Genomic DNA, 54326 nt, shown 5'->3' with positions numbered 1-54326 from the left:
CCCCACGCGCCGCCCGCCGCCGCAGCGTCGCTGTACTCGGAGCTGGCGAGCCTCTACCTCGACCGGCTGGGCCAGGGCGCGCCCGCCGAGGCCGCGCTGCGCCAGGCGCTGCGGCTGGCCCCGGCGGACGCGGCGGTGCGCCGCCGGCTGGTGTCGCTGGTGGCGGGCCGCGGCGAGCTGCTGGAGGCCGCGGGCCTGCTGGAGGCCGCGGCGGCGGACGCCGAGGCCGCCGAGGCCGCGGCGCTGTTGCGCGAGGGCGTCACCTACGCGCGGCAGGCCCAGGAGCTGGACCGGGCGCTGGCCCTGGCGCGTCGCGCGCATGAGCGGGTGCCCGCGAAGGGCGAGGACCTGGCCACGCTGGCGGACCTGCTCTACCTGCGCGGCGCGGTGCGCGAGGCCCTGCCGCTGCAGGAGGCCCTGGTCCAGGCGGCGGACTTCCGCGCGGCCCCGGAGGCGGCGGAGGCCACGAGCCTGCGCCTGGGCGACCTGGCGGAGCAGGCCGGCGACGCGAAGCGCGCGGTGGCCGCGTACCGGTACCTCCTCGCGCAGCGTCCGCTGTGCGAGCGCGCCGTGGAGCGGCTCGCCGCGCTGCTGGAGCGCGACGACCCGCGCGGCGCCTTCGAGGTGCGCGTCGCCCACGCGCGGGTGCTGGCGCCGTCCGAGGACACCGTCGCGAGGCTGGTGTCGCTGGCGGAGCTGGCGCGCGAGGCGCTGGCGGACGCGGGCATCGCGGCGTCCCTGCTGTCGCACGCGGCGAAGATGGCGCGGGAGCCCCTGCCGCTGCGCCGTCGGCTCGTCGCGCTCTTCCGCGAGACGGGCCGCACGTCGGAGCTGCTGGCGGAGCTCCAGCCCGTGGCCGCGCTCAGCCTCCAGGCGGGGGACGTGGACGCCGCGCTCGCGGCCTACGACGAGGAGGCCCGGCTCGCCGAGTCGATGGGGCGCGTGGACGAAGCGCTGCGCGCGCTCGCCAGCGCCCGCGACCTGCTCGCCGAGGGGGGCCGCGACGCGGAGGCCGCCGCGTGCGAGCGGCGCCGCGCGGAGCTCCTGCGCGACGTGAAGCTGGACCTGAACGCGGCCGAGGCCTCGCTGGAGCGCGCCTTCGGGCTCGCCGCGGAGCTGGACACCGCGCGCATGGGCGCGGCCCTGGCCGAGCGCCGCGACGACGCCGCCGCCGAGGCGCGCTGGTGGGAGCGCGCGCTGCCCCGGATGACGGGCACGCGCGAGGGCGCGGCGGTGCTGCTGCGCCTGGCGCGCCTGCACCTGGGGGAGCTGGCGGACGCGCCGAAGGCGGAGGGCTTCCTGCGCCAGGCGCTGCGGCAGGACCGGTGGCTCACGGAGGCCGAGCGCCTGCTCGCGGAGCTGCTGGAGCGCGACGGCCGGCTCGCGGAGCTGGCCGCCTGGTACGAGGAGTGCGCGGAGTCGGAGCTGGACGCCGACCGTCACGCCGCGCTGCTCCTGCAGGCCGCGATCCTCTACCGCGACCGCGCGAACAAGCCGGAGGCCGCCGCCGCGGCGCTCATCGCCGCGCGCGCCGCGAAGCCGGACGACCTGGACCTGACCGCGCAGGCGGCGGAGCTGCTGCACCAGGTGCGCCGCCCCGCGGACGCCGCGGAGTTCGACGCCATCCTCCTGGAGGCGGATCCGTTCCGGGAGCCCGTCTTCTCACGCCACCGCGCCTTCCTGGAGGAGAGCGGCGAGCGCCAGGCCCTGGCCGAGCTGATGCTCCGCCGCGCCGAGCGCCAGCCGCCCGCCGAGGCCGCCGCGAGCTACCTCGCCGCCGCGCGCGCCTTCCGCGAAGAGGGGGCCCGCGAGCGCGCCATCCTCTGCGAGGACCGGGCCTTCGAGCTGGACCCCGCCAACGCGGAGGCCTTCCAGCACGTGCGCGAGCGCGCCGCCGGAGACGTGCGCCGGCTGGCGGACCTGCTGGGCCAGCGCGCGGAGGCCGTGTCTCCCTCGGAGGCGCTGCCCCTGCTGCGCGAGCGGGCCCAGCGCCTGCTGGACGCGGGCGAAGCGCTCAAGGCCGCGGAGGCCTTCGACGACTACCTGGGCCGCGCGGGCGGTGACGTGGACGCCCTCTGCGCGCGCGCCGACCTGGCCGCCCAGGGCGGGGGGCCCGCCGCCGCGCAGCCGTATGACCGCCGGGTGCTGGCGCTGGGCGGCGACGCGCTGCCGGTGCCGGTGCGCGTGCGCACGTGGCTGCGCCTGGGGCACGCGTCGCTCGCGTCGGGCGCGTTCCACGACGCGGCGGACGCCTTCGAGGCGGTGGTGTCGCTGGAGCCGGAGGGCGCGCGCGGCGGGGAGGCGCTGTCGCTGCTCGCGGAGGTGCACTCGCGCACGGGCAACGGCCCCGGCCTGTACCGGGCGTCGTTGCAGCTGGCGCGCAGGGCGCAGGACGCGGCGACGGAGGAGGTGCTGCTGCGCCGCGCGGCCGACCTGTTCGACGACCCGCGCGAGGCCATCGACGCGCTGGTCCCCCTGGCCCGGCTGCGCCCGGCGGACGCGGGCGTCATCGACCGCGCGGTGGAGGGCCTGCGCGCCCTGGGCCGCCACGGCGACCTGCTGGGCATCTACGAGGCGGGCGCGGAGGCCGCGGGAGGCTCGCGCGCCGCGGAGCTGCTGCTCGCCGCCGCGTCCGTGGCGAACGAGTCGCTGTCGGACGCGGACACGGCCTGGGCCCTCACGCGCCGCGCGGCGGAGGCGGACCCGGAGAACCCGGCCGCCCTGCGCGCGCTGGTGGAGGGCCTGCGCGCGCGCAAGGCGTCCGCGGAGCTGCTCGCCGCGCTGGAGCGGCTGATCCCCCTCACGGACGACGCGGACGAGGCCGCGGTGCTCCGGCTGGAGCTCGCGGGGCTGGCGAAGGACGCCGGCCGCGAGGACGCCGCGCGCGACGCGCTGGAGGTCGTGGTGGCGCGGGGCCCCTCCGGCGCCGGCTACGCGGACGCGCTGGAGGCCCTGGAGCCGCTGCTCGGGGAGGCGCACGCGCGCCGCGCCGAGGTCCGCGTGGCTCGCGCGGAGCTGGCGTCGGGCGAGCAGCGGGTGTCGCTGCTGGTGGCCGCCGCGCGCGCCTTCGAGAAGGCGGGCCTGCTGGAAGACGCGCTGAAGGCCGCGAAGGCCGCCGTCGCCACGGAGCCGGACCTGCGCGCCGCGCTGCTCGTCGCGCACCTGCACCGCGCCTCCGGAGACGCGCCCCGCGCGGCCCGCGCGCTGCTCCAGGCCGCGAGGCTCGCCACCCCGGAGGAGCGTCCGCCGCTGCTGCTGGAGGCCGCCGGCCTCTGGGAGAAGGCGGGCGAGATGGGCGAGGCGCTGGAGGTCGTCGAGCGCATCGCCACCGACGCGCCGGACATGCTGTCCGCGTCGGAGCTGGCCGAGCGCTTCGCCCGCCTGGGCGCCTTCGCGCGCGCCCTGGACGTGGGCTTCGCGCCCGCCATGGCCGCGGGCGAGTACACCGACGCGCTGGCCATGGCCGCGCAGGCGGGCGACGTGCCCCGCACGCGCGTGGCCCTCTGGGCCCTGGTCGCGCTGCCGGACGCGGACCCCGCCCACGCCGCCGCGCTGGCGGACGGGCTGCGCGAGGACGTGGAGTGGGAGGGCCTGCTGGAGCTGGCGGCGGTCTCCTACGACCGGGACCCCGCCTTCGCCGTGGCGCTGCGCGACGAGGTGCTGCGCGCCCGCTCGGCCCCGACCTTCGCGCGCCTGCGCGCCCTGGAGGAGCTGGGCGGTGAGCCTGGCCTCGCCGCGCGCCTGATGCTCCTGTTGCCGGAGCTGGGCCTGGAGCCGGAGGCCCTGGCGGAGGCGGTGCTCACGCGCGTGCGCGCGCTGCCGGAGAAGGCGCGGCTGGAGTCGCTGGCCTTCGCCGCGGACGGCTGGCCCGCGCGCCGCGAGGGGCTGCTGCGCGAGCGCTACGCCCTGGAGCGCGCGCTGGGCCACCTGGAGCCCGCGGAGCGCACGCTGGCGCTCATCGCCCGGGACACGAGCGACGCGAAGGCGCGCGCGCTGCTGCACCTGGAGCGCGGTGAGCTGCTCCAGGGCCCGCTGGCCCAGCCCGCCGAGGCGCGCGAGGCCTTCGAGGCGGCCCTCTCCGACGACGCGGACAACCTCGCCGCCGTGCAGGCGCTGCTCGCGCTGGTGGACGAGGCGCGCGAGGCCCCGGTGTTCCTCACGCTGGCGGACACCCTCGCGAGGCTCGCGGGCCCCGACGCGTGGGCGCCGCACCGCGAGCGCCTGGCGGACGCCTTCGAGGCACGGCAGCGCTGGGCCGAGGCGGCCACGCAGCTGGAGCAGCTCGCGGACACGGACGAGCGGCTGGCCCGCCGCGTGAAGTTCGCCGAGGCGCGCGGCCTGGTGGGCGAGGCGCTGCGGCTGCGCGAGCGCCTCACGCGGGACCCCGCGGAGCTGGAGGTCATCCTGCGCGGCTACCTGGACGCGCAGCTCGTGGGCCCTGCGGTGCGGCTGGCGGAGCGGCTCGCGGACGCGAAGCAGCTCACGCCCGCGCTGACGCGGTGGGTGACCGAGCGCCTCTCTCCGTCCCCGGACGGCGCGGTGCTCGCGGTGCGCTTCTGGCCCGCGCTGCTGCGGGAGAAGTGGCCGGACGTGGACGGCTGGACGCTGTACGCGGAGGCGCTGCACGCCGTGGGGCGCCCGGAGGCGGAGCGCACGGACGGCATCGGCGCCGCGCTCGTCGGCAGCGACGCCCCCGCGCCGCGCGCCCCCGTGTCCCGCCTGGAGCGCCCCGCGCGGGACTTCCAGCACCCGGAGCCGGCCGGCCTGGTGCCGGTGACGGAGGCGAGCCTCGCGCGGCTGCACGTCGCGCTGAAGCCGGTGCTGGAGTCGCTGGGCGCGGAGGGCGTGCGCGTGTCCGTGGATCCTCGCGGTGGCGTGGAGGCGTACCTCACGGCGCCGGACGCGCTGGTGCTGGGCGCGGGCGCGCTCGGCTGCTTCGGCGCGGTGGAGCTGGGCTGGCTGTGCGCGCTGGCGCTGGCGCTGGGGGCCGAGGGCGTGGAGCTGACCCGCCCCGGCGCGGTGCTGGCGTGGGAGGCCGCGGCGGTGGCGGCCTGGCGCGCGATGCCCGCGTCGCTGGCGGCGGGGCGCGTGCTGGCGCGGCTGGACCCGGACGTGCGCGGCGGTGACCCGGCGGGCGTGGAGGTGGGGGCGGTGCTCTCCCGCAGCGAGGCCTTCCGCCAAGTGGCCCTGGCGTCGCTGGACGCCTAACCTGGAGCGCGTCATGCACCTGAAGCGACTGGCAGTGGCGCTCTTCCCCGCGGTGGTGGTGGCCGTGGCGGTGGGCTGTTTCTCCGACCCTGTCTACCCGGGCAACCAAGTGGTGGGGACGTTCCGCTTCCAGGCGAAGCTGGACGCGGCGCGCACCACGTGCGACGCGGGCTCGCGCGACTTCGCGCAGCTGGACGACGCGGGCACCTTCTCCTTCGAGGGCACCTTCTCCCGCGACACCGACGCGGGCACGGGCTTCTTCACCGTGCAGGGCTTCTCGCGCGACGCGGGCTACACCGGCCAGAGCGTGTCCTCCACCCACCGCGCCATCGCGCGCCGCGACTCGTGCGGCTCGGGCTGCGAGGACCCTGAAATCGAGGAAGCGCTGAACGTGCTGCTCCTGAGCGACAGCCAGGCGCGCAACGTGGCGCGCGACTGCACCCTCCTGGATGGCGGCGTGCCCGAGGGCGACATCCCCGCGCCCACGGAGAACGGCTACGACGTGTCGCTCGCGTGCGGCACGCTCCAGGACGTCTTCCTGCCGGGCAAGGGCGCGGCGTGCAATTGCAACCCGTCCACCTGCACCACCGTGTACACGGTGAGCGGCGACCGCATCGACTGAAACACCCGGGGCCTGTCTCCGTCGTGTAACGTGCGCCGCCCCGAAGTGGAGGATGGAATGGCGAAGCGTGCGGTGGTGCTCCTGTCCGGAGGCCTGGACTCAACGACGTGCCTGGCGATGGCGAAGGCGGACGGCTTCGAGCCGGTGTGCCTGTCCATCGCCTACGGACAGCGCCACGCGGTGGAGCTGGAGCGGGCCCGGAAGGTCGCGGCCGCCATGGGCGTGCGCGACGTGCGCGTGGTGACGGTGGACCTGCGGCAGGTGGGCGGCTCCGCCCTCACGGACGACATCCCGGTGCCCAAGGACCGCTCGGAGGACGCCATGTCCCACGACGTCCCCGTGACCTACGTGCCCGCGCGCAACGCGCTGTTCCTCTCCATGGCGCTGGGGCTGGCGGAGGTGGTGGGCGCCACGGACCTCTACATCGGCGTCAACGCGGTGGACTACAGCGGCTACCCGGACTGCCGCCCGGAGTTCATCCGCTCCTTCGAGTCCATGGCCCAGCTGGCCACCAAGGCGGGCGTGGAGGGCGCGACCTTCAAGGTGCACGCGCCGCTGTCCGGCCTCACCAAGGCGCAGATCATCCAGGCCGGCGTGAAGCTGGGCGTGGACTACGGGATGACGCACTCCTGCTACGACCCGGACGCCCAGGGGCGCGCGTGTGGCCGCTGCGACAGCTGCCTCCTGCGCGCCAGGGGCTTCCAGGAGGCGGGCGTGCCGGACCCCACCGTCTACGCGGACGGGGTGCGCTGATGCGCGCCGCGGCGGGCCTCACGCTGACCCTGGCGCTGCTCGGAGGCGCACCGGCCCTCGCGGAGGACGCGAAGCCGGCCGCGAAGCCCGCGTCGACGCCGAAGCCCGCCGCGCCGAAGGTGGAGCTGGTGGACGCGGCCACCGTCATCCCGGACCTGGTGCTGGACCTGCGCTACGCGACGAAGGACAACTTCCTCAAGCGGCAGGTGTACCCGGACGGCGCGCGGTGTCTGCTGTTGCCGGACTCGGTGAAGCGCCTGACGCAGGCCGCGGAGGCGCTGCGGGCCCAGGGCTACCGGCTGAAGGTGTACGACTGCTACCGGCCGCGCGCGGTGCAGTATGAGATGTGGAAGCTCATGCCCAAGCCCGGCTACGTGGCGGACCCGCGCAAGGGCTCCAACCACAACCGGGGCGGGGCGGTGGACCTGACCCTGGTGACGAAGGACGGCGAGGCGGTGGAGATGCCCACCCCCTTCGACGACTTCACCCCCGCGGCGCACCACGGCTACACCGGCGGCACCCCCGCCTCGCGCGAACACCGCGAGGTGCTGCGCAAGGCCATGGAGGGCGCCGGCTTCCAGCGCAACCGGATGGAGTGGTGGCACTACGACCTGCCCGGCGCTACGAAATTGCCGGTGCTGGACGTGCCCTTCACCCCGGCCGGGTGACGCCTGCTCGCCTGGCTGCCCAGTGGTTTCGCGCGGTTGCGTCATGGACTGCGCGTTGGTGGGCGCGCGCGAGGAGTGCCTGCTATTCCTGGCGTCCCATGAGTCAATCGCTCGCGGCCGGCCTGGAAAACACGCTCATCTCTCCGAACCCGGGGGCCTCGGCGCTGGCGCCCACCCTGGCGTCCGGTGCGTCCACGACCCAGCGGCGCAACACGGTGCTGCCGCGCGTGGAGTGGAAGGGGCAGCAGCCCAGCGTGATTCCGCTCCAGCGCGAGCGCTTCGAGGAGGTGCGCCCGCTGGGGCAGGGCGGCATGGGCGAGGTGGTGCTCATCCGCGACCACGACATCGAGCGGGAGGTCGCGCTCAAGCGGCTGCCGCCGGGCGCGGACCTGGACCGGGTGCTGCGCTTCGTGGAGGAGATCCGCACGGTGGGCATGCTGGACCACCCGAACATCGCGCCCGTGCACGACGTGGGCGTGGACGAGCAGGGCCGGTACTACTTCCTGATGAAGCACCTGAAGGGCGAGACGCTGGAGTCCATCATCGCCCGGCTGCGTCGCTCGGAGCTGGACGCGCTGGTGCGCTATCCATTCCAGGTGCGGGTGCAGATCTTCCTGGGCGTGCTGCACGCGGTGGCCTACGCGCACGGCAAGGGCTTCATCCACCGCGACCTGAAGCCCGCGAACATCATGGTGGGCCCCTTCGGCGAGGTGACGGTGCTGGACTGGGGCCTCGCGCGGCGCGTGGGCGCGCCCGCCACCCCCAGCCTCCCGGACGGCGCGCCCAGGGACCCGCACCCGGCGCGGCCGCTCCAGACGGAGCTGGGCTCGGTGGTGGGCACGCCGCTCTACATGTCCCCGGAGCAGGCGCGCGGCGAGCACGACACGATGGACGCGCGCAGCGACGTCTACAGCCTGTCCGTCCTCTTCCACGAGCTCCTGTCGCTGACGCACTACCTGGAGGGCCTCCAGTCGGTGCCGGACATCATGGCGGCGGTGCAGACGCGCACGCTGGACATGGGGGCCATGCACCGGAACACGGCGCAGGGGCCGGTGCCCGCGGAGCTGATGTGGTTCGTGAAGAAGGGGATGAGCAAGGCCCCCCAGGACCGCTTCGAGTCCGTGGACGACATGGTGGCGCAGCTGCAAGCCGCGCTGGAGGGCCGCATCCACGTGCACTGCCAGCGCACGATGCTGAAGAAGACCCTGCACCAGGGCCTGCGCATCGCGGACCGCAACCCCATGGCCCTCACGCTGGCGGGCTTGGTGGGCGCGGGCCTGGTCATCGCGTCGGCGGTGAACCTGGGCATGTCGCTCTTCGGCGGGATGCTCCACTGAGCTTCGGGAGGGCCTCGTAACTTCCGGGCGCGTCCGGGGTTCAATGCGGCACCATGCGCGCCCTCCCTGTCTGGCCCCTGGTGGCCGTGTGCCTGTCGTGTGCGTCCCGGTCGCAGGTCACGGCACCTGAAGCGGCAGCCGCGCCCTTCGATGAAGCGCGCGCGGTGCACGTGTTGCAGCGGCTGGCGTATGGCCCCTCGGGCAGGGACCTGGCGGAGATGAAGCGGCTGGGCGTGGACGGCTGGGTGGACGCCCAGCTCCAGCCCGCGCCCCGGGATGCGCCGCCGTCCGCGCTGGAGGCGAGGCTCCAGGCGTTCCCCACGCTGGGGATGTCCATGGGGCAGCTCATGGAGGACTACCCCCGGCCGCCGCCGGAGCTGCCCCCCGAGGAGAAGCGCGAGCGGGGCCCCGCGCGCGTCGTCTTCGAGCGCTCCTCCGCGAGGGTGCTGCGCGCGGTGGAGAGCCCGCGCCAGCTGGAGGAGGTGCTGGTGGACTTCTGGTTCAACCACTTCAACGTCTCCGAGGACAAGGGCGTGGTGCGGTGGCTGGCCACGTCCTACGAGCGCGACGCCATCCGGCCGAACGTCTTCGGCACCTTCCGGGAGCTGCTGGGCGCGACGGCGCACCACCCGGCGATGCTCTTCTACCTGGACAACTGGCGCAGCACGCGGGAGGGGCTGAGCCAGGAGGCGCTGCGCCACCCGCGCCGCTTCCGCCGCCAGGCCGCGATGGTGGAGGGCGCGGAGGACGAAGAGGACGCGAAGCCGAAGCTGGGCCTCAACGAGAACTACGCGCGCGAGCTGCTGGAGCTGCACACGCTGGGCGTGGACGGCGGCTACACGCAGGACGACGTGCGAGAGGTCGCGCGGTGCTTCACGGGCTGGAGCATCCGCCAGCCGGGGAAGGACCCCGCGTTCGTCTTCCGGAAGGTGGCGCACGACACCGACGCCAAGCGGGTGCTGGGGCAGGTGCTCCCGGCGGGCGGAGGGGCGCAGGACGGAGAGCGGGTGCTGGACCTGCTCGCGAGCCACCCCGCGACGGCGCGTCACGTGGCGCTGAAGCTCGCGCGGCGCTTCGTCGCGGATGCGCCGCCACCGGCGCTGGTGGACCGCGTGGCGAAGGTGTTCCTCGACACGAAGGGAGACCTGCGCGCGGTGTATCGGGCGCTGTTCCAATCGCCGGAGTTCCAGGCGCCGCGGGCGCGCGCCGCGAAGGTGAAGACGCCGTTCGAGTACGTGGTGTCCGCGCTGCGAGCGACGAACGCGCAGGTGGAGGTGACGCCCCGGCTGCTGCGCCACCTGGCCCTGATGGGCGAGCCGCTCTACCGGGCCCCTGCACCCACCGGCTACCCGGAGGTGGCGGAGCCGTGGGTGAACAGCGGAGCGCTGGTGGCGAGGCTCAACTTCGGCCTGGACCTGGTGGGAGGCCGGCTGCCCGGCGCGCGCGTGGCGTTGGCTGCGTTCGCGCCGAAGCCGGCGCCCACGGCGGTGGAGTGGGTGGACGGCCTGGGGCAGGCGCTGCTGGGCGCGAAGCCTTCCGAGGAGACACGGGCCACCATCCTCGCGGCGCTGGCGGAGAAGCGCGAGGCCGCGAGCGCCGTGGACGAAGCGCCGCCCGTGGACGTGCCACTCATCGCGGGGCTGCTGCTCGGCTCGCCGGAGTTCCAGAAACAATGACGACACGCCCCTCCCGCAGGCAGCTCCTCCAGGCCCTGGGCGCGACCGGCGCGGGCCTCGTGCTGGCGCCGTCCTTCCTCTCCCGCGCCTGGGCCGCGAGCCCCCGCGATACGCCCGCCCGTCGTGCGCTGGTGACGGTCTTCCTGCGCGGCGGCGCGGATGGCCTGTCCCTGGTGCCGCCCGTGGAGGATGACGCCTATCAGCGCGCGCGCCCCACGCTGGCGCTCACGTTCCAGGGCGAGCACGCCGCGCTGAAGCTCACGGGGCCCTTCGGCCTGCACCCGTCCCTCGGGGCGTTGATGCCGCTGTGGTCGGAGGGGCGGCTCGCGGTGCTCCCCGGGGTGGGCCTGCCCGTCGCGCCGCGCTCGCACTTCGACGCGCAGGACTTCCTGGAGTCCGGCACGCCGGGCCGCAAGTCCACCGCGGACGGCTGGCTCAACCGCGCGCTGGTGGACGCGAAGGACGCCGCCCCCCTGCGCGCCGTGGCGCTGCAACCCACGCTGCCGCGCGCGCTCTATGGCGACGCGGGAGCGCTCGCGATGGGCCGGCTGGAGGACTTCCGGCTGCGCACCGGCCGCCAGCATGGCGGCGCGCGCCAGGGCTTCTCCGCGCTCTATGCCGGCGCGGTGGATCAGGCCCTGAAGGGCGCGGGCGCGGACGCCTTCGAGGCCATGTCGAAGCTGGACGGCGCCCGCCTCGCGAAGCGGCCCGCGTCGCCCGGCGTGACGTACCCGGGGACGCCGCTGGCCCGCCGCCTCCAGGACATCGCGCGCCTCATCCAGGGCGACGTGGGCCTGGAGGTCGCCGCGACGGAGATGGGCGGCTGGGACACGCACGTCGCCCAGGGCGTCGCGCAGGGCGCGTTCGCGAAGCGCTGCGAGGAGCTGGGCAACGCGCTGGCCGCGTTCGCGGCGGACCTGGGCCCGAGGCTCGACGCCGTGACGGTGCTGGTGATGACGGAGTTCGGCCGCACCGTGAAGGAGAACGGCAACCAGGGCACGGACCACGGCGTGGGCGGCGTGATGTTCGCGCTGGGCGGCGGCGTGAAGGGCGGGGTGCACGGCCGCTTCGAGGCGCTCACGGCGGACCGGCTCCAGGACGGCCGGGACGTGCCCTCCTGGACCGACGTCCGCGCCCCCCTGGCCGAGGCCCTGCGCGCCTGCCGCCCCGGCGTGGCCCTGGCGAAGGTGTTCCCCGGCTATCAGGAGCGCGGGTCCCTCGGGATGTTCACCTGAGCTCCTCCCCGACGGCATGGGCGCCGGCGAGGTCGTGGCGGCCTCGCGCGGCGCTCGGCGGTCGCCGCGGGAGCGGGCGGTGTGATGGACTGGCGGCGTGCAACGCGTCCGCCGCCCCCTCATGGCCCTCCTCCTCATCGTCGGCATGCTGTACCTCGGGCTGTGCGCGGTGCTCTTCGCCGCGCAGCGCTCGCTCATCTACCCCGCGCCCCGCACGGAGCCCGCGAACCTGCGCGGCCAGCCCGGCTTCGGCGTGGTGCCGCTGGCCAACGGCCTCGACGTGGATCGCTTCTACCTGCCCGCGCCGCCGGGCGCCCCCACGGTGGTGCACTTCCACGGCAACGGCGAGCAGCTCCTGGGGCAGCGCGAGCTGGGCCAGGCGCTGGGAGACGCGGGGCTGGGCTTCCTCGCGGTGGAGTACCCGGGCTACGGCGCGTCGCCGGGGAGCCCGTCGGAGGCGGGCCTGTACGCGTCCGCGGAGGCCGCGCTCCAGCTCCTGCGCGACCAGGGCGTGAAGCCGGAGGACATCGTGCTCAGCGGGCGCAGCCTGGGCTCCGGCGTCGCCGTGGAGATGGCCCGGCGCGGGTACGGTGCACGCATGGTGCTGGTGTCCCCGTACACGTCCATGGTCGCCATGGGCCAGCGCACCCTGCCCTTCCTGCCCGCGGCGCTGCTGATGCGCGACCGCTTCCAGTCGCTCGACAAGGCCCGGGACATCCCCATCCCCGTCCTCATCATCCACGGCGAGGAGGACGAGGTCGTCCCCGTGGACATGGGCCGCGCGCTGGGCCAGCGCTTCCCCCACGCCCGGGTGGTGACCGTGCCCGGCGCCCACCACAACGACGTGCTGGAGCGGAGCGGCCAGCAGCAGCTCGCGCGGATGGCCACGTTCGCGCTCGACGGGAGCTGAGCCGGGCCTCGCGCCCCCTGGCCCAGGACCCATGACGTCCTGCGTTGCGTTCCCTTGCGCCTACCGGCGACCCCCGGATTATGCTCCGTGTCATCAACGCGATGTTTCATCGCGTCCTCAAGCTCCCCCGAGGGATGGATGAGCATCGACCCGGCCCCCGCCGCGACCCTGTCCGAAGCGGCCCGTGAAATCGTCGAAGTGGGCCGCTTCCTCAGCGTGCGCAACTTCGTGCCCGCCACCAGCGGCAACTTCTCCCGCAGGCTGGACGCGCGCACCGCCGCCGTCACCCGCTCCGGCGTGGACAAGGGCGAGCTGGTGGAGGCGGACATCCTGGTCGCGGACATCCACGCGCCGCCGCCCAGGGGCTCGTCCGCGGAGACGCCCCTGCACCTCCAGCTGTACCGGGACCGCCCGGAGGCGCAGGCCGTGCTGCACACGCACTCCGTGGTGGCCGCGCTCCTGTCGAACCTGCGGCTGCCGGAGGGGGAGCTGGTGCTCCAGGACTTCGAGCTGCTCAAGGCCCTGGGCGACACCCGCACGCACGAGGCGGCGGTGTCCATCCCCATCTTCCCCAACGACCAGGACATCCCCCGGCTCGCGGACAAGGTGACCGCGCTGCTCGCGAAACGCACGGACCTGGTCGCGTATCTCATTGCCGGCCACGGGCTCTACACCTGGGGCCGGAGCATGGCCGAGGCCCGCCGCCACGTGGTGGCGCTGGAACACCTGCTGACGTACGAACTCGAGAAGATGAAGGTGCGGCGATGAGCAAGCTGATTGTCTACAACGACCACCAGCCGGAGGCGCCGCTGGGCGTCTACACCGAGCCCGAGGACATCCGTCGCGAGCTGAGGCCCGCGGGCGTGCGCTTCGAGCGCGTGGACGCGTCCGTGGACCTGCCGGAGGGCGCGGGCCAGGAGGAGGTCCTCGCGGCCTACAAGCACGTCGTGGACGCGGAGATGAAGGCCCACGGCTACAACACCGTGGACGTGGCGCGCATCAAGCCGGACGCCCCCAACGTGGAGGCCGCCCGCCAGAAGTTCCTCTCCGAGCACAAGCACACGGAGGACGAGTCGCGCATCATGGTGGAGGGCAGCGGCTGCTTCTACCTGCACGCCGGCGACAAGGTCTTCCAGGTGGAGTGCACCCGCGGCGACCTCATCAGCGTGCCGGAGGGGATGAAGCACTGGTTCGACATGGGCGAGAAGCCCCGGTTCGCCGCCATCCGCTTCTTCATCCGCCCGGACGGCTGGGTGGGCCACTTCACCGGCGAGGCCATCGCCGAGCGCTTCCCGAAGTACGCGCCGTGAGTGCCCCCAAGGCGGTCGTCACGGACATCGAGGGCACCACCAGCTCCATCGCCTTCGTGAAGGACGTGCTCTTCCCCTTCGCCCGGAGGCACCTGGCGGAGTACGTCGCCACGCACGGCCAGGAGGCCGCCGTGCGCCAGTGCCTGTCGGACGCCCGCACGCTCGCGGGCGAGCCGGCGTTGGATGAGGTGGGCACCGTCGCCTTGCTCCAGCGCTGGATCAACGTGGACCGCAAGGCCACGCCGCTCAAGACGCTCCAGGGCCTCATCTGGGAGGACGGCTACGCGCGCGGCGAGATTCAGGGCCACGTCTACGCGGACGCGGCCCGGGCCCTGCGCGAGTGGCACGCGAAGGGGCTGCGCCTGTATGTCTATTCGTCCGGCAGCATCGCCGCGCAGAAGCTGATCTTCGGCCACAGCGTGGAGGGCGACCTGACGCCGGTGTTCTCCGGCTACTTCGACACCACCACCGGGCCCAAGGTGGAGGCGGCGTCGTACACGAAGATCGCCCAGGCGCTGGAGCTGCCGCCCGGCGACCTCCTGTTCCTCTCCGATAACGTGGCGGAGCTGGACGCGGCGAGGCAGGCGGGCTTGCGCACCGCGGCCCTGGACCGGGGCGAGGTGGCCCTGCCGCCCGGCCACGGGCACCCGGTGTTCCACGACTTCACGTCGCTCGACCCGTTCGCGCGCGTGTCCTGATTCGATTCCCCACCCCGGAGCGGAGCCTCCCCCATGTCGAGTTCCAACAAGCCCGTGCTGGGCATCATCGGCGGCAGCGGCCTGTACCAGATTGACGGGCTGACGGACGTCTCGTGGCGCCGGGTGTCGTCGCCCTTCGGTGAGACGTCGGACGCGTTCTGCTTTGGCCGCATCGGCGACCAGCCGGTGGTGTTCCTGCCGCGCCACGGGCGCGGGCACAAGATCCCGCCGTCGGAGCTGAACTTCCGCGCCAACATCGACGCGCTCAAGCGCAGCGGCGTGACGGACATCCTCTCCGTCTCCGCGGTGGGCAGCCTGCGCGAGGACCTGCCGCCCGGCACCTTCGTGGTGGTGGATCAGTTCGTGGACCGCACCTTCGCGCGCGTGAAGAGCTTCTTCTCGCAGGGGCTGGTGGCGCACGTGTCCATGGCGAAGCCTACGTGCCCGCGCCTGGGCGACGCGGTGATGTCCGCGTGCGAGGGCCTGGACATCCAGGTGGTGCGCGGCGGCACGTACCTGGTGATGGAGGGCCCGCAGTTCTCCACGCTGGCGGAGAGCAGGCTGTACCGGCAGTGGGGCTGCGACGTGATCGGCATGACCAACATGCCGGAGGCCAAGCTCGCCCGGGAGGCGGAGATCTGCTACGCGAGCGTGTCGATGGTCACGGACTACGACTGCTGGCACCCGGACCACGACGCGGTGACGGTGGACCAGGTGGTCGCCGTGCTGCTGGGCAACGCGGGCAAGGCGCGCGGGCTGGTGAAGAACATCGCGCCGCTCGTGGGCCAGCACGCCACCCCGTGCCACGCCGGCTGCCAGACGGCGCTGGAGCACGCCATCATGACCTCGCCGGACGCGCGCGACCCGGCCCTGGTGGAGAAGCTCTCCGCGGTGGCGGGCCGCGTCCTCAAGCGCTGAGCGCGGGAACAAGGAAGACACGGCGATGAAAGTCCAAGGCGTTCCGATGCGCTCCATCTGGGTCGAGTCCGACGGCTGGAGCGTCGGCGTCATCGACCAGACGCGCCTGCCGCACGCGTTCGTGAAGGTGCGGCTGTCCACGGCGGACGAAGCGGGCCACGCCATCCGCAGCATGTTGGTGCGCGGCGCGCCGCTCATCGGCGCCACGGCGGCGTATGGCGTGTGCCTGGCCATGCGGCAGGACGCGTCCGACGGCGCCCTGGAGCAGGCGCTGACGATGCTCCGGGCCACGCGGCCCACGGCGGTGAACCTGCACTGGGCGCTGGACGGGATGCGCCAGGTGCTCGCGCCGCTGAAGCCGTCCGAGCGCGTGGCGGCGGCGTACCGGCAGGCGGCGGCGCTGTGCGACGAGGACGTGGCCATCAACCGCGCCATCGGCGAGCACGCGCTGAAGCTCTTCCAGGAGGCCTGGGACAAGAAGGGCCGCCAGGGGCGGCTGAACGTGCTCACGCACTGCAACGCCGGCTGGCTGGCCACGGTGGACTGGGGCACGGCGCTGGCGCCCATGTACCTGGCGCACGACGCGGGCATCCCCCTGCACGTCTGGGTGGATGAGACCCGCCCGCGCAACCAGGGCGCGGTGCTGACGGCGTGGGAGCTGGGACAGCACGGCGTCCCGCACACGGTCATCGCGGACAACGTCGGCGGCCACCTGATGCAGCACGGCGAGGTGGACCTGTGCATCGTCGGCACGGACCGCACGACCGCGCGCGGGGACGTGGCGAACAAGATTGGCACGTACCTGAAGGCGCTGGCCGCGAAGGACAACGGCGTGCCGTTCTACGTGGCGCTGCCGTCGCCCACCATCGACTGGGCCATCCAGGACGGCGTGAAGGAGATCCCCATCGAGCAGCGCGACGGCGCGGAGCTGAGCGACGTGACGGGCCGGCTGCCGTCGGGGGACATCGCCACGGTGCGGATTACTCCGCCGGGGAGCCCCGCCGCGAACTACGCGTTCGACGTGACGCCCGCGCGGCTGGTGACGGCGCTCGTCACGGAGCGCGGCGCGTGTCCGGCGACGGAGGAGGGGCTGCTGTCGCTCTTCCCGGAGCGGCGCGCGCAGCGGAGCGCGGCGAAGTGAGCGGAGCGGGGGGCCACCGCGCGCTGCGCGAGGCGATGGTGGCCACCGCGCGGCGGATGAACACGTCCGGGCTGAACCAGGGCACGTCCGGCAACCTGAGCCAGCGGGTGGAGGGCGGCTTCCTCCTCACGCCGTCCGGGCTGGGCTACGAGGCGATGACGCCGGAGGACCTGGTCCTCATGCGCTTCGACGGCTCGCACGAGGGCCACCGCAGGCCGTCCACGGAGTGGCAGCTGCACCGGGACCTCCTCCAGGCCCGGCCGGAGGTGGGCGCGGTGCTGCACGCGCACAGCATGTTCAGCACCACGCTGGCGTGCCTGCGCCGGGGCATCCCCGCCTTCCACTACATGGTGTCCGCGGCGGGCGGCACGGACATCCGGTGCGCGGAGTACGCGACGTTCGGCACGCCGGAGCTGGCGCGGAACATGATGGCGGCCCTGGAGGGCCGCAAGGCGTGCCTGCTGGCCAACCACGGGATGGTGGCCGTGGGCGCGGACCTGGCGGCGGCCTGGAAGCTGGCGGTGGAGGTGGAGACGCTGGCGGCCATGTACTGGCGCGCGCTCCAGCTCGGCGAGCCGGTGCTGCTGGACGACGCGGAGATGGCGCGCGTGTTCCAGCAATTCCAGGGCTATGGCCAGTAGGCGTCGCTCCGCGCGCCAGTTCCTGCATGATTCTCCGGGTCCCTGCCTCTAAGGCGGGAAGGGGCGCGGGAGGGGCCGGTCATCTCGGGTCCCCAGGAGGAGTCGGCATGCTGCGGTGGGTTCTCGGGTGCATGGTGATGATGGCACTGGGGTGTGCCTCGCTCATGCCGTCGGGGCGGGAGCCCGCGGACCCGCGGCTGGCGGACGCGCTCCAGGCCTACGCGCAGGCCGCGACGCTCTACGAGGAGGGCCGGTACGCCGAGGCCGTGGCCCCTGGCGAGCGCGCCCTGGCGCTGCGGGAGGCCGTGCTCGGGGGCTCGCATCCGGACGTCGCCTCCTGCCTGAACCTGCTGGGGGAGGTGTACCGGCTCCAGGGGGACCTCGCCCGGGCCGGCGTCCTTCACGAACGCGCGCTGGCCATCCGGGAGGCGGTGGTGAACGACGACGCGGTGAAGTCCGTCACGGCGGCCAGGCTGCTCGGCTTCGCCGCGTCCCCCATGATGGAGACGGACCGGCAGGCCGGGGGCTTCTACGACCACGGGCACGCGCTGTCCCGGCGGACGAACAACCTGTTCAGCATGGACAAGCGCCGCCGCATGGGGACGTTCGCCAGCCAGGAGGCGACCCTCAACGAGAACCAGTCCGCCTACGCCGAGTCCCTCAACAACCTGGCCAACCTCTACCAGCAGCAGGGGCTCTACAGCCGGGCGGAGCCGCTCTACTCGCGCGCCTTGGATTTGCGCGAGACGGTGCTCGGCAAGCACCACCTCACCGTCGCGGACTCGCTGAACAACCTGGCGCTGCTCTACCGGGAGCAGGGGCTCTACGGCCGGGCGGAGCCGCTCTACGTGCGGGCGCTCGGCCTGCGCGAGTCGGCGCTGGGCAAGGCGCATCCGCTCGTCGCGGACTCGCTCGACACGCTGGCCACGCTCTACCAGGACCAGGGCCAGTACGGCCGGGCGGAGCCGCTGGGCCTGCGCGCGCTCTCCCTCCGGGAGGAGGCGCTGGGCAAGGCGCACCCGTTGGTCGCGGACTCGCTCAACAACCTGGCCAACCTCTATCAGGACCAGGGGCTGGATGAGCGCGCGGAGCCGCTCTACGTGCGGGCCCTCGCCATCCGGGAGGCGGCGGCGGACGGCAGCCCTTCGGACCTGGCCGCCGCGCTCAACAACCTGGCCACGCTCTACCAGGCGCAGGGGAAGTACGCCCAGGCGGAGCCGCTCTACGCGCGGGCGCTGGCGCTCTGGGAGCAGGCGCTCGGCGCGCGCCATCCGCACGTCGCCGCCTCGCTCAACAACCTGGCCACCCTGTACCGGAAGCAGGGGCGGTACGGCCAGGCGGAGCCGCTGTACGCGCGGGCGCTGGCCATCTGGGAGGAGGTGCTCGGCCGGAACCACCCGGACGTCGCCGGGTCGCTCAACAACCTGGCCAATCTCTACCGGGACCAGGGGAGGTACCGCCAGGCGGAGCCGCTGTACGCGCGGGCGCTGTCCATCCGTGAGGCCGTGCTGGGCCGGAACCACCCGGACCTCGCGGCGTCCCTCAACAACCTGGCCCGCCTGCGCCTGGCGCAGCACCGCCTGGATGACGCGGTGCCGTTGTTCCAGCGGGCGTTCGGCGTCTCCGAGCAGCGGCTGCGCCGCGAGGCCCTCGAGTTCTCCGAGGCGCGGCTGGCCAGCTTCCTCCAGCACCTGCGCGCGGACGAGGAGCAGCTCTACGCGCTCGTGCGCGCGCACCCGGACTCCGAGGCCGCCCGGCGGCTGGCGTTGAGCGCCGCGCTGCTGCTCAAGGGCCGCTCCGTGGAGGAGACCGCGGACATCTCCCGCGCGGTCTACCGGAGCCTGGGCGCGGAGGAGCGCGGCACCTTCGAGCGGCTGCGCAAGCTGCGCACCCAGCTGGCCAGCCTCTCGCTCCACGGGCCTGGCGCGCTCACGCCGTCCGCGTATCAGCGGCAGCTCACGGCGCTGACCGCGCAGGGGGACGCGCTGGAGGCGACGCTCGCCAGCCGCTCCGCGCCGCTGCGCGCCCTGGCCGCGCTGCCCGCGCCCGGCGACATCGTCGACCGTGTCGCCGGGGCCCTGCCGGACGACGGGGCCCTCGTGGAGTTCATCACTTACGAGGACCGTCCCCTCGTGCCGGGGACGGGCACGGCCCACCTGCGCTGTCTGGCGTTGGTGCTCCTGCCCGACGGGGGCATCCGCGCGTTGGACCTGGGGCCCGCCGCGCCCATCGAAGCCGCGGCCTCGAGCCTGCGGGATGCGCTGGCCCGCCGGGACGCGGCCTTCGAGGACACCGCCCACGCGCTCTACCGGCTCGCCTTCCAGCCGCTGCTGCCGGTGCTGGGGAGGGCGCGCCGGCTCTTCCTCTCGCCGGATGGCGAGCTGGCGCTGGTGCCCTTCGCGGCGCTGCACGACGGGCGGCGGTACCTGGTGGACCGCTACGACTTCACCTACGTCACGTCCGGAAAGGACCTGCTGCCCAGGCCCCAGCAACCGAGGCCCGCGTCGTCCGTGGTGGTGCTGGCGGATCCGGCCTTCAACACGGGGCGCCCGGCCTCCACGGGGAGCGCGCCCGTGGTGGCGGAGCGCTCCCCGTCATCGCGGCGCGAGGACCTGGTGGCGCGCGACTGGGCGCCGGTTCCGTTGCCGGGCTCCCGCGAGGAGGCGGAGGCCATCCAGCGCCTGTTCCCGCAGGCGCAGCTGTTCCTGGGGGCGAAGGCGACGAAGGACCGGCTGCTGCACCTGCGCACGCCGGGCATCCTGCACCTGGCGACCCATGGCTTCTTCCTGGAGGACGCCGCCGCGCCGGAGAACGCGCGGGCCGTCGCGACCTTCGGGGCGCTGGGCGAGGATCCGCGGGCCCCGCGCCCACCGGATCCGCTGCTGCGCTCCGGCCTGCTGCTCGCGGGGGAGACGGAGAAGTCGAGCGCGTCCGACAGCGCGCTGGTGACGGCGCTGGAGCTGGCGGGGCTGGACCTGTGGGGCACGCAGCTGGTGGTCCTGTCCGCCTGTGACACGGGCCGGGGCGCCGTGCGTCGCGGCCAGGGCGTCTACGGCCTGCGCCGGGCGTTCCTGGTCGCGGGGGCGGAGACGGTGGTGATGAGCCTCTGGAAGGTGGACGACGCGACGACGCGCACCTTGATGGAGACCTACTATCGCCACCTGCTCGGAGGCGAAGGGCTGGCCACGGCGCTGCGTGAGGCGATGCGGGAGCTGCGCCGCGCCCAGCCCCATCCGCACTACTGGGCGCCGTTCATCGCCATGGGCCGGGACACCCCCCTGCGGCTGCTTCAGGGGGCCGGCGAAGGCCGCGCGGAGTAAGCCGCCGGGAGTTCGCCATCCCATGCCGCGCCGGCGTGATGGCCGAGGCGCTCGCCACCTGGGGAAGGGAGGCTCAGGCGCTGCGCAGCGTGAGCAGCGTCACCTCGGGCGGGACGCCGATGCGGAAGGGGAGCCAGTGCCCCGTGCCGCCGGAGACGTAGAGGTGGCTGTCCTTGAAGCGATAGCGGCCCAGCATGTGCTTGAAGGCGAAGCCGAACAGCGGAACGCCCAGGAAGGCCACCTGGCCGCCGTGGGTGTGCCCTGAGAGCGTCAGGCGCGCGCCGCGCTCGGCGGCGTAGGGGAAGAAGTCCGGGTGGTGGGAGAGGCAGAGCACCACGTCGTCCGGCTGGCCCCCCGTGAAGGCCGTCTCCGCCGAGTACCGCCAGCGCCGGTCGCGCCCGGCGCGGTTGCCGCCGGACATGGGGAAGTCCACGCCCACCACGCGCACGCGCTGACCGCCGTGCTCCAGGACGTGGGGCTCATCCACCAGCAGCCGGACCGGCGCCCCCCGCTGGGCCAGCTGCGCGTAGCCCTCCAGGACCTCGTCGAGCCCGCGCCAGTGCTCGTGGTTGCCGAGCACCGCGAGCATGCCGTGGCGGGCCGTCGTGGAGGCGAGCGCGGCCATCGTCTCGTCGAGCTGGTTCACGTCGTCGATGAGGTCCCCGGTCATCACCTGGAGGTCCACGCCGGCGGTGTTCATCACCGCCACGGCGCCGCGCAGGTACTCGGGGGAGATGAAGGGGCCCACGTGCACGTCGGTGATCTGCCCGATGCGGAAGCCGTCGAGCGCGGCGGGGAGGCCGCGCAGCTTCACCTCCACCTCGCGCACGGTGAAGCCCAGGCTGCCGCTCACGACGCCCACTGCGCTGGAGCCCATGGCGAAGACGGGCATGGCCTGTCCGGCCTTCACCAGGAGGTCCCGGCGGCCCAGGTCCACGCCCGGCGGCGCGGCCTGCCGCCGGCGTTCGGCGCGCAGCTTGAGGAGGAGGAACGGCGGGCCCATCAGCATCACGAACAGCGCGGCGATGCTCCACACGACGGCGAACAGCTTCACCGGCACGAGGGCCGCAGGCGTGTGGCGCAGGCCGAAGCCGGTGACGGCCGGCACCGTCCAGGCCGTGAACGCGAAGACCGAGAGGCCCAGCAGCACGCCATGGCGCCAGCCCCGCGTGAGCGAGGGCACCACCCTGCGCAGCACGACGTACGCGCCCAGGTAGACGAACAGCAGGACCAGCAGCCTTCCCATGATGTGCGCGCTCTTCCGTGTGAGGAGCCCCGAGGATAACGGACCCCCTGACAGCGCGCTGTCTCCCGTCACCGGGTTGCCCGCCTCCTGGGCTCCATGGGATTGAACATGGAATAAATTGATGCGGAAGTTCATGCGCGCATCCATCGAGGCAAGGAGGGTGGACCTTGGAACCAGGACTGGGATGCGTTCATCCGGAGGGGACAAGGTGCCGCACCGCTCCCCGCGTACTTCGAACATGCCTCCTGGATGATTCAGAAACACGGACTCTTTGGGCTGACGATGACGTATTGGCAGCAGGTAGAACGCGCGCCTGTACCCGCCGAGGACTGCGCCATGCGCTACTTCTCTATCGAGAGGATGAACTTCGATGAGCCGGGACAGTGGAGTGGAAAGTATCGGGCGCGCCATCGATGGCATCTGTCTGGCGTCGACTGTCCCCGATTCGGTCCCTGGGCACGGATGGATGCCTTCCCATCCGTGGAGCTCTCCGCTGTGGAGGAGCCGGTGCTGGCCGAGCCCAAGGGGCCCATGTCTGTCGCTGAATACAACCGGCTGGTGGCCCTGATTCGCCCGTTTGTTCCTCCCGAGCTGCCCGTGAGAGCAGGGGGCTCGTTCGGGCCCATGGTCGGAACCGCCCAAGGCAGGTTCGGCCCCGTGACCTGCTGGCCTTCGTGGGAGGTGGTCCTCCGCGAGGACGCGGTGGACCTGCTCAAGGCCGAAGGGCTTCAGGGCGTCATCGCGGTCCGTATGGACCTCCGTGCCCGCCAGAGCACGATGCCTGCGCTCTACGGGTTGGAGGCCCGGCCCCTGGCCCGGCTGCATCGGTGAATGGAAGACGCCCGCCTGTGACATTTGCGGCAAGCCAGAGTCATTCTCCCTGCCGCCGAAGCGCTGGCTCTTACGCTCCACCGTGCCCGAAGGGCTCGACGTCTTCGGCGTCGAAGGCGCGAACCTACACGTCGTCAGCGAGCGCTTCGTCGAAACCGTGCAGCGCCTGGGGCCCAGCGACGTGCACTACCGCGAGCTTCCCGCCGAGTAGTCACATCCCCCCACCCGGGCTCGCGAGCCGCAGGTGCGAGTGCAACGTCTCCGCGCGCAGGTACAGGAACTGCGCGTCCCCGAAGGCCAGCGCGTCTCCGTCCGCGAGCATCCGCTCCTCGCCCTCGCCCAGCTCCGCGGCGTTCAGCCAGGTGCCGTTCATGGACTTCAGGTCCCGCACGGAGCACGTCCCCTGCGCCGCGTGCCAGCGCAGCACCGCGTGCTGCTTCGACACGGACGGGTCGTGCACCATCAGCGCGCACCCCTCCGTGCGCCCCACCCGCAGCTCCTGCCCGTCCCGCTCCGGCCCCAGGAAGTGGACCTCCAGCGAGTCGAACGCCTGGAGCATGACGAGCAGCCGGTCCACCAGCCGCGACCGGTGCGCCATCCCCACCGTGCGCGCCTCCGCCAGCCGCAAGGCCACCTGCTGGAACACCGGCTCCGGCGGCTGCTGGATGAGCACCACCGGTCCGGAGGCTTGCAGGAACGCCTGCACGGGCGCGAACGCGAACGGGCGGAGCTGTTGGACGGATGGCATCACGTCCAGCAGGTTACCCCCAGCCCCGCCCCGGCGCGAGCCGCCGGACTCCCAGTGTCGGGTGCCCGGCGGTCCGTCCAACCCCCTCAGGATGCCGCGGACGCCTTCATCAGGTGGTCCCCGAAGTCCTCCCGCAGCTTCATCTTCAGGAACTTCCCCGTGGACGTGCGCGGAATCTGCGGCACGAAGAGGAAGTCATCCGGCAGCCACCACTTCGCGAACTGCTTCTCCAGGTGCGCCGTCAGCTCCGCCTTCGTCGCCTGCTGCCCCGCCTTGAACACCACCGCCGCCAGCGGCCGCTCGTCCCACTTCGGGTGGCGCCCCGCGAACACCGCCGCCTCCAGCACGGACGGGTGCGCCATCAGCGCGTTCTCCAGCGCCACGGAGCTGATCCACTCGCCGCCGGACTTGATGACGTCCTTGCTGCGGTCGGTGATGTGCAGGTAGCCCGCCGGGTCGATGGTCACCACGTCGCCCGTCTTGAACCAGCCGTCCTTCGTGAACCGGTCCTTGCCCTCGTCCCCGTAGTACGACGCCGCCACCATGGGCCCGCGCACCTCCAGCTCGCCCATGGCCTTGCCGTCCCAGGGAAGGATCTCCCCCGTGTCGCTCACGTGGCGCGTCTCCACGAATGGCACCGAGTAGCCCTGCGACGCGTAAGCGTCCAGCTGCGCCTCCGGCGACGCCGTGCGCAGGTCCCCCTTGAGCCGCGCGAGCGTGCCCACCGGGTTCATCTCCGTCATGCCCCACGCGTGCAGCACGTTCTGCCCGTGGCGCTTGCGGAACCCGTCAATCAGCGCCGGCGGCGCCGCGGAGCCGCCAATCACCATGTGCCGCATGGTGCTCAGGTCCCACTTCCCCGGCTCGCGGTCCAGCTGCGCCAGGATGCCCAGCCAGATGGTGGGCACGCCGCCCGCCACGGTGATCTTCTCGTTCTGCATCAGCTCCAGCAGCGACTGGGGATCCAGGTGCGGCCCGGGCAGCACCTGCTTCGCCCCCGTGAGCAGCGCGTCGAACGGCAGGCCCCACGCCGCCGCGTGGAACATGGGCACCACCGCCAGCACCGAGTCGGACTCCTTCAGCCCCAGCACCTCCGGCAGGCAGCACACCAGCGTGTGCAACACGATGGAGCGGTGGCTGAAGAGCACGCCCTTCGGGTTTCCCGTCGTGCCGGACGTGTAGCAGAGCATCGCCGCGCTGTTCTCATCCAGGCGCGGGAACTCGAACGTGGGCGACTCCGCCGCCAGCAGCTGCTCGTAGTCCAGCCGCCCCTCCGGCACCGGCCCGTCGTCCGGGATGACGATGACGTGCCGGATGCAGCCGGCGGACTTCTCGAACTTCTCCACCAGGGGCAGCAGCGAGCGGTCCACCACCAGCACCGTGTCCTCGGCGTGGCGCGCGATGTAGCCCAGGTCGTTGGGGTGCAGCCGCAGGTTGAGCGTGTGCATCACCGCGCCCATCGCCGGCACCCCGAAGTACACCTCCAGGTGCTGATGGTGGTTCCAGCTCAGCGACGCCACCCGGTCCCCGGGCTTCACCCCCAGCCGCGTGAGCGCGTTCGCCAGCTGGCAGACGCGCCGGTGGAAGTCCGCGTACGTGTAGCGGTGCAGGGACCTGTCCGGCCTGCGGCTGACGATCTCCTGCGCGGCGTAATAGGAGCGCGCCCGCTCCAGGAAGTGCGTCAGGGTGAGCGGGAAGTCCATCATGCGACCGGTGAGCATCGGCACCATCCCTTCGGGAGAGGGGGAGGCGCTGGATGCTACCGGATGCGCGGCGCCATGCCCGCCACTCCCGGTGGGAGCAGGCATGGCGCATCACGTCATCGTCAGCCGAAGAAGACCTCCGCGACCTTGAAGAACTCCTCGGGGACGCGCTTGAGCTCGCGGGTGGCCTCGGCCAGGTGCTCGCTGACGATCTCGTTGCCGCGCAGGGCGGCCATCCTGCCGAACTCGCCGCGGGCCACCATGTCGCACGCATGCACGCCGTACCGGGTGGCGAGCACCCGGTCGTGCGCCGTGGGGGCGCCGCCGCGCTGGATGTGGCCCAGCACGGAGACGCGCGTCTCGAAGCCGGTGCGCCGCTCGATCTCCGACGCGACGATGTTGCCCACGCCGCCCAGGCGCGGCCGGCCCGCTTCGTCCAGGGCGCCGGTGGTGACGAGCTGCTCGGTCTGGTCCGCGGACATCTTGATGCGCGTGCCCTCCGCCACCACCACGATGGAGAAGGAGCGCCCGGACGCGTGCCGGCGCTGGAGGTGCTGCGCGACGGCCTCCAGGTCCGCGGGCTTCTCCGGCACGAGGATGACGTCCGCGCCGCCCGCGATGCCCGCGTAGGTGGCGATCCACCCGACGTGGCGGCCCATCACCTCGCAGACGATGACGCGCTTGTGGGACTCGGCGGTGGAGTGCAGCCGGTCCACGGCCTCCGTCGCGATGGCCACGGCGGTGTCGAAGCCGAAGGTGAAGTCCGTGCCGTTGAGGTCGTTGTCGATGGTCTTCGGCACGCCGACGATGCGCAGGCCCTCCTGGGACATGCGCGTGGCGGCGGACAGGGTGCCCTCGCCGCCGATGGCGATGACGGCGTGGATGCCGTTGCGCTCCACGGCGCGCTTCACGCGCTCCAGGCCGTTCTCCACCTTGAACGGGTTGACGCGCGAGGTGCCCAGGATGGTGCCACCCCGGTGGAGGATGCCGGAGGTGGTCTCCCGCGTGAGGCGGAAGTGGTTGTCGTCCAGCAGGCCCTTCCATCCATCGCGCAGGCCCATCATCTCGAAGCCGTGCTCGCTGGCACGGCGGACGATGGCGCGGATGACCGCATTGAGGCCGGGGCAATCACCCCCGCCGGTGAGCACGGCGACTTTCATGCCGCCGGTTCTAGCGCGACCCGGCCTCCCCGCGTGAGGACGGATTGCACGGAACGCCCGTGGGAAACCCTCCCCGGTCCCCGGGCGTGCGGGGGGCCGGGCCTGTCAATCGAGGGCGGTGTTGACGTGTCATTCCCGGAGGCGAGGGGCCTTGCCGCGCGGCGCCACGCACGGGGAGGCAGGGCTGCCGGCGACCCGCGCGAGGCGGCCGGCATATGCTGGTGGGGACATGAACCTACGGGTGTTCCCGACGGAGCAGGAGGCGGCCTCCTCCTGCGCGGCGCGCATCGCCGAGGCGGTACGTCACACGCCGGAGCTGGTGCTGGGGCTCGTCACCGGGCGTTCGCCACTCAACGTGTACCGGAGCCTCGTGGCGCTGGCGGCCCGGGGCGCGCTGGACCTGTCGCGGGCGACGACGTTCAACGTGGACGAGTTCCTCGGCCTGCCGCCGGAGGACGCGGGCAGCTTCCGCGCGTACATGGACCGGCACCTCTTCCGGCATGTGAATCTGTCAACGGAGCGGATCCACTTCTTCGACGGGTGCGCGCCGGACGCGGAGGCGGAGTGCGCGCGCTATGACGCGGCGCTCGCGGCGGCCGGAGGGCTGGACCTGCTGCTCCTGGGTGTGGGGCCCAACGGGCACATCGCCTTCAACGAGCCGGGCGAGGTGCTGACGGCGACGAGCCACCGCGCGCGCCTGTCGCGGGAGACGCGGCTGTCGCACGTGATGGCGTTCGGGGATGACCCGTCGAAGGTGCCCATGGCGGCGCTGACGCTCGGCATGGCGGCGGTGCTCCAGGCGCGCAAGGTGGTGGTGCTGGCGTTCGGCGTGAACAAGGCCGCGGCGGTGACGGCGATGGTGCACGGACCGCTGACGACCCGCTGCCCCGCCTCGCTCCTCCAGCTTCACCGCGACGTGGAGCTGTGGATGGACACGGGCGCCGCCAGCGGCCTGCAAGCGCGAACGCTGGACGTGGCCCGGACCCGCCGCGACCCAGGCCCCTGAGCGGGGAACCCCCGCATGGCCATGTGAGCGCACTCCAGGAGGCCCGGGGCAGCAGGCCTTGTTGGCGGATTGCCAATGATGCGTGCGTGGGTGGGCACGCCGCGTATTGTGAGCGCGGGTCTGCGGGGAGCTTCTCCGGTCCGAGTCCGAGTGGCTCGTTCCCCATGAGGTGGCGAGGCGGCGGGCTCCAGCTTCTTTCCGCAGTCGTCGTTCGTTACGCATGTGCTGGCGCCTCCACACCACGCGGTGACGGTGGAGGCGTCGGTGCCGCTGCTGTTCTACGTAGAGGGCCGGAGCGCGGTGTTGCCGGGGTGGATCCGCGGAAGTGACTGTCGCCAGACAGCCGCGGTCCCATGGAATCGCACGGGGTGTTGGGGGAGACCGGGCGGTTCAAGGCGTGGCTGCGCGTGACGGAGTACCGAGACCGGCTCAGCGCGACGAGGGGCTACGACGACCGACCCATCCTTGACGTGCTCCGGAGGGTGGGCCTGGACACGGTGCTGGGCGCGATGGACGCGCGGAATGGCGCAGTCCTGCTTCTTCGTGCTGCACCGTGATGCCAAAGGGCTCGCCCGGATCTCGACCCTGAAGTCCGTCTCCAGGGATGAGAAGGAGAGAATCCCGCAGGGTCACCCTGCCGGCGGCGCGCCGGGAAAACCCGTCCGACAGTCGGACAGGTTTTGGAGCGCCAGGGCTGGGGCCTCCGCTGAAGCGAAGCCGCGGAAACTTGTCCGACAGTCGGACAGGTTTGCAGGACCGTGGCGGGGAGCGGACTCGCCAGAGTTGAGGCGCGGAGACTTGTCCGACAGCCGGACGGGTTTGGAAGACCAGGTTGAGGGACCGCGGTCCAGGTCAGCCGCGGAGACTTGTCCGACAGCCGGACAGGTTTCGAGGGCCTTGGCTTGAGGGGGCCTGTTCCACTCGGACTGCGCAAACCAGTCCGACAGCCGGACCGTCTTGGCCGGTCCCATCCTGTGGCTCCCACTCCAATCAAGCGGCGGGTGCTTGTCCGACAGTAGGGCCGGTTTGGCGGTCCGTGGCGTGGAGGCCGTCGGTCTACCCAGGCTGCGGAAACCTGTCCGACAGGAGGACTGATCTGGAGGCAGTTCGCGGGGACTGTCGCTCCATCGGAGCCGAAGAAGCCTGTCCGACAGGAGGACTGGTCTGGAGGCAGTTCGCGGGGACTGTCGCTCCATCGGAGCCGCAGAAACCTGTCCGACAGGAGGACTGATCTGGAGGCAGTTCGCGGGGACTGTCGCTCCATCGGAGCCGAAGAAGCCTGTCCGACAATCGGTCCGGATTGGATGGTCATGGCGCGGGGGCCGCCGATCCGTTGAGCTGCGGAAACCTGTCCGACAGTCGGACACGTCGGGAAGGCCGTGGGGCGAGGGCTGCTCCATCGGAGCCGCGGAAACCTGTCCGACAGTCGGACAAGTTGGGAGGTTCGTGGCGCTGGAGGGCCACTCCAGCTGCGCTGAAGAGTCCTGTCCCGGTGCGCGGTGGAGACCTGTCCGACAGTCGGACAGGTTTTGGAGCGCCGCCTCCACGGGCGGTGCCCAGCGTGGAGGTTGGGGGCTCAGGCACCCTCCGGAACGGGACGTGTCTGGCCCGACACGGGCTTCGTCAGCGCGTCGCCGCTGCGAGCCTCGCGGGAGGCTTGCCGCCCGTGGTCGGACGGGTCGCGGGCTTCACCGGGGCCGTCACCTTGGGGGCCGCGGGCGGCTTCGCGGACGCATCGGGGGGACGGGCCTTCCTCGCGGCCTGCGCGGCGGGGGCCTTCACGGTCACCCGCGGAGGGGAGGCCTTCACCGTGGGGGCCTTCACGACGGCGGCGGCCTTGACGTGCGTCTCCGGGACGGCCGGGCGCTTCGCCACGGCCGGCGCCTTCGGCCGCGTGTGCTCATAGGCCGCGAGCACCTTGGCCACGTAGAACTCCGTCTCCCCGTTGTGCGGCACACGCCCGTTCACCGACCCGGGCCCCGCGTTGTACGCGGCCACCGCGAGCCGCACGTCCCGGAACCGGCGGAGCTGCTCGGCCAGGTAGCGCCCGCTCGCGTCGACGGACGGCGCCGGATCGAAGGGGTCCTCCACCCGCATCAGCGCCGCCGTGTCCGGCATGAGCTGTCCGGGCCCCATGGCCCCCGCGGGCGAGATGCGGTGCACCCGCGTCTCCGACTCCACCTGGATGAGCGCCCTCAGCAGCCCCGGCGGAATCCCGTGGCGACGCTCCGCGTCCGCGATGAGCGGCTCCAGCGGCGGGTGCTCGTCCAGCACGCACGCGGGCCGGTGCGCCACGTAGGCCCCCAGCGCGCGCGCCTTCGTCTGGAGGAAGGAGAAGGACAGGGGCGACACCTGCGTCCCGCCCAGCCAGGCCACGCCCAGGTTGAGCAACACCACGGGCGCCAGCGCGCACGGCACCAGCCACGCCCACCTCGGAATCTGGATGCCGCCCACGGCCCGCTTGCGTCCCACCCTCCCCACTTAAGGGCGCCGCGCGCCCCCGTCCAGCTTCCGGCCCGCGCCAGCGGACACCGCCACCCGCCCCGGCGGCGTCCTGAAGCCGGGGCGGGCGGTGGAAGGCTCAGAACAGCAGGCCGAAGTAGTTGGCGCTCGCCTTGGCGCCCACGCAGACCTCGACGTCCGCGGTCCACGACTGGGTCGGGGGCGAGCCCGTGGCCTGGAAGCGGAACTCCAGCTCCTCCTGCTTCGCCAGGTCCAGCACGTCCACCGCGCCGCTGCTGGTGAGCTCCAGCTTGTTCGTGGCGCCGCTGGTGCCGGCGCGCCGGAACTCACCCAGCAGCACGTACTCCGAGGAGCCCGGCTTGCGCACGGAGAGGTTCGCGCGCTCGATGCCGCTGATGTCCGTGCTGGCGGTGGCGTCGAAGAGCTTCAGCCGCAGCTCCGTCTCCACGTCGGCGTCCTCGGGCAGCGCGCTGGCGAAGTCGCCCAGCGGGATGGTGAAGGACTGCTCCACGGAGCCGGAGATGGGCGGGGCGGCGGAGAAGGACAGGTCGTTCTCGGTCTTGCAGATGCGCTCGGCCTCCACCTCGATGGCGAAGAGCGAATCACAGCCCGTGCCCAGCAGGGTCACGGCGCCAGCGAGCAGGAGGGTGCGGAAGGAATTCGTTCGCATGGTTCGAGAGGCTCCTGGCTCAGAAGAAGTAGACGATGAAGCCCAGCTTCACGGAAGGGATGGTGGCGCGCAGGTGCAGCGGGCCGGACGTGACGCTGTCGTCGCCGGACGCGTCCTGGAGGAGCGGCGTGGGCTCCGGCACGGTGAGCGCCACGTAGCTCAGGCCCACGTTCAGGAAGAAGTTGAAGCGGCTGTTCGTGCCCACCTCCAGGCCCACGCTGCCCGTCACGTAGTTGTAGGTGACGTCGCGGATGGCCTCCGACGTGGCGCTCGGCTCCCGGCCCAGCCAGTCCAGCACCTCGCTGTACTCCGAACCGAAGTAGTGGCCGGCCTCCGCGTTGATGGACGGCGCGATGAAGGTGTCCATGGGCAGGATGCTCAACCCGCCCCGCACGCCGATGCTGAGCGTGTTCGTGGTGGGCCCCGCGTGCAGCCGCAGCCAGTTCGTGGGGCGCACCACCGCGGACAGGCCGATGCCGTGCGGCGCGCCCACGTCCAGCAGCAGGCCCACCTTGCGGGGCGCGTCGTCCTGGGCGAGCGCCGGGGTGGCGGTGCCCAACACCGCCAGGCACCCCAGGGCGATGCCGGAGGAGAGAAGAGAAGAGTGTCGTCGTCTCAAAGAAGGGGAGTCCATCGTCATGACGAAAGTTCCACGGTGAGTGCCGGCCCAGCGGCCATTCTTCGCGGAAGGCGCGCGGAAAAGAAGCGCTTCGGACGAAAGCCGTACGGGCTTTCCGGGATGCCGCGTCCCGCGGTGGAGGGACTGCCCGCTTCCCGACACGGGGCGGGGTCCCAGCGGAACAGGAAAGGCGTGCAATGCCTGTCAAATCACTGACGTCCTGTTCAATCCCCTGGGTGATGTCCCGCCAGGCCGCGCGATGCGAGCGTATGATGAAGGAAGCCGGTGGAATGGCATTCAGGGCCGGAACCGGGGGGCCAAGGATGATCGACGAAGTCGATCTGCGCATGAAAGCGTGGGTGGGACGGATTGCCACGGATGCGCCGGTGCACCTGGGGGTGCCCGACCGCGAGTCCCTGGAGCGGGGTGTCTGTCTTTACCTCCTGGAGCTGGGGCCGGCGCCCCTGACCCGCGCGGGGAAGCGGGGCGCCATGCAGTTCACCGTCTGTTATCTGGTGACGGTGGGCGCGGAGACGCCCGAGCGCGCGCACCGGCTCCTGGGGGACCTGGTCTTCGCGGCCATGAGTGACAAGGAATTGGAGGTGGACCTGAGCCCGCTGCCGGTGGCGCTGTGGGCGGGGTTGCGCTCGGTGCCGCGTCCCGCGTTCCGCCTGCGGGTGCGGGTGCGCAAGGAGCAACCCCTGGCGGAGGTGCGGTGTCTGTCTTTGGTGGACGGGGCGTCCGCGCCGACCCCCCTGCTGGGGCGGGTGGTGGGGCCCGGTGACGTGCCCATCCGGGACGCGTGGGTGGCGCTGCCCGCGCTTCAGCTGAGCACGCGCACGGATGCGCAGGGGCACTTCCACTTCCCCCGCCCGCCGCAGGGCGAGTCGCTGGGCCCGCTGGAGGTGCGCGCGGAAGGGGAGCTGCTGTCGGTGGAGGCGGAGGGGCTGGCCACCGGGACGTCGCCGTTGATCATCCGGATGCCGGTGAAGGAGGCGTGACCATGGACGCGGGGCCGCCAGGCGAGGCCATGGAGACGCGGGCTCGCGCGAGGCGGCACTTCGCCTGGGTGCTGGCGCTGGCGAGGTGGCTGAAGGCCTGGGCGGAGCGGGTGCTCGCGGAGCACACCGAGGCGCTGGCGAAGGCGGCGCTGGAGCTGGGGGGCGCGACGGTGCGCTCGCTGCCCCTGCGCGAGCCGGCCGTGGCGCTGCTGCCGGTGCCTCCCTGGCTCCCGCGGTGGGAGCCCGTGGACTCGCGCGCCCAGCCACCCCTGGAGCCTCCCCCGCCGCTCCCGGAGGCGCGGACACCGCGCTTGAACACGCTGCGGTGCGTTCCGCAGGAGGGCGCGGCGCCGGATGGGGAGCCCGCGGTCGTGCCCCTCCCGGTGGAGCACCGGGTTCCCTTCGGCTTCGACCCGGATGACCTGCTGCCCGCGGAGCCCGTGGCGGTGGTGGCCTCGCGGCCCTCGCCCGCGGAGCTGCTCCAGGCCGCCGTGAGGGAGGCGCCGGACCTCCCGCCCGTCGCGTCATGTCCGCTCCGGCTGGTGACGTCGTTCCCCAGGGACCCGGCGAGGGAGCTCATCCTGCTCTTGAAGGAGTCCGTGGGGACGCCGACCCAGCCTTCCGTGCCCTGGCCCGAGGCGCCATCCTCCTCCCCCGACGAACCCGTCGACGCGGCGGAGATGCTGCGGCAGTGCGAGCGATTGGAGCTGGAGCCGAACGAGTAACAGCAGGCGCCCCGGTGGAAGGAACACCAGACACGGGCTGGCGCGCACGGCAGGCGGCCGGGGCCGCCAGGGATTATGCTGACCGCCGCGATGTCCGAGCGGTCACGTCCCAGCGCTGTCCTGCCAGGCTTCATGATGGACGACGTCGGGCGCCAGCTGGAGGGCCGCGCGGAGCTCCTCGCGGCGGCGCGGCGTCCGCATGCGGAGCTGGAGAAGGTGCTGGCCGGTCGGCGCTGGCGGCGTGGCTTGGCGCGGCGTCCGGAGCTGGTGCGTTCGCTCGTGGCCGAAGCGGGAGCGGTGGAGGAGGCGCTGGAGCGCGTCCAGCGGCGCGCGGCGCGGGAGGCCTGGCCGGACGACCTGCCCGTGTTGAGGGTGGCCCGGGAGCTGTCGGCCCGGCGCGAGCGGCTGACGCGGCTGGCCCGGCGCAGGCTGGAGGTGTTGACGGTGGCGCAAGAGGGCGTGTCACTGGAGGAGGCGCTGACGCGGCTGGATGCGCTGGTGCGCCACCCCGTGAGCTGGGCGCTGAAGCCGGGAGAGGTGCTCGTCTTCGAGGACGGCACCTGGCTGCGTCCGAGCGTGAGCATCGCGCCCGTGCCCTGGACGCGGGAGTTGCCGCCGCGGCTGACGCTCGCATGGGGGGCGCTGGCCGCGTGGGTGTTCCTGCTGGTGGCGCTCGTCCCCACGCTGAAGGAGGGCGGGGGGATGGTCTTCGTGGCGTTGAGCTCCGTTGCCGTGCTGGGGGTCCAGTTCCTGCGCGCGGGCCGGCTCCGGCTCACCAGTGAGCGGCTCATCTGGGCGCCGGTGTTCGGGGAGCCGCAGGAGGTGCGGCTGGGCACCATCTCCCCCGAGGGGGTCCGGCTGGAGCACGGCGCGGACTTGCGGGTGGAGGGGGACCGGCGGCTGTACGCGCGCTCCGTGCGGGGGGCCACGGCGGTCGCGGTGCTGCTGGAGCTGCACCGGCAGCCGCCGCTGCGTGGCGCGGCCCGGGCGGGCGTGCGCCTGGACTCCGTGGTGGTGTTTCTCGCGAAGCTCGGCAAGCGCCAGGGGTTCTGCGTGCTGGGACCCCAGGGCCTCTCCTTCATCCCGGAGGGAAGGGGCCCCCGGGCCCTGAGGGCCGTCACGGCTCGCCCGACGGCGCTGCGCGACTTCGAGTCCGACCAGGTGCTGGACGCGCTGCGCTGGCTGCCGGAGGCGGAGTTCGACGCCCAGGTGACGCGCGTCGTGGAGGCCACCGGCGGCGTGGCCTGGACCCGCGCGGACGCGCGCTACGTGCCGGGCTTCGAGGTGTGGCAGCGGATCGCCATCGAGCACGAGGGGGGCCTGACGCTGACCGGCCGCGTGAACTGGGACCAGCGGGAGGCCGCCGAGCGGCTCCTGCGCGACTGGCCCCGGTAGAAGGGCCCGCTGTCCGCGCCGCGCCTGCGCGGCATGGCGAACCCGGGGGATGATGCGCTGGGCGCCGTCACACCCGCTGGCAGGTGGCGCGGTCCCGCGATGCTGTCCACGGGCCGTCCTCCATGGCCGCCGTGCGAACGGGGAGCGCCCGACCTCGCGCACTGTCCTGTCGCGGTACAGCGGGGCGCTCCCCGGGGTCGGCGTCGGCGGCCTCAGCGCCCTGGCGATGGGAGACCTCCAGCACCCAGGCGGGCTCCTCACCCCATGAGGGCCAGCCCGGTGGGCGGCCGGCGGCCCCCCGCAGTTCGAGTTGCGGCAGATGGTTCTGAGATATATCTCAGAACAATCTTGAGTCTCCTGAGAGGACACGGCATGCGCGGCAGACACGGACGGGACCGGGGCGACCCGGCGGAGCACTGGCATCACCACGAGCGAGGCGAGGGCCCCCGCGGGCGCCACGGCGGCCCTGGCGGCGGACGGCACCGGATGTTCGAGGGCGGCGAGCTGCGGCTCGTCCTGCTCCACCTCATCAACGAGGAGCCCCGGCACGGGTACGACCTCATCCGGGCCATCGAGGGGCTCAGCCGGGGCGTGTACGCCCCCAGCCCCGGGGTCATCTACCCCACGCTCACCCTGCTCAAGGACATGGGGCTGGTGAGCGAGCCCGACACGACGGACACGCAGCGGAAGCTCTTCGCCATCACGGCGCAGGGCAAGGCGCTGCTCGCGGAGAACGCGGAGGTGGTGGAGGGGCTGCTGCGACGGCTGGGAGAGGCCGGTGCGCTTCGCGAGCGCACGGACGCGGCGCCGGTCCGCCGCGCCATGCAGAACCTGAAGAGCGTGCTGTTCGACACGCTGTCGCCCGGCGTCGACAGGAAGGTCGTGCTCGACGTGGCGGCGTTGATCGACGAGGCCGCGCAGAAGATCGAGAGGCTCCGCTCATGAGCTCCCAGGACCTGCATCAGATCGTTCGCGTGCGCCACGAGCTGCGGCGGCGCAAGCTGGTGGTCAGCGGCGTGGAGTCCGTGACGCCGCGCATGCGGCGCATCCACTTCGCGTCGCCGGACCTCGCGGACTTCCACAGCCCGTCGCCGGATGACCACATCAAGCTGTTCTTCTCCCAGGCGGGGGAGCAGGTGATGCGCGACTTCACGCCGCGCGCCCATGACAACCGCGGGCAGACGCTGACCATCGACTTCGCGCTGCATGGCTCCGGACCCGCGACGGAGTGGGCCGCCCAGGCGAAGGTCGGCGCCACGCTGGAGATCGGCGGGCCGAAGGGCTCACAGCTCGTGCCCGATGACTTCGACTGGTACCTGCTCATTGGCGACGAGAGCGCGCTGCCGGCGCTCGGCCGCCGGGTGGAGCTGCTGCGCCCGGGCGTGCCCGTGACGACCGTGGCCGTCGTGGCGAACGAGGCCGAACACCAGACCTTCGCCACGAAGGCCTCCTGGCAGCCGACCTGGATCGCGCGCGGCGAGCCGGGGCCTGGAGACGGCGCGCTGCTGCGGGAGGCGCTCGCCGGGTTCACGCCCCCGGCGGGGGATGGCTTCGTGTGGATCGCCGGCGAGGCGGAGTGGGTGCGCGACCTGCGGACCTACGTCATCGAGGAGCGCAACCATCCCGCGGAGTGGGTCAAGGCCGCGGCCTACTGGCACCGCGACGGGGCGGCCGGACGCGAGGGCCCCGGGCCTCGCCACTGAGGCAGGGGAGGCCGTCCCGGGAGCCGCGCACTGACCCCGGGGGGCAGTGCCCGGCCCCGGGGGCGATGCACACCGTCGCGGGCGGTGGGCTTCCCACCGCGAAGGGTGGACACATGACCAGCGAGACGCAGACGGGGCGGGCTTCCGGCAGCTTCCTCACCACGCGCGACGGCGCGCGGCTGTACTTCAAGGACTGGGGCCCCAGGGACGGGCAGCCCGTCGTCTTCTCGCATGGCTGGCCGCTCTCGTCCGACGCGTTCGAGGACCAGATGCTGTTCCTGGCCGAGCGGGGCTTCCGCACCCTCGCGCATGACCGCCGGGGACACGGGCGGTCCTCCCAGCCATGGGAGGGGCACGACATGGACACGTACGCGGACGACCTAGCGGAGCTGATCTCCGCGCTGGGGCTGCGCAAGGCCGTCCACGTGGGCCACTCCACCGGCGGCGGCGAGGTGGTGCGCTACATCGGGCGTCACGGCACCTCGCGCGTGGCGAAGGCGGTGCTCATCGGCGCGGTGCCGCCCATCATGCTCAAGACGGACTGGCACCCCAACGGCCTGCCCATGAAGGTCTTCGACGACATCCGCGCGGGCGTGCGCGGGGACCGCTCCAGCTTCTTCAAGGAGCTGAGCCTGGCGTTCTACGGCTTCAACCGGCCCGGCGCGAAGGTGTCGGAGGGGCTGCGCGAGAGCTTCCGCCTCCAGGGCCTGATGGGGAGCCTCAAGGCTGAATACGACTGCGTGAAGGCCTTCTCCGAGACGGACTTCCGCGCGGACCTGGCCCGCATCGACGTGCCCCTGCTGGTGATGCACGGCGATGACGACCAGATCGTCCCCATCGACGGCGCGGCGCGCATCACCGCCACGCTCGTCAAGGGCGCGAAGCTCCAGGTCTACCCGGGCTTCAGCCACGGCATGTGCTCCGTCAACAAGGACGTCGTCAACGAAGCCCTCCTCGGCTTCCTCAAGGCGTAGGGGGCCCGGGCGCTCTCCCAGCCCGGCATGCGTCCAGCCCCGTGCGCCGGGCCGCCGCCGGGCTTGTCATGCCCCGGGGGGTGCAATACGCCTGGGCCCATGTCCACCGCCGCGCTGCCCGCCGACTTCCTCCGCGCCATCGCCGAGTCCTTCCCCGCCGACTTCCTCACCCGGGAGCCCGCGGAGCTCCAGGAGTACGGCCGCGACTGGACGCGCGTGTACGCCCCGGCGCCGGGCGCGGTCGTCTTTCCGCGCACCACGGACGAGGTGGCCCGCTTCGTGGCGCTGTGCCACCAGCACCGCGTCGCGGTGGTGCCCTCCGGCGGGCGCACGGGCCTGGCGGGCGGGGCGGTGGCCATGCGCGGCGAGGTGGTGCTGTCGCTCCAGCGGATGACCCACATGGCGCCGGTGGACCTGCTGGGCAACACGGTGCGCGTGCAGGCGGGCGCGGTGACGGAGGCCGTGCACGAGCACTGCGCGCCGCACGGCCTCACCTGGCCGGTGGACTTCGCGTCCAAGGGCAGCAGCACCGTGGGCGGCAACATCGCCACCAACGCGGGCGGCGTGAAGGTCATCCGCTACGGCCTCACCCGGCAGTGGGTGCTGGGCTTGCAGGTGGTGACGGCGCAGGGGCAGGTGCTGGAGCTCAACGGCGCGCTGGAGAAGAACAACACCGGCGCGGACCTGCGCCAGCTCTTCATCGGCAGCGAGGGCACGCTCGGCGTCATCACGGAGGCCACGCTCAAGCTGACGCGGCTGCCGGGCAGGCAGGACGTCTTCCTCTTCGCGGTGCCGGACGTGGCCGCCGTGCTGCGGCTGTTCCGCGACGCGCGCCAGGCGCCCCTGGTGCTGTCCGCCTACGAGTTCTTCACCGACAAGTGCCTGGCCCGCGTGCAGCGCCACCGCAAGCTGCGCGCGCCCTTCGAGGCCCCCAGCGGCTGCTACGTCCTGCTGGAGTCCGAGGGCGGCGACCCGGCGGCGGTGGAGGCGTGGCTGGCCTCCCTCTTCGAGCGCGGGCTCGTCACCGACGGCACCCAGGCGCAGGGCGCGGCGCAGGCGCAGGCGCTGTGGGCGCTGCGCGAGTCCATCAGCGAGAGCCTCTCCGCCACGGGCGTGCTGCACAAGAACGACATCTCGCTGCCGGTGGCGAACCTGGAGGCGTTCTGCTCGGAGCTGGACGCCGTGTTCGCCAGCCGCTACCCGGGCTGGGAGATCTGCCTCTTCGGCCACATCGGCGACGGCAACCTGCACGTCAACGTGATGAAGCCGGACGGGGTGGAGCGGGCGGACTTCTTCGCCCACGCGAAGCAGTCCGACCACGCCATGTTCGACCTCGTGCGCAAGCACGGCGGCAGCATCTCCGCCGAGCACGGCGTCGGCCTGCTCAAGAAGGACTACCTGGACTACACGCGCGCGCCCGGCGAGCTGGAGCTGCTGCGCACCCTCAAGCGCGCCCTGGACCCGGCCGGCATCTTGAACCCGGGGAAGATCCTGGACGCCTGAGGGCGCGGCCGCCGCGCCCGGCGCCTCAGGACACGATGCGCGTCTTGATGTCCGTCTCCAGGCCGGCGATGGCCTCGCACACCTGGCGGGACACGTCCTGGTCCAGGTCCATCACCAGGTAGCCCACGTTGGCGTCCGTGCTCAGCACCTGCGCGTGGATGTTGGCGTTCAGGTCGGACACGATGCGGTTGATGTCGCGCAGCACGCCCGGCGTGTTGCGGTGCACGTTGATGATGCGGTGGGTGCCCGGGTTGATGGGCGTCTCCACGTTGGGGAAGTTCACCGCGCCCGTCGTCGCGCCGCCCTTCACGAACTTGAGCAGCGACGTGGCCACCTCCTTGCCGATGGACGCCTGCGCCTCCTCCGTGGAGCCGCCGATGTGCGGCGTGAGCACCACGTTGGGCAGCCCCTGCAGCTCCGTCACGAAGCCGTCCGAGTTGCCCTCCGGCTCCTCCGGGTACACGTCCACCGCCGCGCCGCCCAGGTGCTTGGAGCGCAGGGCCCGCGCCAGCGCCGGGATGTCCACCACCGTGCCGCGGCTGGCGTTGATGAGGCACGCCCCCGGCTTCATGGCGGCCAGCTGCTCCGGGCCGATCATCAGGTGCGTGGAGGCCAGCGCCGGCACGTGCAGCGTCACGAAGTCCGACTCCGCCAGGAGCGCGTTCAGCGCGGGCACCGACCGCGAGTTGCCCAGGGGCAGCTTCGTCATCACGTCGTAGTAGAGGACGCGCATGCCCAGGGCCTCCGCCAGCACGCCCAGCTGCGACCCGATGTGCCCGTAGCCCACGATGCCCAGCGTCTTGCCGCGCACCTCGTGGCTGCCCGTGGCCACCTTGCGCCATTGCCCCGCGTGCACCTCCCGGCTGCGGTCGAAGAGCTGGCGCGTCAGCACCACCACCTCCGCCAGCACCATCTCCGCCACGCTGCGCGTGTTGCTGAACGGCGCGTTGAACACCGGCACGCCGTGCACGCTGGAGGCGAGCAGATCCACCTGGTTGGTCCCGATGCAGAAGGCGCCTATCGCCAGCAGGTCGTCCGCGTACCTCAGCGCGTCCTCCGGCACCGTCGTCTTGCTGCGGATGCCCAGCAGGTGCACGCCCTTGAGCCGCTCCGCCAGCTCCTCCGGCTTGAGCGCGGAGGACAGCCGCTCCACCTCGAACCCCTCCGCCTTCAGCATCTCGTGGGCCGAGGCGTGGATGTTCTCCAGCAGCAGGACTCGCATCGGGCCCTCGCTGCTCACGGGGCGGCGGGGCGACGGCGGGAAGCGGGGTGTGCTCATGGCGCCTTGCGTTAGACCTCGCCCTCCCAGGTGTCAAGCCTCGGGTGGGGAGGAGCGCCCCCGGGGCAGGAGCGGCTGGGCGCCAAGAGACACCGGGCCCGTCGCTCCCCGTACCACGGGGGAGTGACAGGCCCGGAGGGACAGCGGGGAGGCGGGAGGTTACTGGAGGGTCCAGGCCACCGTGCCGCTGCACGCTTCGCTGCCGAAGCAGCCCACGCGGAGCTGGTACGTGCCGCCCGCGCTCGCCGGCGCGGTGTAGGTCGCGCGGGACAGCGAGCCGCACGCCGGGGCGTCGTCGTTGAACGTCACCTGCTGGCCGGCGGCGTTGAACAGGCGCACCACCGTGTCACCCGTGCCCGTCGCGTTCCCCACGCCGCAGCTGCCGAAGGTCAGCGTCTGGCCGGGCGCGATGCTCACGTCCACGTCCTGCGTGTTGCGCGTGGCGTTGGCGGTGTCGCTGACGTCGAAGCCCTGGGAGCCGCTCGTGGGGGGCGTGCCGCCCGAGGTGAGCTCCCAGGCCACCGTGCCGGCGCAGCCGCCGTTCTGGTAGCAGCCGGCGAGGATCTCGTAGGTGCCCGCGACGGCGGCGGTGAAGGTGAGCTTCGAGCCGTAGCCGCTGCCGCACCCGTCGTCGTTGGAGGCGACCTCCGTGCCGGACGGGCCGCGCAGGCGCAGCAGGGAGTCGCCGCTGGTGAGGGCCGCGTCCGTGACGCCGCAGGTGCCCACGGTGAGCTTCTGGCCGGCCGCGAGCGTCACCGTGCCGTTGACGGTGTTGCGCGTGGCGCTGGCGGTGTTGGACGCGCTGAAGGCGTACTTCGTCGCCGGGGGCGGCGTGGGGTTGCACAGCCGCTGGCTGGTGGTGGCCGCGCACAGCGCGGAGATGGCCTGGTTCACGTAGACGATGCCCTCGCCGTCGCAGCCCGTCTCCGAGCACACGTTGACCTCGTTGCAGCCCTCGCCCGGGCGCTCCACGTAGTCCTCGTCGCCGAACACCAGGATGCCCGCCACGGTGTTGTTGACCGTCTCGTACACGCCGGAGCCGGAGTTGCCCGAGAAGGTGTCCGTGGTGGCGACGAAGTAGTCCTTGAGCGTGGCGTTGTTCTCACGCACGGAGCCGCCCGAGTCGATCTTGAACGGGAGGCCGCTGCCGCTGCCGATGACGGCCACGTTCTGGCCCACGGCCAGCGCCTCGTTGCCCGGGCGCACCGGCGCGGGGGTGAAGCGCGGCGCCGCCGAGCGGTCCAGCCGGAGGATGGCGAAGTCCACGTAGGTGGTGGCGTTGTTCACCAGCTTGCGCGTCACGATGCTCTTGCAGGAGAAGACGTCCGCGCTGGTGATGGTCTCCAGCGTGTCTTCCGCGGTCTTGTAGAACTTGAAGACGAAGCGCGTTTTGTCGCACTCGTTCTGGTTCTTCACGCAGTGGCCCGCGGTCAGCACCAGGTCATCGTCGATGAGCGTGCCCGAGCAGAAGGCCGGCGCCGGGTCGTTGTAGAAGCGCTGGTCGGAGCACAGGCCCTCCCACTCGCCCAGCGGTGTCTGGTCCACGATGATGTTGTTCGGGTCCGAGTCGTCGATGAGGCTCGGCGTCAGCAGCGCCACCGTGGACTGCCGGGCCCGCTCCCGCAGGACCGCGCTGGGGTGCGCGTAGACGTCCATGCGGTCGTCCTGGCCGTAGACGACCGGCGCGCTGGACTCGGTCAGCGCGGGCTGCTGCCCGGGCGCGCCCGACTCGGGCGCCGGTCCGCAGGCCAGCGCGGTGAGGGTACAGAACAGGGAGCCGAGCAGCTTCGCTCGGGAGGCGGGGGCGGACACGGACATGCAGGGCGACTCCTGACGGGTACTGCGACAGACACAGCGAAGAAAGGGGGTGTCACTGGAAGACGTAGGCGGACCCGGGCGGTCGCATGGGAGGGCCGGGGGGAGGGGACGCCGGGGGTGGTGCCTCAGTCGGCGTCGGGGGCCTCGAGCCAGGCCAGCGCCTCCGAGCGCAGCTCGAAGGTCTTGGCCGGGATGGTGAGGCCGGCGGCCTTGGTCATGCGCCACGCCTGGAGGCCGCTGCCGGGGTCGCTCACCACGCGCGCGGAGCGCTTCATGCCGTTGTGCTGGGCGTAGGCGTTCAGCCGCGCCATCTCCCCCACCACCTCCGAGGGCATCTTCCGCAGCCGGGACTGATCCACCAGCGCGGACCACTCCGAGCCCCCGCGGGCGGCGATGTCCTTCTTCAGTTGCTCGACGTACTCGGCCACGTCCTTCGGCGTCACTTCCGATGGATAGATGATCTCGATGATGTCGTGGGGCAGGTGGGCGATTTCAATCTTCATGCGCGGCTTGCGGCTCTCTTCCTGGCGGGGCGCGCCATCCTAACCGCGGTTGCTGTCGCCGGATACCGCGCCCCCGCAATCCCTGGCCCCGGAGGAGGGATTGTCGGACCTCGCGGATAGAGCCGCGCCAGCGAGGCCACGCCGACCCGGCGCGCCACGCCAGGCGCGGCCGGTGTGGGCCGGGCGGCGCGCGGTGGCCCGCCCGTCCGCCCGGGGCCCGGGCTGGCGAAGGGCGCGGGCGCGGGAAGTGGATGCCCTGCGCTCCCAGGTTGTCAGGATGATGCCTATGCGCCAGCCCAACCTGTCGGTCCACGGCGCGGCTCGTCCGGTCGCGCCTGAAACCAACCACCTCGTCCTGGTGAAGCCCCCCGGGGAAGAGGCGTTCCCGCCGGAGGAGGCGTTCATGGAGGCGCGGGAGTGGCTGGACACCCTGCACGCGCGGATGGTGCAGGGGCCGGACGAGGCGCTGCACGCCGGCATGACCGCGCTGCACGGGGGGCTCATCCGCCGGCGGCGGCAGTGGAGCCCGGAGGTGTGGAAGCGCTTCTGCCTGGAGCTGGCGCGCAAGCACCCCCTGCGCCCCTTCCTGCACCAGTGCCCCTTCACCCGGCATGCCTTCGAGCGGCCTCGCGGCTACGCGGGCGACGCGGCCCTCATCGACTACCTCTACATGGACCGCGCGGCGGACGAGCTGCACGCGGGCCGCGAGATCTACCGCTACATGCACGGGCAGCCCTCCGCGCGGAGCGTGCGCGAGCGCCGGGAGCTGCTCGCGCGGAAGATGGACGAGACGGCCGAGCGGCGGCCCGACGGGCGCGTGCTGTCGGTGGCGTGCGGGCACCTGCGGGAGGCCGAGGCGTCGCGCGCGGTGGCGGAGCGCCGGCTCCAGGAGCTCATCGCGTTCGACCAAGACCCGGTGAGCCTGGCGGAGATCGCGCGCCTGCACCCGGCGGGCGTCGTGCGGACGGTGTGCGGCTCGGTCCGCTCGCTGCTGGCGGGCAAGGTGGCGTTCTCCGGCCTGGACTTCGCGTACTCCGCCGGGCTGTACGACTACCTGTCGGACTCCGTGGCCGCCCGCCTCACCGCGCTCCTCTTCCACATGCTGCGCCCGGGCGGACGCCTGCTGGTGGCCAACTTCGCGGTGCACCCGCCGGAGACGGGCTACATGGAGGCCTTCATGGACTGGTGGCTCACCTACCGGGACGAGGACGGCATGCGCGCCCTCCTGGCGGAGACGCCGCTGGAGCAGGTGGACCACGTGCGGCTGTTCCGCGACTCGCAGGACAACGTCATCTACCTGGAGGTGACGCGCCGGTAGGCCGGGCCTGGGTCAGTGCACCGGCGAGCCGGAGCGGGGCAGGGTGACGGTGAAGGTGGAGCCCTGCTCGGGGGCGCTGGCGACCTCGATGTTGCCGCCCAGCGCCTGGACGATCTCCCGGACGATCCACAGCCCCAGCCCGAAGCCGCCGTAGTGGCGCACGGACACCGCGCGCTCGAAGCGCTCGAAGATGCGCGCCCGGTCCTCCTCCGCGATGCCGATGCCGTGGTCGCGCACCTCCAGCCGCACGCGCGTCGCGTCGCCGTCCAGCGTCACCTCCACGGGCCGGCCCGCGCCGTACTTCATGGCGTTGGTCAGCAGGTTGCCCACCACCTGCTCCAGCCGGAGCGCGTCCCAGTGGCCCACGAGGCGGGGCTCGCTGACATGGACGCGCACCTCGCACTCCGCGCGGGCCAGGGCCTCGCGGTGGCGCTCCAGCTGGCCGCGCACCAGCGCCACCAGGTCCACGTCCTCGCGCTTGATGTGCAGCTGTCCCTGCGCGATGCGGGAGATGTCCAGCAGGTCGTTGACCAGCTTCCCCAGCCGCTGCGTCTGCGCGAAGGCGGACTCCAGCTTCGCGGTCAGCTTCTCCGGCGGCAGGGGCGCGCCCCTCGCCTGGGCCTGGAGCCCCTGGATGTGCAGCTGGAGCGACGTGAGCGGCGTCTTCAGCTCGTGCGCGGCGATGGAGAGGAAGTCGTCGCGGCGGCGCACCGCCTCCTGCTCCTCGCGGTAGAGGCGGCCCTGCTCCTCGGAGAGGGCGTTGACGCGCTCGAAGTTCTCCGCGTTCTCCAGCGCCGTGCCCGCGAGCACCGCCACGAAGGACGCGAGGCGCTCCTCGTCCTCGCCGAACAGCGCGCCCACCTTGCGGTGGCTGGCCACCACGCACGCCACCGTCGTGCCGCGCACCTGGAGCGGCGCGCACAGGAGCGAGCGCACGCCGAGCAGCTCCAGGCTCTCGCTGATGCCGCCGGGCAGCCCCTGGCCCAGCACGGTGATGTGGCCCGTCTCCAGCGCGCGCGCGAGCGCGGTGCGGCTGAGGCCCTGGTCCTTCACGTCCTCCTCGGACAGCACCGCGCGCGGGTCCACCACGGCGCAGCGCTCCGCGCGCAGGAGCTCCTGCATGGACTGGCGCGCGGTCTCGAAGACGGCCTCGCGCGACAGGGCGGCGGCGAGCCGGCGCCCCACCTCCAGCACGCGCGGGAAGCGGTCCACCAGCGACAGCGTCTCCACGCCGGCCGGGGCCTGCGCCGCCTCCGGGTGCAGGCCGTCCTCCATGGCCTCCAGCTCGCGCGCGGCGGTCTCCAGGTCGCGCGCGGCGCCGGGCCAGCCCAGCGCCCGGCCCACCTCGCCGCGGGCCTGGAGCGTCAGCGCGCGCTCCTGGCGCATCTCCAGCAGCTCGGCCACGCGCAGGGACTCATCCAGGTGCTTGCGGGACCGCGAGGGCCGGCCGCGCAGCGCGCACATCAGGCCGCGCTCGCGCAGGGCGTGGGGCAGGTTGTTGCGGTAGGTGCGCGCGACGGCGTGGGCGCGCCTCGCCACGCCGTCCGCCTCCTTCAGCAGCCGGTCGCGCTGCCGGGGGTTGAGGGGGCTGGCCTGCTGGGCCAGGCGCCTGCGCGCGGTGGCGAGCCACGGGGTGATGGGGGCCACGTACTCCTGGCGCAGGTGCGCCTCCTCCACCACGTGCTCCGCGCGCTCCAGCACCTCCGCGGCGCGCGCCGGCTCGTCCTCGCGCAGCAGGCGCAGCGCCTGCGCCTGGAGCACGCCCGCGAAGGACTGCGGGTCGGTGGCGGTGGGCGCCGCCAGCTCCGTCTCCAGGAGCGCCGCGGGGATGCGGCCCCCGGTGGACTTGGCCCACGCCTCCAGCCCCAGGCGCAGCGAGTACCGGTCCCCCAGCGCGAGCGCCGCCGCGTGCAGCCTCTGGCTCACCGCCGCGGCCTCCTTCAGGCGGCCCAGCCGGTAGAGCGACATGGCGATTTGAAAGGTGGCGTTGTTCACCTCCCACGGGTCGCCGGTGCGCTCCAGCAGGCGCACCGCCTCGCGGCACTTCTCGATGCATTCCCTGAAGCGCGACGAGGCGTAGAGGGCCAGGCCATAGAAGTGCAGCGACTGGCCCTGCCCCCACACGTCCCCCAGCTGCTGGCGCAGGGCCAGGGACTTCTCCGCGTAGGCGTACGCGCGCTGGAACCAGGGCAGGGTGGTGAGCGCGGGCGAGTGCGCGGAGTACGCCTGCGCCAGCTCCGGCGTGGGCGGGTAGCGCTCCGCCAGGTTCATGTCGCGCAGGTGCGCCCACAGCACCGCGGCGCGGCCCCGCTGGTACCAGTAGCCATACGCGAGCCGGCTGTAGAGGTTGACCGCGAGCAGGTCCTCCTCGCCCCGCGCCAGGGACCTGCGGCCCAGCCACAGGCGCGGCGCCGCGGTGTGCGCTGCCTGCGTGAGGATCTCCCACGCGGCGCTGGCGCCGGTGGTGAGCGCGCCGGGCGGCACCCAGCGGCCCAGCAGCTTCAGGCCCTGCTCCAGGTAGGCGTTGGCCTGCACCGTCTGGCCGCGCTTGAAGGCGAGCTCGCCCAGGTGGCCCAGCGTGCGGCCCTGCTCCAGCCGGTCGTGCGCCAGGGCCTGCGCGGCCTCCAGCTGCCGCTGCGCCTCGTCGTAGCGGCCGCGCATCATCAAGGCGGTGCCCAGCCCGGACGCGATGCGGTAGCGGGTGCGGGCGTCCGCGGCGGCCGCGCCGCGCTCGGCGATGCGGTAGTTCACCTCCGCGGAGTCCAGCGAGAAGCGCTGGCGCGCCTGCTCCGCGGCCACCAGCGCGTAGGGCAGGGCCTGGGCGGGCTCGCCCGCCGCGTCGAAGTGGTAGGCCAGCTCGAACGGGTCGGTGGGCACGGCCTGCTGCGCGGCGCGCGCGGCCAGCCGGTGCAGCTCCCGGCGCTCCTCCGGCGAGAGCAGGTCCAGCAGCACCTCGCGCAGCTTGTCGTGCACGAAGGTGGAGCGCGTGCCCTCCGTCCACAGCATGTGCCGGCGGCGCGGCGGCTCCAGCGCGGTGGTGACGGCCTCCAGCGGCGTGCCGGACAGGGCCGCCACCGCCTTCGCGTCGAAGGACTTGCCCAGCACGGCGCCCACGCTGAGCACGTGCAGGGACTCCGGCGGCAGCAGGCGCAGGCGCCGCACCAGGAAGGTGGCCGCCTGCCGCGACGAGCGCGCGTGCGCCATGGCCTCCGGCTGCACCCGCCAGCCGTCCGGGCCGGGCATGAGGACGCCGTCCTCCACCAGCCCGTGCAGCACCGCGGAGGCCATGAACGGGTTGCCCTCCGCCAGCCGCGTCACCTGCTCCACGGCCTCCGGCGGCAGCACGCCGGCCATGGACTCCGCCAGCAGCGCCACCTCCGCCGCGCCGAAGGCGGACAGCTTCAGGTGCGCGCTCGGCGCCAGCCGCCTCAGCGCGTGGTCCGCGTGGAGGTCCTCGCTGCGGAAGGACACGATGAGCAGCAGCCGCCCGTCCCCGGCGCGGCGGCCCTGCGACCACGCCTCCAGCGCGCGCAGCGTGAGCGTGTCCGCCCACTGGCAGTCCTCCAGCACCACCACCGCGGGCGCGTCCGGCGTGCCCAGCACGCTCAGCAGCGCGGTGAGGCTCCAGGCGCTGCGGCTCTCGCTCAGGGACTCCGGCCCCAGCCCCTGGGACTGCGGCGGCCGCGCGCCGGGGAAGAACACCTCCGTGAGCGTGGGCAGCACCGTGCACAGGCCGGCCTCCTGGCCCGCGAGCCGCTCGCGCAGCAGCGCTCCCAGCGCGGGCTCCTGGCGCGCGGCGGCGGCGATGCCCTCCGCCACGCCCGCGAAGAGCTGGAAGGGGCGCTGCGCGGCCTGGTCCTGCGCCTGGCCTCGCAGCACCCACGCGCGCTGGCTCGCGGCCCGGGCGGAGAACTCTCCCAGCAGCCGGCTCTTGCCGCCGCCGGACTCGCCCTCCACCACCACGGCGCGCGAGCCGTCCTCGCGCACGTGCTCCAGCTCGCGCTCCAGCGCCACCAGCTCCTCGCGGCGGCCCACGAAGGACGGTTCGGTGAGGCTCTGCCGGTGGTCGTGCGCGCCGGTGACGAGCGCGGGCTCCGACTCGCCCCGGGCCAGCGCGGCCTCCAGCGCGTCCAGGTCCGCGAGCGCGGCGTCCGCGGACTGGTAGCGGTCGCGCGGGTCGGTCTGGCTCAGGCGGGAGATGAGCTCCTCCATCGCCAGCGGCACCTCCACGCCCAGCACCCTCAGGCGCGGGCGTGAGTCGAGGTGCAGGCGCAGCACCTCGCCCACGGTCGCGCCCTCCAGCGCGGGCCGGCCCGACAGCGCCTCGAAGAGCACCAGGCCCACGGCGTACAGGTCCGACGGCGCCTCCACCGGCTGGTTGATGAGCCCCGCCTGCTCCGGCGCCAGGTAGCGCGCGGTGCCCACGGGCAGGTCTCGCAGCGACGGGTCCAGCCGCTCGCTGCGCGACAGCCCGAAGTCGGTGAGCCACGCGGCGGACAGCGGCTGGTCCCGCACCAGGATGTTGGAGGGCTTCACGTCGCGGTGGAGGACGCCCTCGCGGTGCGCCTCCGCGAGCGCCTTCAGCAGGCGCTGACCCAGCATGAGGGCCTCCGGCAGGGACAGGGGGCCGCGCCGCAGGCGCGCCTCCAGCGTCTCCCCGTCCACCCACGGCGTGACGAGGTAGAACAGGTCGGCCGAGGTGCCCAGGTCGCGCACGGGCACGAGCGCGGGGCCGCGCAGCCGCGACAGCACCTCCGCCTCGTGCTCCAGCCGGTGGCGGGCCGTGGGGACGAACGAGGACAGCGGGGCCACCTTCACGAGCACGGGCTCGTGCGTGAGCAGGTCCAGCCCCTGCCAGGTGGAGATGCCCCGGCCGGCCTTCACCCGCCGGCGCAGCTCGTAGCGGTTGCCCAGCCGCTGGCCCGGGTGTGGCTCCCTGGGGGGGTCGCCGGCCTGTGGGAAGCCTTGCGCCATTCAGTGCCCTCACGAGCCCCCGGCCATGCCGCTCCGGCGGCGCGGTCGGCCGGACGCCCCTCTTCCTCAAGCTGGGTTGCCGCCCGGGTCCCTGCCAGGGGGGAGCAGCCCACGCCGTGCGTGCACTGCTCGGGGTTTGAACAGTCGGCGCGCGCCCGCTTCCCAACCCTGTCCCCCGGTGCCCCCCGCCCGTTCGTGGGCCGGGCGACCCGCCGTGCCGCCTGGTGGGTTTCCACCATGTCTCCGGGGCTGGGGAGGGCCGCGCTTCGTCCTGGATCCGACAGCCGGGCGCTGGAGCCGACAGCCAGGCGAATGCGTGCGGCCAGGAGCGTTGCTGGAGCGAGGGGGGATGCCGCGCCGCGTTCAACGGGCGTGCTTGACTCCCCTGGTGGCCCGTCGGAAAAGCCCGTCGGGTCAGGCGGCCTCCCCTTCCTCCCCCACAGGCCGCCGAGGGAGCGCGGAATTGAAGCTCGCGACGCTCAAGGACGGAACTCGCGACGGGCGGCTCATCGTCGTCAAGCGGGACAACTCCGCCTACGCGCTGGCCACGAACGTGGCCCTCACGCTGCAAGCGGCCCTGGATGACTGGGACCAGAAGGAGCCGCAGCTGCGTGCGCTGGCGCAGCAGCTGGAGGCGGGCGCGGTGCAGAGCCGCCCGCTGGACGTGAAGGCGCTGCACGCGCCCCTGCCGCGCGCCTACGAGTGGGTGGACGGCAGCGCGTACATCAACCACGTGGTGCTGGTGCGCAAGGCGCGCAACGCGGAGCCGCCCGCCACGCTGCGCACGGATCCGCTGGTGTACCAGGGCGGCTCCGGCGACTTCCTCGCGCCCACGCAGGACATCCCCCTGCGCGACGAGGCGTGGGGCCTGGACTTCGAGAGCGAGGTCTGCGTCGTGCTGGGCGACACGCCCATGGGCACGAGGGCCGAGGACGCGGACCGGCACATCAAGCTGGTGATGATCGCCAACGACGTGTCCCTGCGGAACCTCATCCCGGAGGAGCTGGCCAAGGGCTTCGGCTTCTTCCAGAGCAAGCCCGCCACCGCCTTCGGCCCCTTCGCGCTGACGCCGGACGAGCTGGGCGAGGCGTGGAGGGAGGGCCGCGTGCACCTGCGCATGCGCAGCACGCTCAACGGCCAGCTCGTGGGGGACACGGACGCGGGCCCGGAGATGCACTTCTCCTTCCGCGACCTCATCCAGCACCTGACGCGCACGCGCGCCTTCACCGCGGGCACCATCCTGGGCAGCGGCACGGTGTCCAACGAGGACCGCGCGCGCGGCATCTCCTGCCTCGCCGAGCGCCGGATGATCGAGACCATCGACGAGGGGAAGCCCAGGACGCCCTTCATGAAGCCCGGGGACACCATCGAGATCGAGATGCTGGACGGCGAGGGGCACAGCCTCTTTGGCCGCATCTGCCAGACGGTGGTGAAGGCGCCATGAGGAACCTGCGGCTCCACGGCTACTGGCGCTCCTCCGCGTCCTGGCGCGTGCGCATCGCGCTGAACTGGAAGGGGCTCCCCTTCGAGTACCTGGCGGTGCACCTGCTCAAGGACGGCGGCCAGCAGTTCTCCGCGGACTACCGCGCGGTGAACCCCATGGCCCGCGTGCCCACGCTGGAGTGGACGGAGGCCGACGGGCAGGCGCGCAGGCTGTCCGAGTCCATGGCCATCCTGGAGTATCTGGAGGAGCGCGTGCCCTCGCCCGCCCTCCTGCCCACCGACGCGTACCTCCGCGCCAAGGCGCGCATGCTGGCGCAGATGGTGAATTCCGGCATCCAGCCTTTGCAGAACACCTCGGTGACGCTGCGCATCAAGAACGAGCTGAAGGCGGACGACAAGGCCTGGGCGTCGCACTGGAACGCGCACGGGCTGTCGGCGCTGGAGGCGGCGGTGCAGGCGACGGCGGGGCGTTATTGTGTGGGGGACGCAGTGTCGTTCGCGGACGTGCTGCTCGTTCCCCAGCTCTACGGGGCGCGCCGGTTCGGTGTAGACCTGAGGCCCTATCCCACGCTGCTGCGCATCGAGGCGGCGTGCAACGAACTCCCCGCCTTCCAGGCGGCGCAGCCGGACCGGCAGCCTGACGCGCAGCCGGCGTAGTCACGAACCATCTTCTTCATCACGAGGAGTCAGCGACATGGCCAAGCAGGAATCGCTGGGCATCAAGACCCTGGAGAGCATCCACTGGTACGTGCATGACCTGGAGCGCAGCCGCCAGTTCTACACGAAGGGGTTGGACTTCGCGGAGGTCGCGGTGTCCGGGCCGGAGCTGGATGCGCACGGCAAGCAGAAGTCGGCGCTGTTCCAGGCGGGGGAGATCGCCCTGGTGGTGAGCCAGCCGGTGGGCGAGGGCGGCCGGGCGTGGCGCTATCTGCGCAAGCACCCGGACGGCGTGGGCACGCTGAACTTCGAGGTGGAGGACGTGGAGAAGACGTTCAAGCTGCTGGAGCAGCGGGGCGCCACGTTCATCACGGACATCCAGCGCTTCACGGACGACGCGGGCGGCAAGCTGGCGTTCTTCTCCATCACCACGCCGTTCGGCGACACCACGTTCCGCTTCCTGCAGCGGGACAACTACAAGTCCATCTACCCGGGCTTCCAGGTGCACGCGCAGCCCAAGGGCGGCAAGAACAAGTACGGCTTCGACAAGGTGGACCACGTCACGTCGAACTTCCAGACGATGAAGCCCATGCTCCTGTGGATGGAGCACGTGATGGGCTTCGAGAACTTCTGGCACATCGAGTTCCACACGGAGGACGTGGCGTCGCAGCAGAAGCGCGACCACGGCAGCGGCCTGAAGTCGGAGGTGATGTGGGATCCGAAGAGCGGGGTGAAGTTCGCGAACAACGAGCCCAAGTTCCCGTTCTTCAAGGCCAGCCAGATCAACATCTTCAACGAGGACCACCGCGGTGACGGCGTGCAGCACCTGGCCATCACGGTGAAGGACATCCTGTCCTCGGTGAGGGACATGCGGCAGAACGCGGGCATCCAGTTCATGCCCACGCCGGGCTCGTACTACGACGCGCTGCCGGAGCGCATCCAGCGCATGGGCATCAAGAAGATCGACGAGGACATCAACGTCCTGCGCGACCTGGAGGTGCTCATCGACGGTGACAAGGAGCGCAGCTACATGCTCCAGATCTTCATGAAGGACGCGGCGAGCCTCTACAAGCAGGCGGACGCGGGCCCGTTCTTCTACGAGATCATCCAGCGCAAGGGCGACCAGGGCTTCGGCGGCGGCAACTTCCGCGCCCTCTTCGAGAGCATCGAGCGCGCGCAGAAGGCCGAAGGGCGCGTCTAGCTTCACGCGGTCGCGGCAGGGAGGCCCCACCCCTCGCCCCCTCACGGGCCGCGAGCGGTGGGGTTTCTTCATTCTGGGAATGGCCTATCTTCGTGCCGGCCATGACCCTCCTCGAACCCATCATGCTCGTGGGCGCCGCCGTGGGCGGCGTGACGGGCGCGGTCTGGGGCTTCGGCTCGGGGCTCGGCTGGGCGGCGGCGGGCCTCGTCGGGGGCGTCGTGCTGGGCCCCCTCTGCTTGCTGCTGCTGCTGCTCGTCCTGGCGATGCTGATGACGCTGGTCAAGGACGGGCCTCGCGCGCTGCTGCGCGCGCTGAGAGGGGCACCGCCGGAGGAGCGCCGCTGAGGTGGGGGGCGCCGCGTCTCCGGCGAGCCCGTGGCCGCGCGTCAGGCGGGGTCAGCCGCGCGCGGGAGCCAGCGGGGCGCCGCCGCCGTAGCAGTCCACCCGCTCGGCGGCGCAGACGTCCTTCTGCTCCTGCGTCGAGGCGCCGCGCGCGCAGGCGTTAGAGGCCAGGTCGCACGCGTCCTCGCACGGCGGCGGACGCATGGCCTGCACGGGGTCGCAGCCCCGGAGGCAGTCGTCCAGGTCCTGCCCGCACTGGGCCTGCTGCTCGGGCGTCGTCGCGCTCCGCGTACAGCGGTTGTAGAGGGGGATGCAGATGCGCTCACAGGGCGGAGGGGCCAGGGCCGTCACTTCCTCCTCCTGCGCCTCCTGCTCCACGCCGCCACAGCCCGCGAAGAGGCCCACCGACAGCAACGCCGCAATGAATGACAAGCGCATGGGAGGGTCCTTGAGGTGGTTGCCGTGAAGTGCGGCAATCCCATCCTTGCGCTGTCCATGCCCCTGGGGCGGACGGGGCGGCCCGGGCTTGGGAGGAGAGGAGTTGCGCGGCGGGGTGCGTTGCGCGGGAACTTTTCCCAGCCGCCCCTGTGTCCTGGGGAGACGTGAGCAGCCGGTCCTTCATCGAACGTGCCCTGGAGCACCTGCCAGCCCTGCGACGGGTGGGCCGCCGGCTGACCGGCAGCGCCTCCGAGGCGGATGACCTGGTGCAGGAGACGGTGGCGCGCGCGCTGGAGCGGCGCGACGAGCTGCGAGACCCGGAGCGGCTCAAGGGATGGCTGCTCGCCGTGCAGCGCGCCGTCTTCCTCAACTCCCGGCGCGGCCTGCGCCCCCGGCTGGAGGTGCTGGAGGGCGGTTTGGGGAAGGAGGCCGCTCCCGAGCCCTCCGCGGACCTGGAGGCGGAGCTGCACGCCCACACGCTCAGCTCGGGCATGAAGGCGGCGCTGGAGTCGCTAGCCCCGGAGTGGCGTGATGCGCTGTGGCTGCGCGAAGTCGAAGAGCTGAGTTACGAGGAGATCGCCCGGGTCCAGGGCTGCCCGGTGGGCACCGTGCGCTCGCGCCTGGCGCGGGCCCGGGGGGCGATGCTCGACTTCCTGGAGAAGGAGAAGGCTCATGGAAGCCTGTAGCCCCGCGTGGCAGGAGCGTCTCTCCGCGTGGTTCGATGGGGAGGGCCCGGCGGATGAGCGGCAGACCGTGGAGCAACACCTGACCCGCTGCGTGGGCTGTGCCCGGGAGGTGGCCCGCTATGGCTCGCTGCGCGAGGCGCTGAAGGCCCAGGCCGCCGCTGAGACGCACGTGCCGCCGGAGCTGCGGGCGCGTGTCTCCCGCCTGGCCCCGCGCTCCCGCCCCGCCTTCCGGCGACGGTGGACGGTGGGCCTGGCCGCGGCGGTCGCGTCCGTGGGCATCCTCTGGACGTCGTGGCCCCGCGGCATGAATGACGCGCTGGCGATGGACCTCGAGCGACACCACCTCAAGGCCTTCTCGCGCGCCGCTCCCTGCGAGTTCGAGTCCGCGGACCCGGCCGAGGTGAAGGCCTGGGTGGTGCGGGAGGTGGGCTATGCGGTGGAGGTGCCGGTGGTGCCCGGCGCGAGACTGCTGGGCGCTCGCCGCTGCCGGCTGCATGGGCAGCTCGCCGCCTCGCTGCTGTACCGGCACGAGGGGGGCAAGGCGATGACGCTCTTCCTTCCGCCGCCGGGCTCGCCCGCGGCGCGGGAGGCGGCGAGCTTCGCCGGGGAGGAGACGCGCTGCACGCAGGGCCCCATCGGTGAGCGCATCTGTGTGGCGCCTCGCGGGGGCGGGCAGCCCGCGCTCGCCGTCTCCGAGCTGGAGCAGCCGGTGCTCGTCGACGCCCTGGCCCGCCTGACCCCGTGAGGTCGCGAGGCCGGGAACTTTCGAGGTTCCCGGCCGTGTCCTCGGGGCATGAGCCTCGGCCTCTTCGGCATCTTCCTCGCGGGTCTGCTGACGTTCCTGTCGCCCTGCGTCCTCCCGCTCATCCCGCTCTACCTGTCCTTCCTCGCGGGCGTGTCCCTGTCCCAGCTGCGGGAGGCGGACGGCGGTGCGCGGCGGCCATGGGGCGTGGCGCTGGCGTTCTCGCTCGGGCTCGGCACCGTGTTCGTCGCGCTGGGGATGGCGGCCACCGCCGTGGGCGGGGCGCTCGCGGCGCACCGCGGGGGGCTCCTCCAGTTCGGCGGGCTCGCGCTCTTCCTGCTGGGGCTCAAGCAGCTCGGGCTCATCCAGGTTCCCTGGCTGGAGGGGGAGGCCCGGCCCCTGCTCGGGCGGGTGCGGCGGGGCGGCAGCCTGCTGGGGGCCTTCCTCTTCGGCGCGGCCTTCGCACTGGGGTGGACGCCGTGCATCGGGCCGGTGCTCGGCGCGGTGCTCACCTATACCGCCTCCTCCACGTCGGAGCCCGCCCTGGGGGCGCTCTACCTCGGCACCTATGCCGCGGGCCTGTCCGTTCCGCTGCTGCTCGTGGCCGCCGTCGCGCCGCTGGCGCTGCGGTGGCTGGACCGGGTGAAGCGGCATGTGCGCAAGTTCGAGCTCGCCACGGGGGCGCTGCTCGCCGGGTTGGGCGTGCTGCTGTTCACCGACTCGCTGGGAGTGCTCATGCCGT

The 54326-nt window shown here is 72.9% G+C and carries 43 protein-coding genes and 2 pseudogenes (1 of these 45 only partly in view); 33 read left to right on the top strand and 12 right to left on the bottom strand.

Features of this window, described 5'->3' with window-relative positions; all coding sequences use genetic code 11:
* From U8525_RS16070 to U8525_RS16000, 15 genes and pseudogenes are all read left to right on the top strand, one after another.
* Positions 1-5208, top strand: a pseudogene (locus U8525_RS16070) (flagellar hook-length control protein FliK); the annotation flags it as partial.
* 13 nt (positions 5209-5221) lie between these two features.
* Positions 5222-5830 carry a hypothetical protein gene (locus tag U8525_RS16065; protein ID WP_374266504.1) on the top strand — a complete coding sequence of 203 codons (609 nt, stop codon included), beginning with the start codon at positions 5222-5224 and terminating at the stop codon, positions 5828-5830.
* A 57-nt stretch (positions 5831-5887) separates the two neighbouring features.
* The gene (gene queC, locus U8525_RS16060; protein ID WP_374266502.1) at positions 5888-6583 is read left to right on the top strand and encodes a 7-cyano-7-deazaguanine synthase QueC; all 696 of its coding nucleotides are present in this window, start codon (positions 5888-5890) and stop codon (positions 6581-6583) included.
* Positions 6583-7251, top strand: coding sequence for a D-alanyl-D-alanine dipeptidase (ddpX, locus tag U8525_RS16055; RefSeq protein WP_374266500.1), 669 nt, complete (start codon positions 6583-6585; stop codon positions 7249-7251). Before queC ends, ddpX begins: the two co-directional genes overlap by 1 nt.
* A gap of 98 nt (positions 7252-7349) precedes the next feature.
* Complete coding sequence (locus U8525_RS16050; protein ID WP_374266498.1) at positions 7350-8588, top strand: serine/threonine-protein kinase; 1239 nt, start codon at positions 7350-7352, stop codon at positions 8586-8588.
* A 53-nt stretch (positions 8589-8641) separates the two neighbouring features.
* Positions 8642-10264 carry a DUF1800 domain-containing protein gene (locus tag U8525_RS16045; RefSeq protein WP_374266496.1) on the top strand — a complete coding sequence of 541 codons (1623 nt, stop codon included), beginning with the start codon at positions 8642-8644 and terminating at the stop codon, positions 10262-10264.
* The gene (locus U8525_RS16040) at positions 10261-11499 is read left to right on the top strand and encodes a DUF1501 domain-containing protein (RefSeq protein WP_374266494.1); all 1239 of its coding nucleotides are present in this window, start codon (positions 10261-10263) and stop codon (positions 11497-11499) included. The genes U8525_RS16045 and U8525_RS16040 overlap by 4 nt, the downstream gene beginning before the upstream one ends.
* 97 nt (positions 11500-11596) lie before the next feature.
* On the top strand, positions 11597-12409 hold the full coding sequence (locus tag U8525_RS16035; protein WP_374266492.1) for an alpha/beta hydrolase: 813 nt from the start codon (positions 11597-11599) through the stop codon (positions 12407-12409).
* Positions 12410-12547: 138 nt separating this feature from the next.
* Complete coding sequence (locus U8525_RS16030) at positions 12548-13177, top strand: methylthioribulose 1-phosphate dehydratase (protein ID WP_374266490.1); 630 nt, start codon at positions 12548-12550, stop codon at positions 13175-13177.
* Positions 13174-13719, top strand: coding sequence for an acireductone dioxygenase (locus U8525_RS16025; protein ID WP_374266488.1), 546 nt, complete (start codon positions 13174-13176; stop codon positions 13717-13719). The genes U8525_RS16030 and U8525_RS16025 overlap by 4 nt, the downstream gene beginning before the upstream one ends.
* On the top strand, positions 13716-14417 hold the full coding sequence (gene mtnC, locus U8525_RS16020) for an acireductone synthase (protein ID WP_374266486.1): 702 nt from the start codon (positions 13716-13718) through the stop codon (positions 14415-14417). Before U8525_RS16025 ends, mtnC begins: the two co-directional genes overlap by 4 nt.
* A 33-nt stretch (positions 14418-14450) precedes the next feature.
* The gene (locus U8525_RS16015; RefSeq protein ID WP_374266484.1) at positions 14451-15335 is read left to right on the top strand and encodes an S-methyl-5'-thioadenosine phosphorylase; all 885 of its coding nucleotides are present in this window, start codon (positions 14451-14453) and stop codon (positions 15333-15335) included.
* Between the two features lie 25 nt (positions 15336-15360).
* Positions 15361-16476 carry an S-methyl-5-thioribose-1-phosphate isomerase gene (mtnA, locus tag U8525_RS16010; protein WP_374266482.1) on the top strand — a complete coding sequence of 372 codons (1116 nt, stop codon included), beginning with the start codon at positions 15361-15363 and terminating at the stop codon, positions 16474-16476.
* Complete coding sequence (locus tag U8525_RS16005) at positions 16473-17117, top strand: class II aldolase/adducin family protein (protein ID WP_374266480.1); 645 nt, start codon at positions 16473-16475, stop codon at positions 17115-17117. The genes mtnA and U8525_RS16005 overlap by 4 nt, the downstream gene beginning before the upstream one ends.
* 107 nt (positions 17118-17224) lie before the next feature.
* Positions 17225-20437, top strand: coding sequence for a tetratricopeptide repeat protein (locus U8525_RS16000; RefSeq protein WP_374266478.1), 3213 nt, complete (start codon positions 17225-17227; stop codon positions 20435-20437).
* Between the two features lie 73 nt (positions 20438-20510).
* Here U8525_RS16000 and U8525_RS15995 read toward each other — a convergent pair whose 3' ends face one another.
* The gene (locus U8525_RS15995; protein WP_374266476.1) at positions 20511-21683 is read right to left on the bottom strand and encodes a metallophosphoesterase; all 1173 of its coding nucleotides are present in this window, start codon (positions 21681-21683) and stop codon (positions 20511-20513) included.
* Positions 21684-21800: 117 nt separating this feature from the next.
* On the opposite strand from U8525_RS15995, the pseudogene U8525_RS15990 reads away from it, so the two are divergent.
* Positions 21801-22725 (top strand): annotated as a pseudogene (locus U8525_RS15990) (double-CXXCG motif protein).
* Here the strand turns inward: U8525_RS15990 and U8525_RS15985 are convergent.
* The 3 genes from U8525_RS15985 to U8525_RS15975 form a co-directional block, all read right to left on the bottom strand.
* Positions 22726-23262: an FHA domain-containing protein gene (locus tag U8525_RS15985; RefSeq protein WP_374266474.1), complete on the bottom strand. Its 537-nt coding sequence runs from the start codon at positions 23260-23262 to the stop codon at positions 22726-22728.
* Between the two features lie 86 nt (positions 23263-23348).
* Positions 23349-24983 carry a long-chain fatty acid--CoA ligase gene (locus U8525_RS15980; RefSeq protein ID WP_374266472.1) on the bottom strand — a complete coding sequence of 545 codons (1635 nt, stop codon included), beginning with the start codon at positions 24981-24983 and terminating at the stop codon, positions 23349-23351.
* Between the two features lie 104 nt (positions 24984-25087).
* On the bottom strand, positions 25088-26125 hold the full coding sequence (locus tag U8525_RS15975; protein ID WP_374266470.1) for a 6-phosphofructokinase: 1038 nt from the start codon (positions 26123-26125) through the stop codon (positions 25088-25090).
* Between the two features lie 229 nt (positions 26126-26354).
* Here U8525_RS15975 and U8525_RS15970 point away from each other — a divergent pair, with 229 nt between their 5' ends.
* Entirely contained in the window at positions 26355-27131 is a 777-nt protein-coding gene (locus U8525_RS15970; protein ID WP_374266468.1) for a glucosamine-6-phosphate deaminase, read from the top strand.
* 368 nt (positions 27132-27499) lie between these two features.
* Positions 27500-27688, top strand: a complete 189-nt coding sequence (locus U8525_RS15965) for a DUF4334 domain-containing protein (RefSeq protein WP_374266466.1) — start codon at positions 27500-27502, stop codon at positions 27686-27688.
* Positions 27689-28754: 1066 nt separating this feature from the next.
* Here U8525_RS15965 and U8525_RS15960 read toward each other — a convergent pair.
* The 3 genes from U8525_RS15960 to U8525_RS15950 form a co-directional block, all read right to left on the bottom strand.
* Positions 28755-29603, bottom strand: coding sequence for a lytic transglycosylase domain-containing protein (locus U8525_RS15960; RefSeq protein WP_374266464.1), 849 nt, complete (start codon positions 29601-29603; stop codon positions 28755-28757).
* Positions 29604-29712: 109 nt separating this feature from the next.
* A complete protein-coding gene (locus tag U8525_RS15955) occupies positions 29713-30264 on the bottom strand; it encodes a hypothetical protein (RefSeq protein WP_374266462.1) in 552 nt (183 codons plus the stop codon).
* A gap of 19 nt (positions 30265-30283) precedes the next feature.
* A complete protein-coding gene (locus U8525_RS15950) occupies positions 30284-30904 on the bottom strand; it encodes a hypothetical protein (protein ID WP_374266460.1) in 621 nt (206 codons plus the stop codon).
* Between the two features lie 302 nt (positions 30905-31206).
* Between U8525_RS15950 and U8525_RS15945 the strand changes: the two genes are divergently transcribed.
* From U8525_RS15945 to U8525_RS15915, 7 genes are all read left to right on the top strand, one after another.
* The gene (locus U8525_RS15945) at positions 31207-31884 is read left to right on the top strand and encodes a carboxypeptidase regulatory-like domain-containing protein (RefSeq protein ID WP_374266458.1); all 678 of its coding nucleotides are present in this window, start codon (positions 31207-31209) and stop codon (positions 31882-31884) included.
* 2 nt (positions 31885-31886) lie between these two features.
* A complete protein-coding gene (locus tag U8525_RS15940) occupies positions 31887-32609 on the top strand; it encodes a hypothetical protein (RefSeq protein ID WP_374266456.1) in 723 nt (240 codons plus the stop codon).
* A 132-nt stretch (positions 32610-32741) separates the two neighbouring features.
* Positions 32742-34004: a hypothetical protein gene (locus U8525_RS15935; RefSeq protein WP_374266454.1), complete on the top strand. Its 1263-nt coding sequence runs from the start codon at positions 32742-32744 to the stop codon at positions 34002-34004.
* Positions 34005-34376: 372 nt separating this feature from the next.
* Positions 34377-34949 carry a PadR family transcriptional regulator gene (locus U8525_RS15930; RefSeq protein WP_374266452.1) on the top strand — a complete coding sequence of 191 codons (573 nt, stop codon included), beginning with the start codon at positions 34377-34379 and terminating at the stop codon, positions 34947-34949.
* Positions 34946-35707, top strand: coding sequence for a siderophore-interacting protein (locus U8525_RS15925; protein ID WP_374266450.1), 762 nt, complete (start codon positions 34946-34948; stop codon positions 35705-35707). The genes U8525_RS15930 and U8525_RS15925 overlap by 4 nt, the downstream gene beginning before the upstream one ends.
* Before the next feature lie 113 nt (positions 35708-35820).
* Positions 35821-36681, top strand: a complete 861-nt coding sequence (locus tag U8525_RS15920; protein WP_374266448.1) for an alpha/beta fold hydrolase — start codon at positions 35821-35823, stop codon at positions 36679-36681.
* 99 nt (positions 36682-36780) lie between these two features.
* Positions 36781-38184 (top strand): FAD-binding oxidoreductase, encoded by a 1404-nt coding sequence (locus U8525_RS15915; protein ID WP_374266447.1) that lies wholly within the window; start codon positions 36781-36783, stop codon positions 38182-38184.
* 25 nt (positions 38185-38209) lie between these two features.
* On the opposite strand, the gene serA is transcribed toward U8525_RS15915, so the two are convergent.
* The 3 genes from serA to U8525_RS15900 form a co-directional block, all read right to left on the bottom strand.
* Positions 38210-39463: a phosphoglycerate dehydrogenase gene (serA, locus tag U8525_RS15910; protein WP_374266445.1), complete on the bottom strand. Its 1254-nt coding sequence runs from the start codon at positions 39461-39463 to the stop codon at positions 38210-38212.
* Between the two features lie 159 nt (positions 39464-39622).
* Entirely contained in the window at positions 39623-41281 is a 1659-nt protein-coding gene (locus U8525_RS15905; protein WP_374266443.1) for a trypsin-like peptidase domain-containing protein, read from the bottom strand.
* 125 nt (positions 41282-41406) lie between these two features.
* A complete protein-coding gene (locus U8525_RS15900; RefSeq protein WP_374266441.1) occupies positions 41407-41784 on the bottom strand; it encodes an STAS/SEC14 domain-containing protein in 378 nt (125 codons plus the stop codon).
* A gap of 286 nt (positions 41785-42070) precedes the next feature.
* Here U8525_RS15900 and U8525_RS15895 point away from each other — a divergent pair, with 286 nt between their 5' ends.
* Positions 42071-43102, top strand: a complete 1032-nt coding sequence (locus U8525_RS15895; RefSeq protein ID WP_374266439.1) for a class I SAM-dependent methyltransferase — start codon at positions 42071-42073, stop codon at positions 43100-43102.
* Positions 43103-43114: 12 nt separating this feature from the next.
* Here U8525_RS15895 and U8525_RS15890 read toward each other — a convergent pair whose 3' ends face one another.
* Positions 43115-48076 carry an ATP-binding protein gene (locus U8525_RS15890; protein ID WP_374266437.1) on the bottom strand — a complete coding sequence of 1654 codons (4962 nt, stop codon included), beginning with the start codon at positions 48074-48076 and terminating at the stop codon, positions 43115-43117.
* A 463-nt stretch (positions 48077-48539) separates the two neighbouring features.
* On the opposite strand from U8525_RS15890, the gene U8525_RS15885 reads away from it, so the two are divergent.
* The 4 genes from U8525_RS15885 (at position 48540) to U8525_RS15870 (ending at position 51721) form a co-directional block, all read left to right on the top strand.
* Entirely contained in the window at positions 48540-49520 is a 981-nt protein-coding gene (locus U8525_RS15885) for a fumarylacetoacetate hydrolase family protein (protein WP_374266435.1), read from the top strand.
* Positions 49517-50176, top strand: a complete 660-nt coding sequence (gene maiA / locus U8525_RS15880; RefSeq protein ID WP_374266433.1) for a maleylacetoacetate isomerase — start codon at positions 49517-49519, stop codon at positions 50174-50176. Before U8525_RS15885 ends, maiA begins: the two co-directional genes overlap by 4 nt.
* Before the next feature lie 37 nt (positions 50177-50213).
* Positions 50214-51377, top strand: a complete 1164-nt coding sequence (gene hppD / locus U8525_RS15875) for a 4-hydroxyphenylpyruvate dioxygenase (protein WP_374266431.1) — start codon at positions 50214-50216, stop codon at positions 51375-51377.
* Between the two features lie 101 nt (positions 51378-51478).
* On the top strand, positions 51479-51721 hold the full coding sequence (locus U8525_RS15870) for a hypothetical protein (protein WP_374266429.1): 243 nt from the start codon (positions 51479-51481) through the stop codon (positions 51719-51721).
* Between the two features lie 51 nt (positions 51722-51772).
* On the opposite strand, the gene U8525_RS15865 is transcribed toward U8525_RS15870, so the two are convergent.
* On the bottom strand, positions 51773-52156 hold the full coding sequence (locus U8525_RS15865) for a hypothetical protein (protein WP_374266427.1): 384 nt from the start codon (positions 52154-52156) through the stop codon (positions 51773-51775).
* A 164-nt stretch (positions 52157-52320) separates the two neighbouring features.
* Between U8525_RS15865 and U8525_RS15860 the strand changes: the two genes are divergently transcribed.
* The 3 genes in view from U8525_RS15860 to U8525_RS15850 are tightly spaced (at most 48 nt apart) and all read left to right on the top strand, a layout consistent with a single transcriptional unit that may run on beyond the window.
* Positions 52321-52842: an RNA polymerase sigma factor gene (locus tag U8525_RS15860; RefSeq protein ID WP_374266425.1), complete on the top strand. Its 522-nt coding sequence runs from the start codon at positions 52321-52323 to the stop codon at positions 52840-52842.
* The gene (locus U8525_RS15855) at positions 52829-53587 is read left to right on the top strand and encodes an anti-sigma factor (protein WP_374266423.1); all 759 of its coding nucleotides are present in this window, start codon (positions 52829-52831) and stop codon (positions 53585-53587) included. Before U8525_RS15860 ends, U8525_RS15855 begins: the two co-directional genes overlap by 14 nt.
* 48 nt (positions 53588-53635) lie before the next feature.
* Positions 53636-54326, top strand: the 5' portion of a protein-coding gene (locus tag U8525_RS15850; protein WP_374266421.1) for a cytochrome c biogenesis protein CcdA. The gene runs 512 nt beyond the window's last position; 691 of the gene's 1203 nt are visible here — the first part of the coding sequence; it begins with the start codon at positions 53636-53638; its stop codon lies off the right edge, out of view.

The sequence above is a fragment of the Corallococcus sp. RDP092CA genome, assembly GCF_041903675.1.
Lineage (GTDB): Bacteria > Myxococcota > Myxococcia > Myxococcales > Myxococcaceae > Corallococcus.
The sequence above is the reverse complement of the archived record's forward strand: the minus strand, read 5'-3'. Positions and strand labels throughout refer to the sequence as shown.

Coding starts and splice junctions, on each gene's coding strand:
- U8525_RS15995 (WP_374266476.1), bottom strand. CDS start 21,683: ATGGGAAGGCTGCTGGTCCTGCTGTTCGTCTACCTGGGCGCGTACGTC.
- U8525_RS15925 (WP_374266450.1), top strand. CDS start 34,946: ATGAGCTCCCAGGACCTGCATCAGATCGTTCGCGTGCGCCACGAGCTG.
- U8525_RS16040 (WP_374266494.1), top strand. CDS start 10,261: ATGACGACACGCCCCTCCCGCAGGCAGCTCCTCCAGGCCCTGGGCGCG.
- U8525_RS15905 (WP_374266443.1), bottom strand. CDS start 41,281: ATGTCCGTGTCCGCCCCCGCCTCCCGAGCGAAGCTGCTCGGCTCCCTG.
- U8525_RS16000 (WP_374266478.1), top strand. CDS start 17,225: ATGCTGCGGTGGGTTCTCGGGTGCATGGTGATGATGGCACTGGGGTGT.
- U8525_RS15900 (WP_374266441.1), bottom strand. CDS start 41,784: ATGAAGATTGAAATCGCCCACCTGCCCCACGACATCATCGAGATCATC.
- U8525_RS16025 (WP_374266488.1), top strand. CDS start 13,174: ATGAGCAAGCTGATTGTCTACAACGACCACCAGCCGGAGGCGCCGCTG.
- U8525_RS16015 (WP_374266484.1), top strand. CDS start 14,451: ATGTCGAGTTCCAACAAGCCCGTGCTGGGCATCATCGGCGGCAGCGGC.
- U8525_RS15950 (WP_374266460.1), bottom strand. CDS start 30,904: ATGACGATGGACTCCCCTTCTTTGAGACGACGACACTCTTCTCTTCTC.
- maiA (WP_374266433.1), top strand. CDS start 49,517: ATGAGGAACCTGCGGCTCCACGGCTACTGGCGCTCCTCCGCGTCCTGG.
- U8525_RS16050 (WP_374266498.1), top strand. CDS start 7,350: ATGAGTCAATCGCTCGCGGCCGGCCTGGAAAACACGCTCATCTCTCCG.
- U8525_RS16045 (WP_374266496.1), top strand. CDS start 8,642: ATGCGCGCCCTCCCTGTCTGGCCCCTGGTGGCCGTGTGCCTGTCGTGT.
- U8525_RS15970 (WP_374266468.1), top strand. CDS start 26,355: ATGAACCTACGGGTGTTCCCGACGGAGCAGGAGGCGGCCTCCTCCTGC.
- U8525_RS15930 (WP_374266452.1), top strand. CDS start 34,377: ATGCGCGGCAGACACGGACGGGACCGGGGCGACCCGGCGGAGCACTGG.
- U8525_RS15940 (WP_374266456.1), top strand. CDS start 31,887: ATGGACGCGGGGCCGCCAGGCGAGGCCATGGAGACGCGGGCTCGCGCG.
- U8525_RS15985 (WP_374266474.1), bottom strand. CDS start 23,262: ATGCCATCCGTCCAACAGCTCCGCCCGTTCGCGTTCGCGCCCGTGCAG.
- U8525_RS15890 (WP_374266437.1), bottom strand. CDS start 48,076: ATGGCGCAAGGCTTCCCACAGGCCGGCGACCCCCCCAGGGAGCCACAC.
- U8525_RS15855 (WP_374266423.1), top strand. CDS start 52,829: ATGGAAGCCTGTAGCCCCGCGTGGCAGGAGCGTCTCTCCGCGTGGTTC.
- U8525_RS16030 (WP_374266490.1), top strand. CDS start 12,548: ATGAGCATCGACCCGGCCCCCGCCGCGACCCTGTCCGAAGCGGCCCGT.
- U8525_RS15870 (WP_374266429.1), top strand. CDS start 51,479: ATGACCCTCCTCGAACCCATCATGCTCGTGGGCGCCGCCGTGGGCGGC.
- U8525_RS15955 (WP_374266462.1), bottom strand. CDS start 30,264: ATGCGAACGAATTCCTTCCGCACCCTCCTGCTCGCTGGCGCCGTGACC.
- U8525_RS15935 (WP_374266454.1), top strand. CDS start 32,742: ATGATGGACGACGTCGGGCGCCAGCTGGAGGGCCGCGCGGAGCTCCTC.
- ddpX (WP_374266500.1), top strand. CDS start 6,583: ATGCGCGCCGCGGCGGGCCTCACGCTGACCCTGGCGCTGCTCGGAGGC.
- hppD (WP_374266431.1), top strand. CDS start 50,214: ATGGCCAAGCAGGAATCGCTGGGCATCAAGACCCTGGAGAGCATCCAC.
- U8525_RS15895 (WP_374266439.1), top strand. CDS start 42,071: ATGCGCCAGCCCAACCTGTCGGTCCACGGCGCGGCTCGTCCGGTCGCG.
- U8525_RS15865 (WP_374266427.1), bottom strand. CDS start 52,156: ATGCGCTTGTCATTCATTGCGGCGTTGCTGTCGGTGGGCCTCTTCGCG.
- U8525_RS15945 (WP_374266458.1), top strand. CDS start 31,207: ATGATCGACGAAGTCGATCTGCGCATGAAAGCGTGGGTGGGACGGATT.
- queC (WP_374266502.1), top strand. CDS start 5,888: ATGGCGAAGCGTGCGGTGGTGCTCCTGTCCGGAGGCCTGGACTCAACG.
- U8525_RS15975 (WP_374266470.1), bottom strand. CDS start 26,125: ATGAAAGTCGCCGTGCTCACCGGCGGGGGTGATTGCCCCGGCCTCAAT.
- serA (WP_374266445.1), bottom strand. CDS start 39,463: ATGAGCACACCCCGCTTCCCGCCGTCGCCCCGCCGCCCCGTGAGCAGC.
- U8525_RS15920 (WP_374266448.1), top strand. CDS start 35,821: ATGACCAGCGAGACGCAGACGGGGCGGGCTTCCGGCAGCTTCCTCACC.
- mtnA (WP_374266482.1), top strand. CDS start 15,361: ATGAAAGTCCAAGGCGTTCCGATGCGCTCCATCTGGGTCGAGTCCGAC.
- U8525_RS15980 (WP_374266472.1), bottom strand. CDS start 24,983: ATGCTCACCGGTCGCATGATGGACTTCCCGCTCACCCTGACGCACTTC.
- U8525_RS16065 (WP_374266504.1), top strand. CDS start 5,222: ATGCACCTGAAGCGACTGGCAGTGGCGCTCTTCCCCGCGGTGGTGGTG.
- U8525_RS15915 (WP_374266447.1), top strand. CDS start 36,781: ATGTCCACCGCCGCGCTGCCCGCCGACTTCCTCCGCGCCATCGCCGAG.